We start from the raw sequence: 56,928 nt of genomic DNA on the forward strand, positions 1-56,928 counted from the left end.
CCTCGACCCAGTACGGCCTCGATGAACGCGCCCGCCGTGAACTGGCTGCCCTGATCGGTGTTCACGATGTCCGGCAGTCCGTAGCGGGCGAACGCTTCTTCCAGTGCCTCGACGGCATGCGTGGCTTCCAGCGTGATGGCAACCCGGTGCGCGAGAATCTTGCGGCTCGCCCAGTCCACCACCGCCGTCAGGTACACGAAGCCGCGCGCCATCGGAATGTACGTCGTGTCGAGGGCGAACACCTGATTGGCACGGTCGATCTTCATGCCCCGCAGCAAGTACGGCCAGATCTTGTGCTGTGCGTTGCGCCGACTCGTGTTCGGCTTGCAGTGCAGCGCCTCGACACCCATGCGCTTCATCAGCGTGCGCACACGCCGGCGGCCGACTTCATGGCCTTCCCGGCGTAATAGGCGCGCCAGCATCCGTGCCCCGGCAAATGGAAACTCCATGTGCAGCTCGTCGATTCGCCGCATCAGCAACTGATCCGCCTCGCTCACTGGCTGCGCCCGGTAATACGCGCTCGATCTCGCGATGCCAACCAGTCGCGTCTGTCGCGAAACCGGCAGCGCATGCGTACGGTTAATCATCGCTTTGCGCTCAGCAGTCCGGCTTTGCCGAGCGCTCCTGACAAAAAATCGTTCTCCAGCGTCAACTGTCCGATCTTCGCGTGCAGCGTTTTCACGTCCACCGGCGGCTCGTTCGACGGTGTACAGGCCGCGCCGAACACATCCGCCGCACGCTCCTGCAGTTGCCGCTTCCACTCCGTGATCTGGTTCGGGTGCACATCGAACTGCTGCGCCAGTTCGGCCAGCGTGCGCTCGCCCTTGACCGCCGCCAGGGCCACTTTCGCTTTGAACGCCGCTGAGTGCGTCCGTCGGGTTCTCTTCGTCATCTTTCCGGTTCCTTTGCCTGCATTATCGCTGGCTCAGGCCCCGGATGTTCCACTTATCCGGCTGTCCGAATTTGCGCGGCCACCTCTATGGTCTACATGAAATTAACAGGATAGGCGCGGTTCATTTCGTTGCAGCCCACGCAAAGAGATATCCCAGCGGGCATCTTCAACACACTCAGCACCTTCATTTCGAAATCCTCCCCACCACGGGTGCGAGTGACAAATTACCGCAAGAAAGACTCTGTTTTTCCACCTAAGTGACCCCAACCACGTATCGCATTAAGGTACTGGATAAACTGGAATCCTTCTTTGATCACGTATTTCAAAGATACTCACACCGCTTCCGCCCCGCTCAACCGACAGCACCCGATCAGGAAAACGACCCTCTGGCCACTTGATTCTTATTTCAACAATATTTCCAACAGCATCATACGAATAGGTCGTTTCCGTATACTCGAGACTTCCTTTTTCAACCTGGAATACACCATAAACCCTGCCATTTACACAATTCAACCGCACGACGCGAGTCACCTGAGAATCAGGATTTCCTCTAAATGTATTTCCAAAAACGTATCGAGTCGCAGCATTCTCCGAGTATTCGTAAAAATCATCAGAGCGCATCCAATCCAGGCTCCCTGGAGTTCCTCCCAGTTTCCCGTATGCAACCGCATGTATTACTCGTCCTTGATCATCGTACGAATAACAATACCGCCGGGGACCAGGTTCCGATTTGTGCTTCAACATGCGCCCCGGCTTTACCCCTAGTACCTCCATACGATAGGGCTCAAGAGAAAACGGCACGCCAACACCTGCTCCCCAATTCTCTGATCTAGTGTTCTCTTTTGCACGCATCAAGAACATTGGATAAGCACCGTCACTCTCATGCAACAGATTGATTAGCTCATCCCTTTCATTCTTAAAATTCATCGAACGACCCTCTCGCCTGCCCCGCCCTCGATTTCATGATTTAAGGGCAACCGAGACGTAACAATCGTCCTTGACATTCCACTTTGTCGCCAACGCAGACCCTCCCACTCCGAAGATCATCAATAAATTCTTCTTGCACACGAATTTCTTGCTCGACAGGGAATTCTATGTCAGCCCGAAGAATTCCGAACGTCTCCAGATAGTCAACTCTATTTATAACCTGCTCCGCACAGTTTGCGAGATCAGACGTCGAATGAGCGCGTGCCCATTTAGAAAGAAAAGACAGCGCAGCCAATAGATCCAATGCTCCTTGGGCAGCTGCATCATCCCTCACATTGATTTCATCCACATCCCATTCGAGAATATTCAAATCCGAGAAATCAGCCCCTGCTTCATCCCCTTCCCAAACGCCATCAAGTCCTTTGACGATTCGAGCATGAATGTCTGACGCCGATAAATCGGAGTAACGAGACAGAAAGTCGAATACTGAACTTTCTCCAACGAGTGCGAAGCAGCACCACGCTGAAAATTTCAGTTGACTTGCTAAATCGAGCGTAGCGAGTTCCCGAGCCAAGTTCTCTTTACGCTCAATGACTGTAGTCATTTGACATCCCTTGTCCGCGCTTGCCATCAACGAGTGAAATCCTACAACTGAACAACTGAACGCTATTGCGTGACAGTCTCATCTTGCCTCTCAAAAATCGGCAACGAGTGGCGTCACAATATAAAATCCCGTCAACGCTCGCCATTGAAAATCAATCCGAATCAGGATATATCTCTCGCAAACCTTCGTCTCGACTAACTTGCGACCACACCGCGCGCCTCCACACAACCCCACCATTTTTAAAGATGGATTTTATTTTATCCTCGAATTTTTCATTGAAATTCTCATCCGACTCGATAAAAACATCAACAACATGATTTTCGTCAGACAAAAAATCACCAAGTCGATCAACTCTATCAACGACCTCGATGGAAAAATCATCGCCATCCCAATCTGCGATATAACGCCCCTTTTTATCCTTCACCGAAAGGCGCGCACCAAATGCATTTTCGATTTTTTTAACCAACCCGAGAAAATCAACATCTTCCAGAAGAACTACGCTCAAGCATCGACCACGCTTGGAAATCATTTAAAACACCCTCCAATTTTCACCTGCCTATCCCCTTGCCTTGCGAGATCATCCAATTCATGGGTCTTGAAAATTCTAAATCCAAAAGGATCCTCCCTCAATCCAGGAAACGCCTTCCTCAAATCGCTATCAATGGATTTTTCTATCTCAGAAAATCCAGGTATCCTCGAAGCATCTCGACGTCTATTCGTGAAGACGGAATTGTTTGCCAAATAATCAGACTGAATAAATCCATCGACGTCGAAATCATTTATATTTATTGGCCTAGAAATCGACGGGTCATGAGCCTTACTAATCCCGCTCGCAGCACTCCCTCTATAGCCAACTGTCGCATTCGGATCAATGGCCTGTATTGCAGGCAAATGATTTTCAAAGATTGAATTTATTTGTTGCTGAATTGCATCCAGTGGGCTTAACCCCAGCGGATCAATCCAACTTATCGGATTCGGTGCGTACTGATACAGGTTCATCCCACCGGCTAGTCCGATGGGATCCTGGGCAATGAACCTCCCGATATCGGGATCGTAGTACCGAAACAGGTTGTAGTGCAGCCCTGTCTCCCGGTCCAGATACTCCCCCTGGAAACGCAGGTTCTGTGGTCTTGGTACATGGACAGACGTCGGCGTCGTTTCCTGCACCTCGCCCCATGACGGTATGGGGCGCTGCGGTGTACGCGCGATCCATTCCTCCTGCACCGCGTTACCCCAAACCTTGTAGCGGGCCTGCCAAACCAGATCTCCACCCGCGTCGGTTAACTCCTCCGGCAGCCCCGACACGTCGTTGTGGAAATAGTAGACCGCATCCCGCGCATCGGCATCGTTAGCCGCCGGCTTGCCCTGATCGATCCGTGCAAGCGGTACGTAGCTGTTGGACTCGTACAAGTACGTCAGCGCTTCCTCGCCCTGACGGTCGTGATACGTCTCCTGCACGAGCCGCATGCCATCCCACAGGAAATCGGTACGCGCGTAGCCGCCATTGAGTTTACGGATCCGGCGGCCAAACGCGTCGTATTCGAAATGCGTCGTCGCGATGCCAAGACGGTCCTTCGTCACGACGGTCTTCAGCTGGCTCCAATCGTCGTATTCGAGAACCTGCTCTTTGGCAGGCCCGTGACCACTCAGCTTGCGAACCAGCCGTCCATACGAGTCGTACTCGAAGCGCTTATCCTCGAACATCTTGAGCCGGTTGTGCTCGACGTAGCCGCCCGGGTGATCGCTCGACACCAGGTTGGCCGCCGCGTCCCAGCGAAACACTTCCGACGGCAGCCCCGGCCCCGTCGCCTGCTCAATGCGACCAGTCGGGTCATATTGATAGCTCGTCGTGCCATGACGCTGATCTCGCTTCTGGATCACGTCGCCCGCTGCATCGAATTGCCACTGCTTCGCAAGCAGATCGTCAGCCGCCCGGCCTCGCTGCGCAGCGTGCCGCGCACGACGGCCAACCGCGTCATATCCGAAATGGCTGGTCAGCTTACCCTGCGTTCGTAGTACCTCCCGATGCAGATCATCGCGTTCTATGTCGGCAACTGCAGTGCCGTCAACGCGGATCTGGTGCACGTGTCCCGAGCCGTAATGCAGCCAATCGATCGTGCGCTCGCCCGAGATTGTGGTGCTGACGCGGTTGCCAAGCTCATCGTACGTATGCGCGAGCCAGCCGGTCGGCGTGTATTCCTCAAGGACATTTCCGCGCGCGTCGTATTTCAGATTGACTCGATTCTTCAGCGACGGGCCACGCGCGGCCAGCGTGTACAACTCGGCAGATGCGATTCGGCTCGCCTTGTCGTACAAGTACTCACAACGCTCATGCGTAGCTTGCTTCGCCGTCAGTCGACCGATCGCGTCGCGCTCGTAGCGCGTCTCGATCTGCCCATCCCGTACGATCGTGCCTTGGCCGCACACGTCGTATTCGTATGTACGCTTGTGGCCATCGAGGCCGATCTGTGCAGAAACCAGATCGCGACGGTCATACTGGAAGCGATACGACTCGCGATTTTCGTTGGTCAAACTCGCGAGCCTGAACGCATCGTCGTAACCAAACCGCACCACACGATCAGCCGCGTCCGTGCGGGACAGCAACAATCCACGCGGATTGAGTTCGTAGCGCGTGCTGCGCTGGTTCGCATCAACGACCTCGACAAGACGTCCGGCCGCATCGTATCGAAACATCTGACGCGCGCCATCGGCCGTCCCGATCCCCGTAACACGCCCCATCGCATCCGCTTCATACACGGTGGACTGGCCCGCCGCATCGGTCACGCATGCGAGCATGCCACGTGCGTCATATGCAAACCGCGTGACCTTTCCAGAACAATCGGTGTACGAGGTCAACTGTGCACGGCCATTCCATTCCAGGAACTTGTAACCCCCACGCGCATCGCGAATCGTATGCACCAACCCACGCTCGTCCCTGTGATACTCCGTCGCAAAGCCCGCCGGATCGCGCGTCATCGTCAGGTTGCCGCGATCGTCGTAGCGGTAGATCCAGCGTGAGTTGGCCGGATCGGTTTCCGCGACAGGCAGATCGTAGTGCCCATTCCACTCTGTGCGCTCAACCTGGCCGAGTGCGTCTATGCGCTGGGTCTGGCGCCCGCGCTCGTCATATTCAAAGCGGGTCGTGTTCCCGGCCGGATCGGTCGTACTGACCAACTGCCGCTTCGCGTTCCACGCTAACCGCCAAACATGGCCTTCAGCATCCGTATGACTCGTCGGCTGCTGATCCTCGTTCCAGGTCCACTGCGTAACGCGACCGATCTGATCGGTGATCGTCACCGTACGCTGCGCAAGGTCCGCGTTGAACGTGTACGCCTCACCGTCGTCGGTCCAGTGGCGCACGACGCGCGCGTCGCGACCGACGCCCTCCCACGCATAGAAACACTGCAAACCGCCGCGCAAGACGTGCTGAACCATCAGTCCGCGCTCGTACGCGAAGCGTCGCCCGGTGTGACCACTGCGATCGGTAACAGCTATCAACTCGCCGGCATCGTTGTACGCGTAACGCACCAGCGTGTCGGGTTGCTCACCGTCCACACCACGAGTCAGCTCAATTTTGGCAATGCGTCGCGGCTGCGATTTATCGTAGGCGAGCGTCAGCATGCGCCCGGCGCTGTCATGCAGCCGGGCCGGCCGCACAACCTCACCGGCCGCTTCTTGCTCCACCTCGATCCAGTTACCGTTGCGATCCTCAAGACGCCACAGCTTGAGCGTCTCGCTGTCCGCATCGCTACGAGCACGGCCGAAATCGCGATACAAACCATCGACCGTCTCAACCACGTAGTGGCCGCCGGCGGTGCAGATCAGGTAAATGCCTTCGGGAACGCTGAAATGGCTCTCACCCGGCGGCACCGCCGGGAACACGATGTCGCGCCCCTGCTCGTCCCAATACGTGATCGACGTGACCTCGCCATGCTCACGCGCAAGCCGCAGCTCGACGCTGATCGGCACGCTCCACCCCGCCCCGAACAGGCTGTCGGCACGATCATCGTGACTGCTGTAAAAACGTCGCCACACGATCGGCAGCGGCCCGGGCAATGCGAAGTCGGTATCGTCCGTGCCATCGAGAATCTTGCCGCCGGTAATGACGTTGACCGGGTGGCCCGCAGACGGCCTCGCCAAACTGCCGAGCCACGTACCGAAGGCACCCGCCGCAAAATTGATCGCGAGGCAAGGCAGCTTGCCTTTCAGAAACTGCCCCCAGCTCATCTTCCCGCGGCCGCAAACCGCGAGCGCAATACCAAGCGCCGCCCCCAGCCATCCGAGCCGGGAAGCCGACTTCACGTCCCGCACCCGCTGCGTGCCGCCGCCGATGAAAACGTTATCGGACCCTTCGGCAATCGTCCCGTCGCAAGTCGTCTTGTCTCCGACACGCGCGGCCGGATGATCGTTGATATAAACGCTCCCCGACCCATCGGCGATCATCTGCGGCCCAGGATGATCCGTGCACGCGACGGTATCGAGATCGCCCGGCTTCGCCGCCCGCGCCGCCGGCTTGTTGTTGACGTAAACGTTCCCCGACCCGCTCGCGATCTTGCCTTTGATCTCGGGCGGCACGATCGAATTGGCCAGTGCCTTCGCGCCGTCGTCGATGGCCTCGTTCATCCCGCTCGCTTCCATCAGCGCGCCCGAGCCGACCGCCACCCCCACGCCGATCGCAATCACGAGCGGCGTCGCCAACCCTGCCGTGCCGATCTCGAGCGCAGCGAGGCCGGCGAACACCAGCCCCTCCATCGCCTCCGCCACCAATGCACCGACGATGGCACCGCCGACCACCGACCCGACCGTGCCGACAAGCTCACCCAGAAACGACGTGTGCTGGATCGAATCTTCGAAGCGCGCGGCCGCGAAGTTTTCCGCGCTCACGACGCGTCACCCGGTCCGAGCAGGGTCGGTCGAGCCGCGCGCGGCTGGAAGCTGGCGAGCATACGATCGGCGATCGCCTGCTGCTCTTCGGTCAGCGGTGCCGCGCTGGTCAGCGTCATCACCAGCACGCGGCCGGCGTCGTCCGACTGGAACATGGTCTGCACCTGATGCCAGAGCCGGCCATCCCGCTCGTGCGTGGAATCGATCTGGATGCCCGAACGGCCCGCCACCGTCACCGGCCGGCGCGCCTTCTCGGTGAGCATCCTGGCATCGCGCGACGCCACTTCCCATTCGCGCGCGACGAACGCATCGATATCTTCCCCGTCGCGCAGCCGCCCACGGGCGATCACGAGGTTGAGGCCGCCGGGGCCGGCGTTCATCACGAGGATGTTGACGGTGCGGTCGAGCGCCGCGTCCGGCAGTTCGAAGGTGCCTTCGTGGATTGCGTAGTGCATGGCTGGTTTTGTTCGTGTTATTTGTTGAGATCGATGCGCTGGCCGTTGACCATCACGCCGTCGTCGGTCATCAGGATCACGGAGCCCTTGTGTTCGAGGCGGATGCCTTCGGGCGCGAGCGAGATCGAGCTGTCCTGCACCTTCAGCAGGATGCCGCGCTCGGCCACGTAGACCTGCGTGCCGCCGCCGCCATCCTTGGCAGGCGTCGTCACTTCGACCGTGGTCGCGGTGGTACTGCGCTTCTCGGCGATCGTCTCGGTCAGGTTGCCCTGCGGAATCTGCTTTTCTTCGCTACCTGTGGCCACCAGGACGGTACGCATCGGCCCCAGCACCTTGTGCGTCTCGGTGTTCTCGACCACGGTGTTCATGTCCTTCTGGGCGTGCATGAAGAATTCCTGCATGCCGTTCGTGTCGGTCATGCGAATCTCGTTCGAGCCCTGCCCCTTGTGCGTCTGGCTCTTGATCCCCATCGTCTGACCGGCCGCACCGTGGTACGGGTTGCCTTGCTCGCCGTTGAACACGCGGCCGACGATCACGGGGTTATCCGGATCGCCCTGATTGAACGCTACGAGCACTTCCTGCTTGATCCGCGGAATCGCTGCCGCGCCCCAGCCGTCGCCCGCCCACGGTTGCGATACGCGCACCCACATCGAGTCGGATCCGTCCTTCTTGCCGCGCCGGTCCCACGGGAAGTTCACCTTCACGGCGCTCCCGTTGGTGTAGATTTCCTCGCCCTTCGGACCGACGACAATCGCCGACTGCGTGCCATGAATCACCGGTTTCGGCGTGCCGCGCGGCGCACGGTACGGAATCTTCTTCGGCAGCAGCGCGAAGCTGTTGCGGTACGGCAGTTTTGCGCTGTGCTGCGTGTAATCGTTTACCGCCTCGTGACGCACGTGCAGGATCACGTATTCCTGGTTGTTCTCGAGGACCGGGTGATTCGCCACGTTGACGGCGCCGGCAGTGGTCATGCGCCACGCGTAGCCGCCGCCGGTATAGCGATGGGCCTGCGCCTCCTCGGCCTCCATCGCAAAACGGGCGTAGCGGTTGCCGTCGTCGCCGTGGTCGTACAGCGACTGGTGCTCGAACCGCTCGGTCGAGTCGAGCCGCGCGTGCTTGAGGTTCTGCGGGCCGGCTTCCACCAGCATCAGCGGCGACGACGGATTCTGATGATTGAAGTCGCGGAACGTGACCTTGCCGACGCCAAAGCGCCGGCCTTCGTGCAACTGGTCGATGCCGCTGTCCTCACTCGCCTCGGTGGCGGCGAACGGCACAGTTGCCAGGCCGTCGATCGGGCGAAACAGCAGATTCGTGTCGCCGATCACCAGCATGTGCTTGTCCTTCTCGTAGCGGTGCGTCCAGACCAGCCCTTCCTGCTCCATCAACCGCGCGCAGAAGTTGTAGTAGGACTCCTGGTACATCACCACGTATTCGAGCGGTTTCTGGCTCGTCCGGATGTCGAACACGAAATCCGAAAATCCATGCTCCTGGAAAATCTCGGTGAGGATGTCCTGCGCGGTCTTGTTCTGGAAGATCCGGCAGTCGGTCGAGCGCGTCAGGAACCAGAACCACGGCACCGCCGTCAGGTGGTACTGCGTGACATTCCCGGGATTGCCGGCGCGGTCGAACGACGCGACGTAGCCGTCGAAGTAACGGTCGTTCTCGCCGGTACCCGATGCAACGACGCGTTCGAGCGTCGACAGGCGCGCCTGCTGATCGAACCGGATCTTGACCTGCTGGCCGATCAGGTCGTCGGGGCGCAGGTCGTGGCGATGCGACAGCAGGTCGAGGTGGATTTCCGGCAACCGGTTCACGTACTCGTCGACGACGGCGGCGCTGACCAGCAGCACATCCGGGCCGAGCGGCGTATCGAGCGTGACGTAACGATTGAACTGGGTCAGGCGCGCGGGGTTGGCGGCGCCGTTGATCGCTTCGGCAACCGCGCCGGGCGTCTTGTCCATCAGCGAGAAGCCGGTCTGTGCGAGCTGCATCGCACGCTGGACGGTGTCGACGTGCCCGGCCAGGCCCGCGAGCGGCCCGAGGCTCCCGGCAACACTCGAGGCGATCGGCCCTGCCAGGCCGCCGAGCGCGCTCAAGGAGCCGAGCGCGCTGCCGCCCAAACCATTGGGAATACCCCCGTTCGGAGCGAAACTCATTCTTGTTCCTTGCGTGTGATCTCAGGTTCCGTGGGCCGGCTGGCCGGCCCGAGGCCCCGATAATGTAGGACAAATTCCGACAACGCGGAAGGCACCCGCAAACGTTTTCGTTCGAGCCCCGAAAATCGAAAACCTAGACCAGCGGCTGGACGCCGGCGCACGGTTGCCCACGGCGAAGCAGCGTGCCGGTATGCGCCGAGAACAACACAATCTGCACGAAACTGGTGACAGGAACGTGGGGGGCGAAGAACCGATCCATCACGTGTGCGAATCCGCCAAGACAAAGCACTTACAGCGTGATTTGCGGGGGCCGCTAACCCGCCGCTAGCTCTGTACCACTTCGTTGTTGCACTGACGAGGAGGCCGCGGCAAAACGGAGACTTGACGACGAACTGCGGTCACTGATCCAACCGTTTCTGCCACCGCCGAAACCCACAGGACGCGATACCCGGGACGCAAGCCTCCCGAGGATCGTGCGGTGCTGACCGGCATCCTGTTCGTGTAGCTGTCCGGCATCCTCTGGGAAATGCTTCCGCAAGAAATGGGCTGTGGCTCGGGCTTGAACTGCTGGCGCAGACTGCATGACTGGCGGATTTGTTGACCGGCTCGACAATCGGGCCTGGGATAAGCCCTAGCTATTAAGCTGTAGAATCGCTTTTGAGAGAGCCTGCGCCGTCTCGGCAACAGGTGCACAAAAGTAATAAAAAGGATCGGGATGAGTGTGCAAGACATCGTGAAGGCGATTCAAGGCGGGTTGATCCAGCAGGATCGCCTACTGAAACTCGATACCCCGCTCGGGGACAACGAATTGTTGCCGCAGCGCGCCGTGGGTCATTCCCGGATTGGTCGGCATTTCGACTTCACACTCGATGTCGTGTCGACACGCAGCGACCTCAAGCTAAAAAAGCTGATCGGTCAGCCCATTACCCTGTGGATCCAACAGACCAACCGCTCCTACCTTCCCCGGAACGGATATGTCTATGCTGTGCGGCAGCTCGGATCGGAGGGTGGGCTGACCAGTTATCAAATCAGTTTCGCTTCGTGGATGCATTTCCTGAAATTTCGCCGGGATCAGCGTATCTGGCAGGACAAGCCTGTCGATGAAATTCTCCGAGATGTATTCAATACTCATTCGCACGCAAAAGGTCGATTCAATTTTGCGCTATCGAAGCCACTGCCGCCTAGATCGTATTGCACCCAGTATGACGACGACTGGAACTTCGTCCATCGGTTAATGGAGGAGGAAGGCCTGTTCGCCATCTGGAAGCAGGCAGAGGACGGGAAGTCCCATACCCTGACCATTATCGACCGACTGGATACGTGTGAACCGCTTGCAGCGCAATCAGTGCAGTTTTCCCGCGACGGGACGAACAGTGAGGTCGACGCGCTGCTTCACTGGTCCGGCTTGCGAACCCTCCATAGCGCCGCGCTGACCACGCGCACGTTCGACTACAAGAATCCGTCACCGCTTGCCAATCCGAAGGGCACCAGCATCCCGACGGTATCGCACGAATTGCCGGCACAGTTGGAGATGTACGAATACACCGGTCCATATACATATCTGGAACAAGAGCGCGGCGACCATCTCTCCAAAGTCCATATGGAAGAGTGGGAGTCTCGTGCAAAGCGGTTTTACGGTACGGGGGGGCTACGCGCTGCTGATGCGGGACGGTCGTTTACGCTCATCGGACACCCAGAGCACGATCGCGACTCCGCCGATCGCAACCAGTTCGCCATTGTCGAAGTGGTTTGGCTGATCGAGAACAATCTCCCCGCTTCAGACCATCACACAAACCTTCCGGGTAGTTTGCGAAGCCAATTGGCCGAAGCGTCGGCGAATCAGGACGGAGGTCACCCATCCCGCGTGCCCCATCACGATGGCTCCGAGGGCTTCTTTCTGATCGAAATAGAGGCGCAACGCAAATCCGTGCCCTACCGTAGTCCGTTCGAGCATCACAAGCCGATCATGCAAATGCAAACGGCGACGGTGGTCGGCCCAAAAGAGCAAAGTATTTATACCGACGAGTTGGGCCGGATCAAGGTGCAATTTCACTGGGATCGTATCGGGCAACGCGACACGCGTAGCTCGTGCTGGGTGCGCGTGAGTCAGCCATGGGCCAGTCAGGGATTCGGAATGATCCACGTCCCACGAATTGGCGATGAGGTCGTCGTGTCGTTCTTGCACGGATGTCCGGATCGCCCCCTCGTCACAGGCCGAGTGCCGAACGGCATCAACTTTGTGCAATGGAAGTTGCCCGATAATCAAGCGCTTTCAGGACTACGTTCGCGCGATCTGGCCAGCACGATGGCAAACCAGATCGTGGCCGACGACACGCCGGGCAAGCTTCAGGTACAGGTTGCAAGCGATCATCAACAATCTCGGCTTGTAGTCGGCTACAACACCCGCATCGACGGCAATGCGGGACGTGGGGAGGCACGCGGAATCGGCTGGGAGTTGGCAACCGATTCGTGGGGCGTGCTGCGCGCGAACCAGGGAATGTTGGTGACAACCGAGACACGCTCGGGTGCGACCGCTGCAGTAAAAGACATGGGCGAGACTGTGCAGCGTTTGGTGCAGGCGCGGGATTTGCATGACACGCTTGCCAATGCGGCCATCCAGGCGCAAGCGCAGGACGGACAAGATCAACCCGAGGTCGTCAAGGCACTCAGGAAGCAGAGTGATGAAATCAGAGGCTCAGGCGGAGGGCAAGGGGCAGAAGCGTTTCCAGAACTGGCCAAGCCCCATCTGGTTTTCGCATCTCCGACCGGGATCGAAGCGACGACGGCTGGCACCACCCATCTCGCGAGCGGAGAACATATGGCGCTCACGAGTGGCGCACACCTCAGCATGAGCAGTGGCAGCAGCCTGTTAGCTACTGCCCGAAACGCAATCCGACTGTTTGCGTACAAGCTCGGCATCCGGATGGTGTCCTACGCCGGAGATATCGACATCAAGGCTCTGCAGAAAAACCTCAATCTGCTTGCAAAGCTCGAAATTACACAGACGGCGAACCGAATCACGATCAAGGCGGCCGATGAAGTGATACTGCACGGTGGCGATAGTTATATCAGCCTGAAGACCGGCAAGATTACGGTGGGCGGCGGTGTTTATGAGGTCAACGCACAGGTAAGCAATATGCCGTCCAAGCCGATGGGGGTTGCGCCGGACGGTACACCTACCGTCGAGGCGAACGACCAGACCTTCCGAATGCTGACACCGTCTGGACGATCGTTGCCAGGCGTCGCCTACCGAATGACGTCCGACTCAGGGGAGCATGTTTTCCAGACCAATCATCTTGGTCGTTCGGCGACCTTGAATACCAAACAGGAAGAGAATGTGAAATTTGGTATTCATTGGGACGAACTCTTCACGGACGAGGATAAGTAAAGGTAGAAAAAATGGCCAATCTTGCAGAAGACACTACCAACCCGAAAAGCAATACGTGTATCGATGCGAATTGCGATTGTAAAATTATCTGGTCGCTCGCCCATCAATATGCGATGGCCCAACTGGATACCCGCACTCCCATCCTAAAAGACGGAACACCCGACTATCGATTCAGTTCACACACCGTCTCCGAAACCAAGATCGAACCGGGCGATGCGTCGTTTGTCGGGAAGCACTATGGGGCAAGAGCCCGTCGAGTAGCGTCAAGCTACGCGCGCATGTTCCTCGAGGAGTTTCATCTCGGAGAAAAAGACAAGCTTGGTCGGTTTTATTGGACGGGATTGGGCGCGTTCGCGGCCAAACAGGTTTCAGCCAATTTGGAAAGCTGGCAGGTAGACAAGACGCCCTTCATGGGCACCGTCCATGAAGGATTGGGCAAAGGCAATCTGTGGATTTATAACGACCTGCTCCCCTGGTGCTACGGCTATGCGGCAGACCCGGCGGCGTTCCAGGAGTGTGCCAAACAGCGCGATAGTCGGCAATTCCATCCCACCGTACAGAAAAACCTGATGCGGCAGCAATGGGCAGGTGACGTGGTGCCAAAGTGCCCGGTAATAAATGAAGCCAGCGCTTCGATGGACGACGCCGGGTCTGGTAAATTCGTCGGCTCCGGGTCCGAGAGTCCAGGTTATTTTCAATGGACTCCACGGGTGTCCATTGGATTCAGCCTGGTTAAGCAATGGGAAGCAACAGCCGACAACACATTTAAGAATAATTTTGCCTTCAATCATCTTTGGGTAATGGCACAGCATGAGCAAGGCGAGGTGTTGCAAGGGTTAATCTATAATGACAAAGCCTTCATCAGCAAGCTGAAATTTCAGCGAACCATGGATCAAGCGACCAGCTCGGACAAATGGTGGGCCGCGCCAGCGCGTGCATTTCACGCTCTGATTCCGCCTTTGCAACTGAGCTTTACCGCACAGAATGAGACGTCTGACATGCAATATCGCTCCAATGCCCCCAAAGACTTAATCCTAGAAGATTATAAACAACGAATGGCATGGATCAAGGACACCGGGAAATTGTTCCATTTTCTCATGCAAAAACAACGAAAATACATGCCAAGCGAATTAAAATCAATTGCCGCAATGGGTGGCTTAACATGACCAACCTTTAAATCGAGAAAATATATCCATGCCGCTCACACGGAAATCGATTAAAATATTGCAGTGGATTTTATCGGCATTTATACTATTCGCTGCGATTCTGGTATGGACGACCACTCAAGAAAAAAAGGATGGCGCAATGACACCGCAAGTTGTCATGATAAAGTTCGGAGCTGATGGGAGGCAAGACGCCAAAAATCAGGGATTTTCCACGATGAATCACCCGTCCGGCGTATATCGCTACCAAATTCACTGGGATGACCCAGCGAAACTCGGAATAGTAAAGTACATTCAGGGGCCATATTCGTTTGATGTCGATAATGTCATGATTGCGACTGGGTTGGGTGACAAAGACAGCCCCGAGGATGGAGTTGACAATTGGGATATTAATTTCAATATTTCTTCATCAAAAACAACCTCGCATGAAGAGGGACGCGATAAAGTCATGTCCCTGCTTGGCAGGTTACGGTCCGCCGGATGGAAAAGATATGTATATGCGGCATCTCCCCGGCTTGCTGGAAGAGAGGCCCTGAAGTATGTCTCATCAGAATCCGGAGCTCTTTATTCGTTGGATTCCACATACACGCCGACGATAGATGAGTGGAAGAACTTGATTACCGTTGAGCCGAGATGGATTTTTTACGCCGACGGGGTATTTCTGACTTTATCGCTATCCTATCAATCATCGGGTTCGCCCGACATGGGGTACTATTTGACTGACATCCAGGTCAGCACTGCATCTGATCACTACACCCCATATTTTACGGATAGTGTTGAGCGTCGGAAAAAATGGGAAAAACTCATTTCTGACGAGTTGAAACCGGCAAGGGAAGAGCGATCGAAGAAAGAGGCCGAACTGAAGGCTCTGGGATACACGATCGACGCGACGTATCAACCCCCGCCGTTCGAAGCCCCCGACTTCTCGGCCAAAGCAGATAACGCCCATTGATCTGGAGGGGGCAATCGATGCAACGAGCAAGCTTGCACGGGCGTGCACAGATCGTAGTTGGCGACGCAACGAGCCACGGTGGCAAAGTGATTTCAGGTAGTCCGTCCTCCACCTGGAGCTCCGCCAAGGTTCCCATTGCCCGCAAGGGCGATCAGGTGACTTGTCCGCTTTGCGCGCCACATCTCTTTGAAATTGCCGAGGGGCTGGACGGGTACGAGGATTTCGGACAACCGATGGCCTTGGAGGGGCATAAAACGACCTGTGGCGCCGTTCTCATTGCGCAACCTGCTCCGAACGATTAGCCGCGTTCATTTTCGGCTTGCTCGCTCGTGAGCCACTGTTTTTTACTGCGGGTGGCTCACGATTCGGGCTGTTTTCTCGGGGAAGTGGTCCGACTACCTCCGCGAAATAAATAGAACCGCCCCCTCACCTCGGCGAAACCACAATCGCCGCCCGCCGATTCTGCGCCCGCCCGGCCGGCGTCCGGTTATCCCCCACCGGATCGCGTTTCCCTTTCCCGACGATCGCAATGCGCTTCGCATCGAGCCCGACATCGACCAGCTCGATCGCCACGACCTCGGCCCGCCGCCTCGACAACTCGAAGTCGTATTCATCCGCGCCCTCCTCGTCCGAGTACCCATAAACCCGCACGCCGTTGATTCCCGCCGACCTGAGCGTGCGCCCGATCCTTTCGACGATCCGCCGCACATCCGGCCTGAGGTTATAGCGGTCGAAATCGAACAGGATCGGCCCGGCCGAGCCGAACTCGAAACCCTGTTCGGTCTCCTGAAAACCTGCCGACTTCAGCGTCGTGACCTGCGTCTGCGTCAGCCCACGATGAAGCGGCGGCGTCTTGCAGCCCCCCAGCAGCAAACACAGCAGCAGCGCGCTCGCGACGCACATCCGCCCCATGCTCACAGGAAATGAGTTGTCCATTTCACGTCCCCTTCGAGTGCGCCCGCGTTGGGCGCGCCTTTTGTAATCCGCTGCTGCGGCCTCGCCCGCAGCGCGAAGCGATCAATCAAACCGGCCCTGCGACTCCTTCGGCCAACTGCCACGACCCCGGCCGCGCACGCTTGGCCCGGTACATCGCTGCATCCGCGGCGCGCAACAGGCCGCTCGCGTCCGACGCGTGGTCGGGATACAGCGCAATGCCCGCACTCATCATGGTGGCCACCATGCGGCCGTCGGACAGCTCGATCGACGGCGCCATGCCGGACAATATCTCGTCGGCGACGCGACAGACGCTGCCCGCATCGCGCACCGCCCCCAGCATCACCGCAAATTCGTCGCCGCCCAGGCGGGCGACCAGATCGGCCTCGCGCACCTGCGAGCGCAGCCGCGCCGCGATGCCGATCAGCACCGCGTCGCCAGCGTCGTGGCCGAGGCAATCGTTGATCTCCTTGAAGCGGTCGCAGTCGAGATACAGGATGCCGACCCGCTGCCCCGTCATCGCGGCGTCGCAGAGCGCAAGCGTGAGGCGCGACTCGAACTGCACGCGGTTGGGCAGGCCCGTCAGCGCATCGTGCGTCGCCTTGTGTTCGAGCGACGCGTTTTCGTCGCGCAGCGTGTTCTGCCAGTCTTCGAATTCGTCGAGCAACGCATTGAAGTCGTCGCCGAGCTCGTTCAACTCGGCGATCGCGGCGGGCTCGACCCGCTGCGCGAACGCACGCTCGCGCCGCACGGCGTGCGCAACGCCGGCCAGCGCGCGCAGCGGCGAAACGATGTTGCGCAGCAGACGCTTCGAGCTGACATATGCGCCGAACACGCTGACCGCCAGGCAACCGAGAATGCCGCCGACGCCGCCGAGCAGGAAGCCGAAGAACTGGTGCCCGCGGCCGCGCACGACGACGTGGCCGACGATGATGCCGTCGTGCATCACCGGAACCGTCACGGGCCCGGGCAGCGCAAGGTCGGCGACGGCGCGCTCGAGCCGGGCGACCCCGTTTCCGGCGGGCAACTGCCACGTCGCGAACGGCTGGCCCTTGCTGTCCGTGACCACCACCTGCGCGACGTCCTCATCGCCGGCGATCATCCCGATCGCCTCGCTCGCCGCGACGCGGTCGCCGAACACGAGCGCCGCCTCGACCGTATAACCGAGCGAGCGGGCCAGCAGGTTCAGGTTGTTGCCGGCATACGCACGCAACGCGATCACGGCGACGACGATCAACGACACGGCGGCCATCGCGACGGCAACGAACGCGAGGCGCAGGTGCGCGCGGCGCAATACGCTTTGCAGCGTCGGGCGCGACGCGCGCGAAGGGGAAAAGTGAGGCGCGAGCCGTGTCATGGCGCCCCCGGCCGTCGCGCGAGATTGAGCACGTTCGGGTGCACGCGCACACCGCTGCGCGCCACGGCGTCGAGATTGATGTCGAATGAGATGCGCTCGCCGTCGATGTTCAGGCAGAACATGCTGCCTGCGGTACAGGACGGATCGTGTTCCGCGATCGTCAGGACCGGATGGCCGGCCACCGCGGTTCTCACCCGCGTTCGCTCGTCGTCGCTCAGGGTGCCGAGATAAACGACATCGCAGGCCATGCCGAGCGACGGATCGTCGAAGCGGACGCGCTGCACATCGAGCAGCGTCGAGCCGGCCTGCAGCGTGTCGGTCAGTCCGCGCGCGTAGTCGGGCCGGCCCGTCACGCACAGATGCAGGCGCACGGGTGTCGTCGGCCAGCGCGTGAAGCTGATGATGCCGAGCACGACCTGACGCACGGCGGAGTCGTGTGACGAAATGGCGGGATCGGCAGGGCTTGCGGTGGCGACGATGCGCACGGTGTCGGGCGGATCGTCCGCGTCGAGAGGAGCCCCGGCGAGCATGGCGGGCACCGCGCCCAGCACGCAAACGATTGCGATCAGCGCGTCGCGCAGCGAAGCGGCCCGGCCGGGCGGGACGGGTGTCGTCCGCGCGGCGATTGCCGCCGCGCCCGTTGGCGTCGTTGCAGTCGCAAGACCGGCAGCCGCCGCGCACACTCTCGCATCCATGATGGAAACATCCGCTGGCGTTGCCCCCCGGCGTTGCCCTCTGCCTTCAACCATGCGCGCGCATGACACCGTATCACGCGCATGATTCCTTCATCTTAGGTACAAAGCCGCGCGATCAACCAGTGGGAAACACCCGCGAGAAATGTCGGAAAGTATGCGGAATCGGCGCTGTGGGCGACGATGCTGGCGAACGTGATACGCGACGCCGATCGCGTGTCGACGTCGGCAAATTGATCAGCGGATTGGGCGCACGGCCGGCTCAAACTTCATACGCTCCCCGGCGGTACGCCAGATCGTTTTGCGGCACATCCGGGGTGCCAAGCGTTGCCGCCTGTCGGCGGATAACCGATGAAGAAATTCAGCTCGTCGCACGCTATCGAATAGGGATGAAGCAGCATGGTATCGTCGCCCTCCCGCCCGAAGACGGCCGGACGCATGTGCGTGCTGCGGAAGAACTGCGCGACAGCCGGCAAACGATCGGCGACGCCGGCCCACCTCCGCATCAGCCGATCGGCAAGCGCATGGCTAGGCGTTCAGCAATTCGCGCCACGTCATCGGCACGTCGACGCCGGTCCGCATCTCGTCTGCCGCGATCCAGACACTGCCGTTCACGCGGAAACGCTTCAACTCCGCCGCGCAGGCCTGTTTCGACCGCTCGATCATCACGCGACCGTGGAATGCCGGCCCCGGTGCAATCTCCAGTTTCGCTTCGCCGGGCCGATCCTCAGGCGCCACGCAACGCCCGCTCGTATCCCGTCGCGTAGCACCCTGCCCTTGGCCCCCCACGCCGCCGCGAGTATGCTTGCAGTTCGAACGATCTCCAACCTGGGCGCGCACACCGCACCGTTGATGAGCGCACCGCCAACCGTCTTTCACCACCACCGATGGATTTCGACGTAATCGTTCTCGGCGCAGGCATCGTCGGCGTCTCCGCCGCGCTGCACCTGCAGGATCGCGGCCGCAAGGTCGCCCTTGTCGATCGCGGCGCGCCCGGCGAAGGCACGAGCTTCGGCAACGCGGGGCTGATCGAGCGCTCGTCGGTCGAACCGTATCCGTTCCCGCGCAGCCCGTTCACGCTGATGCGCTATGCGCTGAACCGCTCGACCGATCTCTACTGGCACAGCGCGTCGCTGCCCGCGTTCGCGCCGTGGCTCGCGCGGTTCTGGTGGGAATCGGCGCCGCTGCGTCACGCAGCAGCGTCGCGCGACATGCTGCCGCTGATCGAGCGCTGCCTCGCCGAGCACGACGCGCTGATCGCGCGGGCCGGTGCCGGGGAACTCGTGCGCGCGAGCGGCTGGCTCGAAGCGTTTCGCACGCCGGCCGCGTTCGAACGCGGCGTGGCCGAAGCCGGCCTCACCGCGCGCCGCCACGGGCTCGGCATCACGCCGCTCGATGCCACCGCGCTGCTCGCGCACGAACCGAGCCTCGCGCCCGGCTTCTGCGGCGCGCTGCACTGGCTCGATCCGAAAAGCGTCGTCGATCCGTCCGCGCTCGTCAAAGCGTATGCGCAGCTCTTCGTGCAAGGCGGCGGCACGCTGCTGACGGGCGACGCCGCGAGCCTCGACGCGCTGTCGCCCGGCTGGCAGGTCGGCACGCAGGACGGCATGGCCGCCGCGCCGGCCGTCGTCGTCGCGCTCGGCCCGTGGTCCGACACGGTGTTCGGCAAGTTCGGCTACAAGATCCCGCTGCGCGAGAAGCGCGGTTATCACATGCACTACGCGCCGTCCGCGCGCGGCGTGCCGTCGGCGCCGATCGTCGATCGCGAATACGGCTACGTGATCGCGCCGATGCGGCGCGGGCTGCGGCTGACGACCGGTGTCGAGATCGCGCGGCGCGGCGTGCCGCCGACCGGCGTGCAGCTCGAACGCGCGGAGCGCATTGCACGCCCCGTGTTCGGCTTCGGCGAGCGGCTCGACCCGCAGCCGTGGCTCGGCTTCCGGCCGTGCACGCCCGACATGCGCCCGGTGATCGGCCCCGCGCCCGCACATCGCGGGCTGTGGTTCTCGTTCGGGCACAACCATCACGGGCTGACGCTCGGCCCCGTCACCGGCCGCCTGCTGGCCGAGATGATGACGGGCGAGACGCCCTTTACCGATCCGGCGCCCTATCGCGCCGACCGCTTCTGATTCCGAACGCGTAGAAAATCAACGCACGCGCTCAGTCGAGCGCGCGACCGAAGATACGGATCACTTCGTCGAGATGGTCGGCCATCGCGCGGCGCGCGGCCTCCGGGTCGCGCGCGCGGATCGCGTCGAGGATCGCGCGGTGCTCCAGTTCCGACCGGTGCGGCATGTCGTTCGGCATGTACAGCGACTGCAGCCGCTGGAACATCAGGTCGTACTTGTGCGCAAGCAACTGCTTGATCATCAGCGCGTACGCGGGGTTGTCGCTCGCTTCCGCGATGCGGATATGGAACAGCCGGTCGCCCGGATGCGTGAGCGAGCCGCTGCGGTTGTCGTCCTGGTTGCGCAGGAACGCTTCGTGGATCCCTTCGATCTGCTCGTCCGAACCGTGCTTCGCGGCAAGCGACGCGGCTTCCGGCTCGATCAGCCGGCGCGCCTGCAACAGCGCGAACGGCGGGATTTCGGTGTCGAGGTCGAGCGCGATGCCGAGTTCGGGATCGATCTCGACGACCGTGAACGGCGCGGCCTTCGCATCGGGTTCGGGCTCGGGCGCGGCGACCGTTTCGGGATGGCGCACCTTCACGCCGTCGCCGACGCGCACGCTGACGAGCCCGCTTACTTCGAGCGCGATCAGCGCCTCGCGCACCGACGTGCGCGACACGCCGAACTGTTCGGCCAGTTCGCGCTCGGGCGGCAGATAGCTGCCCGGCGGAAAATCCCCGGACTCGATCATCGCACTGAGCTTGTCGGCGATCTGCTGGTAAAGGCGGCGGTTCTGAATCGGCTGGATGGACATACGTTGATGCAGGTGATCGGTTTCGTTGCGGACGGTCCGGCGAATCGCGCGGACCGTTCGCGCCTATTTTATATCCCGCGCTTCATCTCGCCCGGCACCGCATAACAATGCGCGGCCGTGCCGCCCCACAGCGCGTTGCGCTCGGCGGCCGACAGCCGCGATTCGGCCCAGCGCTCGACGATCGACGCCACTTCGTCATACGACGCGGCAAGCAGGCACACGGGCCAGTCCGACCCGAACATCAGACGCTGCGGGCCGAACGCGTCGAGCGCCGCATCGAGGCACTGCTCGATATGCCGGATGTCCTGCGCGCGCAGGCCGCGCCGCCAGTCGGCTTCGGTCACGAGCCCCGACAACTTGCACGCGACGTGCGGCAGCGCGCCCAGTTCGCGCAGCGCAGTGCGCCAGCGCGGCAGCGCGGTTTCGTCGCGCTCGAACTCGGCCAGCGCGGGCTTGCCGACGTGGTCGAGCACGAGCCAGTGCGCATCGTGCCGTGCGCAGAATGCGCGCACGTCGGGTAACTGGCGCTCGAACACGAGCACGTCGTACACATAGCCGTTCGCCTGCAGCCACGCGACGCCGCGATTGAAGCCGGTATCCGCGACGAAGGCGCCGACGTCGGCTTCGTCCTGCACCTGGTGACGAAAGCCGCGCAGCTTCGGGCTGCGCCATTCGGCGATACGGTCGGCAAGCTGCGGTGCACCGAGATCCTCCCAGCCGACCACCGCCGCGATGCGCGCGTCGTCGCGGGCGAGATCGAGCAGGAACGCCGTCTCGTCGCGCCCGGCGCGCGCCTGCACCGCGATCGACGCGCCGATCGCCTGCGCATGCATCAGCGGCCACAGCGCGTCGGGCAGATAGTCGCGCGCGAGCACGCCCATCCCGGTGCCGATCCACGGATAGTCGGCCGCGCGATAACGCCAGAAGTGCTGATGGGAATCGATACGCACTGCGCCCATGGTGTCCTCGTGTTCCGCTCCGGCAAGACAACTCACGCCGCCGCACACGCTACCCGCCGCGTGCGGCGACGCCATGACACGCCGATCAGTCGTACAACGCCGCCGCGACCTTCGGATCGTCGATATTGGTCTTGTCGTACCAATAGAAACCGGTATCGATGACCTTCGGCAGCTTCTCGCCCTTGATCGCCTTCACGGCCGCCTCGACCGTCTTGTAGCCGATCCCGACCGGGTTCTGCGTGATCGCGCCGGCCATCAGCCCGCTGCGGATCGCGTCCTTCTGCTGCTTGCCGGAATCGTAGCCGACGATCACGACCTTGCGCTTCATCTCGCGCACGCCGTTGACCACGCCGATCGCCGAGCCTTCGTTGGTACCGAACAGCCCCTTGAGCTTCGGATACGCCTGCAGGATCGACTTCGTCACCTCGGTCGACTTCAGCTGGTCGCCTTCGCCGTACTGCACGGTCACGACCTTCACCTTCGGGTGCGCCGCCTTCATGCGTTCGAGAAAACCGTCGCGGCGGTCGATGCCGGTGCGGCTCGTCTGGTCGTGCGCGACCACGGCCACCTCGCCTTCGTCGCCGATCAGCGCGGCGAGCTTGTCGGCGGCGAGCGATGCGGCGGCCTTGTTGTTGGTCGAGGCCGTCGTCACCGGGATGTCGCTGTCGACGCCCGAGTCGAACGCGATCACCGGGATCTTCTCGGCCTGCGCCTTCTTCAGCAGCGGCAGCGCAGCCTTGCTGTCGAGCGCCGCGAAGCCGAGCGCGGCCGGCTTCTTGGCGATCGCGGCGGACAGCATGTCGATCTGCTTGTCGACCATCGCCTCGGTTTCGGGGCCTTCGAACGTCACCTTCACCTTGTAGTCCTTCGCGGCCTGCATCGCGCCCGATTTCACGGCCTGCCAGAACTGATGCTGGAAGCCCTTCGAGATCAACGGGATGTAGGTTTCCTGCGCCTGCGCGCCGGCCGTGACGCCGACGGCGAACGTCAGCCCGACGATCGCGTTCAACACCTTGCTCCTGATCACTTCGCGTCTCCTTGGTTGGTATCTGCTGGGATGCCGGCCATGCCGGCGGTGAAGCGGATGCATGCGCGCGTCAACGGCGCCGCCGGCGCAGGATGTCGACGTAGACGGCGAGGATGATGATCACGCCCGTCACGACCGTCTGCCATTCCTGCGCGACCGACATGATGCGCAGGCCGTTGGTCAGCACGCTCATGATGAACGCGCCGATGATGGTGCCGACGATGCTGCCCGCGCCGCCCGACAGCGACGTGCCGCCGATCACGACGGCCGCGATCGCGTCGAGCTCGTAGCCCTGCCCGAGCGCGGGCTGCGCGGAATTCAGCCGCGACGCGATCAGCAGCCCGGCGATCCCGCACACCGCGCCGCTGAACGTGTAGACCGCGATCTTCCACGCGTCGACGTTCACGCCGGACAACCGCAGCGCTTCCTCGTTGCTGCCGAGCGCGAACGTATAGCGGCCGAAGATCGTCCGGTTCAGCACGATCGATGCGCCGACCGCGACGAGAAACAGGATCAGCACCGCGTTCGGGATCGGCAGCGCGGGGATCAGGTTGCCGATCAGCGAATCCTGCGCGATCGACGTGAAGCCCGGCGTGTCGTTGAAGTAGATCGGCCGCGTGCCCGAGATCACGAGCGACAGGCCCTTGAGCAGCATCATCATGCCGAGCGTCGCGATGAACGGCGGCACCTTCATCTTCGCGATCACGAAGCCCGACACGCAGCCCGACAGCGCGCCGAACAGCAGCGCGGCCAGGATTCCGAGCGGCAGCGGCATCCCCCACTTCGTCAGCACGACGCCGGCCATCACCGCGCAGAACGTCATCAGCGTGCCGACCGACAGGTCGATGCCCGACGTGATGATCACGTAGGTACAGGCGACGGCCAGCACGCCGTTCACGGCGGTGGCCTGCAGGATCGTGACGAGGTTGTCGACTTCGAGGAAGTTCGGCGACGCGATGCTGAAGAACACGATCAGCAGCACGAGGCTCGCGAACGCGAGCAGCTTCTGCCGCGCGGCCGGGTTGAAGAAGCGGGCGCGGAAGCCGGATGCGCCGGCCGGCGAATCGCCGGAAGCGAGGGGCGGAACGGGATGCGTATCGTTGGACATGATCGGGTAAGCGTCTGAATCAGGACAATACGGTCGACTCGCGTTGCGTCGCGAGCTGCATGATCTTTTCCTGCGTGGCGTCGGCCGCGCGCAATTCGCCGGTAACGCGGCCTTCGCACATCACGAGAATCCGGTGGCTCATGCGCAGCACCTCGGGCAGTTCCGACGAGATCATCACGATCGCCTTGCCGTCGGCGGCGAGCGCGTCGAGCAGCTTGTAGATCTCGCTTTTCGCGCCGACGTCGATGCCGCGCGTCGGCTCGTCGAAGAACAGGATGTCGCAGTCGCGCAGCAGCCACTTCGCAATGACGATCTTCTGCTGGTTGCCGCCCGACAGCAGCCGTGCGGGCTGCGCGACCGACGGCGTGCGGATCGCGAGCTGCCGCACGTACGCCTGCGCGGTGTCGCGCATCTCGCGCGCATCGAGAAACAAGCCGCGGCGCACGAAGCGGCGCATGCTCGACAGCGCGATGTTGTTCTGCACGTCCATCCCGACCGCGAGCCCGAAGTGCTTGCGATCCTCGGACAGGTAGCCGATTCCGTGCGCGACCGCGTCGGCCGGCGTGTGGATCGTCACGGTCTTGCCGTGCACGCGGATCTCGCCCGCGTCGACCGGGTCCGCACCGAACACCGCGCGCGCGACCTCGGTGCGGCCCGCGCCCATCAGCCCCGCGAAACCGAGGATCTCGCCGCGCCGCAGCGTGAAGCCGACATCGCGGATCGCGCGGCCGCGCGACAGCCCGCGCACTTCGAGCGCGACGTCGTTCGCGGACGTATCGGGCGGCGTGCGGTGCTCCGTATCGAGCTGGCGGCCGACCATCATCGCGATGATCGCGTCCATCGACGTTTCCGCCATCGGCACGGTCGCGACGTACTTGCCGTCGCGCATCACGGTCACGCGATCGGCGATCTGGCGCAGCTCGTCCATCTTGTGCGAGATGTAGACGATACCGACGCCGTGCGCGCGCAAATCTCGGATGATGCGGAACAGCTCGGCGATCTCCGCGTTGTTGAGCGCGGCGGTCGGCTCGTCCATGATCAGCACGCGCGAGTCGAACGACAGCGCCTTCGCGATCTCGACCATCTGCTGCTTCGCGACCGTCAGCCTGCCGACCGGCGTACGCGGGTCGAGATCGAGCCGCATCCGCTGGAAGATCGCGGCCGCGTCGCGGTTCAATTTGTCTTCGTCGACGAACACGCCGAAGCGACCGCGCGGCTCGCGGCCGATGAAGATGTTCTGCGCGACGCTCAGGTGGTTCATCAGGTTCAGTTCCTGATGGATGATGCCGATCCCGAGCGCCTGCGCGGCGCGCGGATCGGCGATCTCCACCGCGCGGCCATCCATCCGGATCTCGCCTTCGTCGCGCTGGTACACGCCGGCGAGGATCTTCATCAGCGTCGATTTGCCGGCGCCGTTCTCGCCCATCAGCGCATGCACTTCGCCGGCACGCAGGTCGAAACGGCAGTCGTCGAGCGCCTGCACGCCCGGAAAGCGCTTGCCGATGCCGCTCAACGCAATCAGCGGCGGCGCGGCGTTCAGGTTCGGGTCGGGTTGCATGGGGTCGGGGTTCCGGTGCATTCAGCCGATCGCGCGGTCGAGATGCGTATAACCGCCATCGACGAACAGCCACTGGCCCGTCGTGTGCGATGCGCGATCCGACAGCAGGAACACGGTCGTGTCGGCGATCTCGTCGGCCGTCGTGAAGCGCTTGCCGAGCGGCACCTTGCCGGCGATTTCGGCGAGCTTCGCATCGGGATCGTCGAAACCGGCGAGCCAGTTCCTGTAAAGCGGCGTCATCACCTCGGCCGGGATCACCGCGTTCACGCGCACGCCGTCGTCGCGCAACGCGACGGCCCATTCGCGCGTCAACGCGAGCTGCGCGCCCTTCGACGCGCAATAGCCGCTCGTGTTGCCCTGCCCGGTGACGGCCGTCTTCGACGAGATGTTGACGATCGCGCCGCGCGCCGCCTTCAGGTGCGGCACGCAGTAGTGCGCCATCACGTAGTAGTGGATCAGATTGCGCTCGAGCGATGCGACGAACGCGTCGCGCCCGGCGTCGAGGCCGATGCTGTCGTTGATGCCCGCGTTGTTGACGAGGCCGTCGATGCGGCCGAAGCGCGCGACGGTCCGCGCGACCGCATCGCGGCATTGCGTATCGTCCTGCAGCTCGACCGACACGCATTCGGCGCGCGGCTGCTTCTGTACAAGCTCGCGCCAGAACGCGTCGTCGGGCGTGTGGCGCGCGAACACCACCGGAATCGCACCTTCGCCGGCGAGCCGCATCGAGATCGCGGCGCCGATGCCCGATGCACCGCCGGTCACGATCACGACCTTGTCTTGCAGGTTCAAATCCACTTCGCGTCTCCGTCGTTCATGTTGTCGCCGCGCACGACGCGCGTCGTGCGGCGTGCGTCGCCGTACTTCAGCCGCGGAACAGGTACTGCTCCAGCGATTCGGGCTTCATCTCGATCGAGAAACCGGGCGCCGTCGGCGGCATGTATGCCGCGCCGCGCACCACGCACGGCTCGACGAAATGCTCGTGCAGGTGATCGACGTATTCGGTCACGCGCCCTTCCTTCGTGCCGGAAATGCACACGTAGTCGATCATCGACAGGTGCTGCACGTATTCGCACAGCCCGACGCCGCCCGCATGCGGGCACACGGGCAGCCCGTACTTCGCGGCCATCAGCATCACCGCGAGAATCTCGTTCACGCCGCCGAGCCGGCATGCGTCGATCTGCACGACGTCGATCGCGCCGCGCGCGATGAACTGCTTGAACAGCACGCGGTTCTGGCACATCTCGCCGGTCGCGACCTGCACGGGTGCGATCGCCTTGCGGATCTTGCGATGTCCTTCGACGTCGTCGGGGCTCGTCGGCTCCTCGATGAACCACGGCCGCGCGAACGCGAGCTCGCGCACCCAGTCGATCGCCTCGTCGACTTCCCACACCTGGTTCGCGTCGATCATCAGCTTGCGATCCGGGCCGATCACCTCGCGCGCGATCGTCACGCGGCGGATGTCGTCCTCGAGGTTCGCGCCGACCTTCAGCTTCACGTAGTCGAACCCCGCTTCCACCGCTTCGTGGCACAGCCGGCGCAGCTTGTCGTCGCTGTAGCCGAGCCAGCCGGCCGACGTCGTGTAGCACGGGTAGCCGTCGCGCTCCAGCGTCGCGATCCGCGCGGCCTTGCCGGGCGCCTGCCGGCGCAGCAGGTCGAGCGCTTCGTCCGGCGTCAGGCAGTCGGTCAGGTAGCGGAAGTCGATCGCGCGCACCAGCTCCTCGGGGCTCATGTCGGCGACGAGCCGCCACAGCGGCTTGCCGACCGCCTTCGCCCACAGATCCCACACCGCGTTGACGACGGCGCCCGTCGCCAGGTGGATCGCGCCCTTGTCGGGGCCGATCCAGCGCAACTGGCTGTCCGACGTGACGTGCCGCCAGAAGCGGCCCATGTCCTCGCGAATCCAGTCGAGGTCGAGGCCGACGACGAGGTGGCGCATCGCGTCGATCGCCGCGCAGCAGATTTCGTTGCCGCGCCCGATGGTGAACGTGAGCCCGTGACCTTCGAGCCCGTCGCGATCGGTTTCGAGCACGACGTAGGCCGCCGAATAATCGGGGTCCGGATTCATCGCATCGGAGCCGTCGAGCTGGCGCGAGGTCGGAAAGCGCACGTCGAGGACGCGCATCGATCGAATGATAGGCATGACGAACCGTCCGTTAAAGGAAATCAGGCCTGCACGGTGCGCTGGCGCTGCTCGCCGAGCCCGTCGATGCCGAGCGTGATCACCTGCCCGGCGCGCAGATAGACGGGCGGCTTCTGCCCGAGGCCGACGCCCGGCGGCGTGCCGGTCGAGATCACGTCGCCCGGCTGCAGGCTCATGAAGCGGCTCAGGTAGCTGATCAGGTGCGGCACGCGGAACACCATCGTCGCGGTCGAGCCGTTCTGGTAGCGGTGGCCGTCGACGTCGAGCCACAGCCGCAGCGCGTGCGGATCGGGCACTTCGTCGGCCGTCACGAGCCACGGGCCGAGCGGGCCGAACGTGTCGTTGCCCTTGCCCTTGTCCCACGTGCCGCCGCGTTCGAGCTGGTATTCGCGCTCAGACACGTCGTTCACGACGCAGTAGCCGGCGACATGCGACAGCGCGTCGGCTTCGTCGATATAACGACCGCCCCGGCCGATCACCACGCCGAGCTCAACTTCCCAGTCGGTCTTCTCCGAGCCGCGCGGAATCTCGACGTCGTCGTTCGGCCCCGAGATCGCACTCGTCCACTTGCCGAACACAACGGGCTCCTTCGGCACCTCCATCCCCGATTCGGCCGCGTGATCGGAATAGTTGAGCCCGATGCAGATGAACTTGCCGACGCGGCCGACGCACGCGCCGAGCCGCGGCGTGCCTTCGACGAGCGGCAGCGATGACGGCGGAATGTCGCGCAGCCGCGCGAGCGAGGCCGGCGACAGCGCGTCGCCCGCGATGTCGTCGATCACGCCGGACAGGTCGCGGATATGGCCCTGCGCATCGAGCAGGCCCGGTTTTTCATGGTTTTTGTCGCCAAATCTCAGCAGTTTCATGGGGTTGTCTGAATGGAAACGGAACGTGAATGGGAAGGCGCGGTTAGTTCGACACGGTCGGTTAGACACGGTCAGTTCGACCAGCCGCCGTCGATCAGGTGAATGGCGCCGGTGGTAAATGCGGACTCGTCGGATGCCAGATAGGTTGCCAGCGCGGCGATCTCGTCCGCCGTACCGACGCGCCCCATCGGCTGACGCGCGACAAAGGCGGCGCGCACCGCGTCGATGGTCGTGTTCTGCGTCCGCGCCTGCTCGGCGATACGGGCCTCGAGCGAAGGCGACTCGACCGTGCCGGGGCAGATCGCGTTGCAACGAATGCCTTGACCGACAAAATCGGCGGCCACCGCCTTGGTCAGCCCGATCACGGCCGCCTTGGTGGTGCCGTACACGAAGCGATTCGGCACGCCCTTCACGCTCGACGCGGCCGACGACATGTTGACGATCGATGCGCCGTCCGCCGCGAGCATCGCGGGCAGCAGCGCGCGGATCAGCCGGTACATCGACGTGACGTTCAGGTTCAACGAGAACGCCCACGCGTCGTCGTCGCAGTCGAGGATCGAGCCGTGATGCACGTAGCCCGCGCAGTTGAACAGCACGCCGAACGCGCGTTCGCTCGCGGCGAGCGCCGCGACGTCGTTCGCATCGGTGACGTCGAGCCGCCGCGTGGTCAGCCGGCCGCCCGCGCGTTCGGCGTCGGCCGCGAGCCGCGCAAGCGCGGCTTCATTGATGTCGGTCGCCAGCACGTCGGCGCCCTCGCTTGCGAACCGCAGCGCGGTCGCGCGGCCGATGCCCTGCCCGGCCGCCGTCACCAGCGCACGCTTGCCCTGCAATCTCATGAGCACGTCTCCCGAAAAGCCGGCCACCAGTCGGCCGATTGGCACAAAGGACTAAAGGTCCAACCAATGATAGGAAGTGATCGCCCGTTTGTCACGAATTTGGGATTCAGTATTTACCCGAGCAGGTAAATCCGGCGGGTGGACAGGAATCCGGCGCTCGACCGGCCATGGCAGTGCGCTTGCGGATTCGCTCAAACCCAATGCCGGCAGGCCTCTCAGCCGGTTTTTCGCGCACGCGCGGCGCGGCTGCCGCGCCAAACTGACAAAAAAGTCATGTACACGTCAGGGTCTTAACGGGATGCGCGCGCCATCATGGCGTTGCCGGACCGCGCTTCCGGTACATCGCCACCCCGCCCGCGTTCGATCCCTGCGGGCACTCCGTCCCCCGGCGATGTACTCCGTGACTGGGCGAGCAGACACGGCGCGCGGGCCGATTTCCCGCCCCGGACTTTCCGTCCGGGGCGTTTTTGTCCGTGGATCCCAAGAAAATGAGCGGGGATTGTTTCTAATTCGGCAAAAGGTAATTTGAGCCAGACAGGATGTTTTTTCCGGTCACAGACGCTTACATTTAGCGCACCACTCATGGAAACCGCTACGGATTCGCCATCGGGTAGTGACATCCACTGCCACGGCCGAAACCGCACGAGCTTTAGGAAACGGCAAATGAAGGCCTCCAATTCCCTGCCTGCGCTCGATCCCGCCGACGTCCACGTCGAAATCCTCGAACAGTCCGATACGCTGCTCGTCGTCCGCTGGGTCGAACCCGGCCGCTGTCACTACGGCGAACAGCGCTGGCGCCGCCGCTTCGCGCAACGCACCGGCACCTGCGCACTGTCGCGCCAGGTCATCCATCGCGGCGACGAAGTGTTCCGCCCGGCCGAACGCCCGGCGCCCGCGAACGCGGCCGCGATGATCTCCGCCGCCGAAGTGCTCGCCCTCGCCGGGAGCAGGTAAATCCCGCCGACCGCGTGCCGCGGCCCGCTGCGCCACGCCGCGCGCCGGCCCTAGAAGCACCGGTCTATTCCCCCGCTTGTCTGCCACGCTCGCGCGCACTATCGTTACACCACTCAATGTAACGATTACGTGCCGCGGCCGACCGGTCGCGCCGATGGAGGCAGACATGCATGCATGGAGCGCGCGCCACGTCCCGGCGCAGGGCGGCAAGGTCGCGGTCGTGACCGGCGCCAACAGCGGCCTCGGCTGGCAGATCGCGGAAACGCTGGCCGCGAAAGGCGCGACGGTCGTGATGGGCTGCCGCGACGCCGCGCGCGCCGCACAGGCCGCCGATGCGATCCGCCGGCTCCATCCCGATGCGCGCGTCGAAGCCGATGCACTCGACCTCGCCGATCTCGCGTCGATCGAACGCTTCGCGGCTAACGTGGCCGAACGCCACGGCCGCGTCGACATCCTCTGCAACAACGCCGGCGTGATGTTCCTGCCGCTGCGGCACACGCGCGACGGTTTCGAGATGCAGTTCGGCACCAACCACCTCGGCCATTTCGCGCTGACCGGCCATCTGCTGCCCGCGCTGCGCGCCGCGCGGCGTGCACGCGTCGTGACGATGTCGAGCGGCTTCAATCGCGGCGGCCGGATTCGCGTCGACGACCTGCGCGCCGAGCACCGCTACAACCGCTATCTCGCCTATTGCGACAGCAAGCTCGCGAACCTCGTGTTCGCGATCGAACTGCAGCGCCGCTTCGAGCGCACCGCGTTCGCCGGGATCAGCGTCGCCGCGCATCCCGGCTATGCGGCGACCAACCTGCAGTTCGCGGGCCCGGCGATGGACAGCTCGCCCGCCCGCGCCGCGCTGATGCGTGCCGCGAACCGTTATCTCGCGCAGCCGGCCGACCAGGGCGCGCTGCCCGCGATCCACGCGGCGACGTCGCCCGATCTCGCGGGCGGTGCGTATATCGGGCCGTCCGGCTGGTTCGAATCGCGCGGGCTGCCGGCGCCCGCGAGCGTGCCGCGCGCGGCGCGCGACGTGGCTTCGGCGGCGCTGCTGTGGGAAGCATCGGAAGCCGTGACCGGCGTGCGGTTCCTCAGCTCGGGCGCGCCGGCCGGGCGCTCGCCTGGCCGGCCGTTCGACACGGCGGCCGAGGCGCGCTGAACCGCGCGCCGCCATCCGCAATATTCTTCATACTTATTGCAACAACCGAAAAGAAAGCAAGTTGAAAGACTGATTCGGCGCACCATTGTTACCGCCCAGAAAACAATTTATCGTCAAAATCAGCGTTTACCCTCGACCATCCGGTGACTAAGATTTGGTCAATCGCTCAAGACATGGTGTCGACAGCGAACTCAATAAAACACCGGAGGTCATCATGAAATCGCTCGTTTCCGCAGTCGTTGCCGCTGTCGCCCTGTCCGCTTCGTTCGGCGCATTCGCCCAAAGCACCGTGACCCGCGCGCAAGTGAAGAACGAACTGGTCCAGCTCGAACAAGCCGGCTACAAGCCGGGCGTGTCGAGCCCGTACTACCCGAACGACATCCAGAGCGCCGAAGCGCGCGTTCATGGCGCCGACGCCAGCGGCTACGGCGCGCAGCCGGCCCCGCTCGTCCACTCGGGCGCCCCGGCTGCCGCAGCGTCGTCGAACGCGCGCGATTCGATCTTCTTCGGCCAGTAAGCCGATGCGCCCCCGGCGGGCGCCGCGCGTCGCGCGATGAAGCCGTATCCGGACGAGCCCCTTCGCGGGGCTCGTCTTGTTTTTATGAAACGCATACCTCCGCCGCCCGGCAGCGGGTGGCTTCGCCCGGGCGCTTTGCGGCCGGGCGCTTTTTCGTCTGCGAGGCATGCGTGTATGCAAGATGAAGCCGCGTGCGCCGCCGGTCAGCGCGGCGCGGCCGCGGCAGGCGCCGAACGCGACAGCACACGCCACCGCGACAGCAGTTCGTCGCGATCGACGTAGCAGCCCTGCAGATGCCGGCGGCCGGTCGACGGATCGAACTCGGTGCGCGCATGCAGCACACGCCGGTTGTCGAACGCCCACATGTCGCCCGCCCGCAGCCGTCGCTGCACGCGAAAGCGCGGCTCGCGCGCGAGCGCGAGAAACCGCCGATACGCGCGATAGACGGCCGCGACCGATCCGGCCGGCGCATCGAGCGGCCCACGCAGGAAGTTCGCGACACGCACCTCGGTCACGTTGCCGCGCGCATCGAGCCCGATCACCGGCGCCGAACAACGGTAGTCGCTGTTCGCACTCTTGTTCCAGAACTCGAACGGCGTCGACGCGAGTTGCTCGAAATCGGCCGGATGCTCGCGCCGCAGCGCGTCCGCGAGCGCGAAGCCGTCGAGGAATACGCTGTCGCCGCCCGTCGCGTCGTTCGCGAGGCAATGCAGGAACTGCACGCCCGGCTGCAACTCGCGCGTCGGCAGATCGGTATGCGGCGGCAGGTTGAGCGACGTATACGCATTGCTGTCCGGGCGCGGCTTCGATTCGACATCGAACAGCACGCCGAAATTGCTCTCGCGGATCAGGCCGACGCGGCGCGCGATCTCGTCGACGCGGCCGCGCTCGGCCGGCACGCCTTCGACCAGCGTCAACCCCGTGCGCTGCAACGCGGCGAGCCACGCGAGCAATGCGCCGTCGTCCTCCATCACGTCGCGCCACGCGAACACGCCGATCGCCGTCGCATCGTCGCCGGCCCACACGTGCCGCCCGTGCGCGGCCTGGCGCTCCGCGCGCGACGCGTCGTCATATGCATGCGCGCGCAACCAGCCCGGCGACCACGCGCTGCGATGCCCGTCGTTCCACTCGACATGCAGCGCGCCGTCGGTTTCGACGTGCACGGTAAGCGCCGACAGGTCCTCGCGCGCATCGGCAATCTCGAACACCTGTTCGCGTGTGACCGCATGCACGCACGCGGCACATGCGCAGTTGTCGCGCAGCCAGTCGAAATGGAACGGCGATCGTCGCGTGTCGCTCCACTCGACGTCCACCGCTCCGTCACCGATTGCTACCGCGGCAATGGCCGCGTCGGCGGAAAACGTCCGCCAGTCCTCGATACGGTGTTGCGCTGCCTGCATCGTTGCCTCCCGGAAACGCCCGCTACGCGTGTGGTGCGAGCAGAAACCCGCCGACCGTCCGGTGCATCCGCGCCGCCTGCGGGCTCGTCCCGAGCGCGCGCCAGCAGCCGTGCACCAGCCCTTCTCCCATCCAGTAGTGCGCAGCCCCGCCTGCCGCGCGAATCCGTTCGACATATACGCGCGCATCGTCGCGCAGCGGATCGTGTTCCGCGCCGATCGCGAGCACGGGCGGCAGGCCGTCGAAACGCGAAGCCGCGAGCGGCACCGACGCGCGCAGCAGCGGGTCGCCTTCCGTCAGTGCGTCGGACAGGCCGCCTTCCCAGTACAGCGCGCGATAGCGACGAACGTCGTCGAGCGTCAGCATCGGCGCGTGCGCTTCCGTCTCGCGCGCGGGCGATTGCGGTTCGAACCCGAGCATCGGATAAACGAGCGCGATACCGTCGACGCCGCCTTCGCCCGCATCGCGCAGCGCGGTCGCGACGGCCGCCGCGAGCATGCCGCCCGCGCTGTCACCCGCGAGCGTCAGCGGATGCACGCACGGACCGAACGGCCAACGCGCATCGGATGCGGCGCGCGTGACCGCGAGGCAATCGTCAAGCGCGGCCGGTGCGCGGTGTTCGGGCGCCAGCCGGTAGTCGACCGCGATCACGTCGAGCCCCGTGTCGGCCGCCAGTTGTGCAGTGATCAGCGCATGACTGTCGAGCGATCCGACGACGAAGCCGCCGCCATGAAAAAACAGCGCCGTGCCGCGCGGCTTGCCGTGCGCCGCCGTGTAGCGCCGCAGTGCGATCGTGCGTCCGTCCGGTGCGTGCCACACGGCATCCTGCTGCACGATGCCGGCCGGCAGAGCCGCCGGCGTCCATTCGGCCGCGAAGCGGTCGTAGAGGCGGCGCTGCTCGTCGGGCGAGCGCGCCGCCGCATCGGCCGGATACCACGCGTCGACGGCTGCGACGAACGCTGCGATTTCCGGTTCGAGCATCGAGTGCGCTCCGCGAATGAAGATTGACGGCGCTAGCGGCGCGGCGGCAACCCGATCACGCGGCCCGCATACGCAGGCGCCGCGCAATCGCGCTGCAACGCATGAAGCTCGACCACGCGCGCGGCGACGTCTTCGTCGAACGGCGCCGACTTCGCGCCGTCGCGCGTATCGACGTGCAGCAGCATCTGCTCGCTCGCCGATACCGCGTCGTCATGCCCGTCCGCGAACAGTTCGAGATACAGGTGCAGTCGCTTCGCGTCGTGCGCGAGCACGCGCGCATCGACGCGCACCTGCGTGCCGTCCTTGATCTCGTGCAGGTAGTTCACGTGCGCTTCGAGCGTGTAGACCGAGCGGCCCCGCTCGCGACGCGCGGCGTCGTCGAGGCCGATGCGATCCAGCAACGCATCGGTCGCGAAGCTGAAGATCAGCAGGTAGAACGCATCGCGCAGGTGGCCGTTGTAGTCGACCCATTCGGGCCGCACCACGTCGCGGTATATCGTCAGCGGGGTATCGCCCGTCATCGCTTGTCCTTTAGTCCTCGAATCGCATCCCGTGCCGCGCCTTCACCGCGGCGATCGACTTCAGCACCTCGGTGATGCACTCGTCGCGATAGCGTTCGAGCTCCTTGATGCTGCGCGTGCCCTGCTGTTCGGTCGTGCCTTCGACGACGCTGTCGATCAGCGCGTCGGTGAGCGTCGGCGCGACCAGCTTCGTCCACGGCAGTTCGAGCGCAGGGCCGAACTGCTGCATGAAGTGTCGCATGCCCGCGTCGCCGCCCGCCAGCGTGTAGGTCAGGAACGTGCCCATGAACGACCAGCGGATGCCCGCGCCGAAACGGATCGCGTCGTCGATCTCGCCGGTCGTCGCGACCCCTTCGTTGACGAGATGCAGCGCCTCGCGCCACAACGCTTCGAGCAGCCGGTCCGCGATGAAGCCCGGCACTTCCTTGCGCACGTGCAGCGGCCGCATGCCGAGCTTGCGATAGATCTCCATCGCCGCCTCGACCGCTTCCGGCGACGTGCGCTCGCCGCCGAGCACCTCGACGAGCGGCAGCAGGTAGACCGGATTGAACGGATGGCCGACCACGCAGCGCTCCGGATGCGTCGCACGCGCGTAGAAATCCGTCGGCAGCAGCCCCGACGTCGACGACGCGATGATCGCGTCGGGTTTCGCCGCGCGGCTGATCTGCTCGTGCAGTTCGAGCTTCAGCGCCTCGCGCTCGGGCGCGCTTTCCTGGATGAAATCCGCATCGGCGACGCACGCTTCGATCGTCGACACGAACCGCAGCCGCGCGGGATCGGCGCCCGGCGCGAGGCCGACGCGTTCGAGCGCGGGCCACGCGTTCGCGACGTTCGCGCGCAGCCGTTCTTCCGCGCCCGGCGCGGGGTCCCACACGACCACGTCCAAACCGTGCGCGAGCGCGCGGGAAATCCACCCGCTGCCGATCACGCCGGTGCCGATGGCGGCGAACGTCTTGATGTCGGTCTTCACAGCCATGTCAACGCATCCTTCAATTCAAGGGAAATCGGTGGGCGGCCGCGCCTGTGCGCGCCGCCGTGTCGTATCGGTCAAAAAAAACTCAAGCGAATTCGGCGATCGCGCGGCGTTCGAGCGGTCGCTCGCCGCGTGCGGGCAAGCCGAGCTTGCGGCGGCCTTCGGCCGGCGTCAGCACACGGCCGCCGAGCCGTTCGACGATCTCTCTCGCGCGCTCGACGAGCGTGCCGTTGGTCGCGGGTACGCCGCGGTCGAGCCAGATGTTGTCTTCGAGGCCGACGCGCACGTGGCCGCCGAGCAGCATCGCCTGCGCGACCATCGGCATCTGCATGCGGCCGATCCCGAAGCCGGCCCAGTGCGCGCCCGGCGGCAGGTTGTCGACCATCGCCTTCATCGTGCCCGTATCGGCCGGCGCGCCCCACGGAATGCCGAGGCAAAGCTGGAACAGCGGCGGATCGTCGAGCAGCCCTTCCTTCAGCAACTGCTTCGCGAACCACAGATGGCCCGTATCGAAGATCTCCAGCTCCGGCTTCACGCCGAGCTCCTGGATGCGCTTCGCGCCCGCGCGCAACTGCGCGGGCGTCGACACGTAGATGTAGTCGCCGTCGCCGAAATTCAGCGTGCCGCAGTCGAGCGTGCAGATCTCGGGCAGCAGTTCCTCGACGTGCGCGAGGCGCGTGAGGCCGCCGACCAGATCGGTGCCCTTGCCGAAACGCATCGGGTCTTCGCCCGGGCCGATCTCGAGATCGCCGCCCATGCCGGCCGTCAGGTTGATGATCACGTCGACGTCGGCCGAGCGGATGCGGTCGACCACTTCGCGGTACAGGTTCGGGTCGCGGCTGCCGCGCCCCGTCTGCGGATCGCGCACGTGGCAGTGCGCGACGGTGGCGCCGGCTTTCGCGGCCTCGATCGCGGCGGCCGCGATCTCCTTCGGCGTGACCGGAATCGCCGGATGCTTGCCGACCGTATCGCCCGCGCCGGTGACGGCGCAGGTCACGATGACTTCATGGTTCATGCTGTTTGCCTCGCTTGACTCTGTTTATTTCGCATTGCTGATGTTTTGTCGGTGCACGCGTCGTGCAACGTGCAGGCCATTACAGGCCGAGATACGCCTTGACCGCCGGCAAGCCGTCCTTGCCGTCGAACGTCTTGACACCGGCGAGCCACGGATCGAGCACCTGCGGGTTCTTCTTCAGGTAGGCCTTCGCGGCGTCGGCCGGTTTCGTCTTGTTCATCACCGACTGCATCAGCTGGTTCTCGAGCTGCGTCGAGAAGCGCAGGTTCGTGACGAGCTTGCCCGCGTTCGGACAGCGCGAGATGAAGTCGGGCGCCGTCAGCGTGTACACGCGCGCTTCGCCGTAGTTCGGGCCGAACGACGCGTCGCCGCCGGACAGGTAGTTCATGCTGAGCTGGATGTTCATCGGATGCGGTTCCCAGCCGAGGAACACGACCCACTTCTTCTCGCGGATCGCACGCTCGACCGTCACCAGCATCCCGGCCTCGCTCGATTCGACGAGCTTGAAGCCGCCGAGCCCGTACTGGTTCGTGTCGATCATCTTCTGGATCGTCGCGTTCGCGCTGCTGCCCGGCTCGATCCCGTAGATCTTGCCGTCGAGTTCCGCGCGGTGCTTCGCGATGTCCTCGAAGGTCTTCAGGCCGGCCTGGTATTCGTAGCTCGGCACCGCGAGCGTGGCCTTCGCGCCGGACAGGTTCGGCGTTTCGACGACGTTGATCGACTTGCTGTCGAGGAACGGCTGGAGCTGTTTCTGCTGCACGGGCCACCAGTAGCCGAGCGACACGTCGAGCTGCTTGCTCTTCAGGCCGGCGAACGAGATCGGCACCGACGCGATCGTCGTGGTCGGCTTGTAGCCGAGCGCCTCGAACACGGTCGACGCGAGCGCCGTGGTCGACGTGATGTCGGTCCAGCCGATATCCGCGAAACGCACGGTGCGGCAGGCCGCGGCATCCGTTTCGGCACGCGCCGCGTTCGTGAACGCGGCGGTCGCCAGCACGGCCGCGACAAGCGCGGCGATCTTCGTCGACTTCATGGTTCGGTTCCTCCCGGTGGGACGCGTGGCAGCCGGCGCACGGGGTGTGCGCCGGCCTGCATCGTGGGAGTAAAAGTAACGAGCCATATTGGCCGCGAGAAGACCGGCGGCGACCTGTTCTTGACTATTTGCGACTATGAGTGGAAACCACTAGGTTTTTGTAGAGGCTTGATGGGCGTGGTTTTCGCGCGTGTTTTGGAAGAAATCGGCTTGTCCACATGCGGCGCGTGGCTTTCGAGCCTGTCGGAACGAGGCGGGATGCCGATGCCGCTTCGGGCCCGGGGCGTTGGAGCCGCACGGACGAATTGGCCAGGTCAGCCTGACGGCTTCCGCAACGCGATGAGCCGCACGTCGGAACGTCGGAAAGCCGTCCGTCCGTTCATCGAAACAGGCGGCTACACCATCATCCCGCGAGCCATCGTTGCGCGAACCATCGTGCTTGCCCTTCCTCCAGCAGCCGAAAGCGCATTTCACATTGCGGAACCCACGTCGAATTCCCGCAACCTCCCTTTTTCGCCGCTTGAAAACTTGTTTTGCATCGCAAAAATCGCCGCGTATCTCATTGAAAAACAAGAGAAATTTATGTCTTATGTCTTATATAAGACATCTCCAAAAGCGCATCGGGCGGCGTTACCATTCAGTCATGCAGTTCGCTTCGACATACGGAGCGCCACGCTCAACCATTTACTCAAACGCGCTTTGCTCTTAGGAGATTGACATGGCCCAGTATCAAGACGACATCAAGGCAGTTGCCGGTTTGAAAGAAAACCACGGCAGCGCGTGGAATGCGATCAGCCCCGAGTATGCCGCCCGCATGCGCGCGCAGAACAAGTTCAAGACGGGTCTGGACATCGCGAAGTACACCGCCAGGATCATGCGCGCCGACATGGCCGCCTACGATGCCGACCCGGCGAAGTACACGCAGTCGCTCGGCTGCTGGCACGGTTTCATCGGCCAGCAGAAGATGATCTCCATCAAGAAGCACTTCAACAGCACCGAACGCCGCTACCTCTACCTGTCCGGCTGGATGGTGGCCGCGCTGCGCTCCGAGTTCGGCCCGCTGCCGGACCAGTCGATGCACGAGAAGACCTCCGTCAGCGCGCTGATCCGCGAGCTGTACACGTTCCTGCGTCAGGCCGACGCCCGTGAACTGGGCGGCCTGTTCCGCGAACTCGACGCGGCCGAAGGCCCGGCCAAGGCTGCCATCCAGGCAAAAATCGACAACCACGTGACGCACGTCGTGCCGATCATCGCCGACATCGACGCGGGTTTCGGCAACGCGGAAGCCACGTACCTGCTGGCCAAGCAGTTCATCGAAGCGGGCGCCTGCTGCATCCAGATCGAAAACCAGGTGTCCGACGAGAAGCAGTGCGGCCACCAGGACGGCAAGGTCACCGTGCCGCACGAGGACTTCCTCGCGAAGATCCGCGCGATCCGCTACGCGTTCCTGGAACTGGGCGTGGACGACGGCATCATCGTGGCCCGTACCGACTCGCTGGGCGCCGGCCTGACCAAGCAGATCGCCGTGACCAGCACGCCGGGCGACCTGGGCGACCAATACAACGCGTTCCTCGATTGCGAAGAACTGTCGGCCGACCAACTGGGCAACGGTGACGTCGTCATCAAGCGCGACGGCAAGCTGCTGCGTCCGAAGCGCCTGCCGAGCAACCTGTTCCAGTTCCGCGCCGGCACGGGCGAAGCACGCTGCGTGCTGGATTGCGTCACCGCACTGCAAAACGGCGCCGACCTGCTGTGGATCGAAACCGAAAAACCGCATATCGCGCAGATCGGCGGCATGGTCAGCGAGATTCGCAAGGTCATCCCGAACGCGAAGCTGGTGTACAACAACAGCCCGTCGTTCAACTGGACGCTGAATTTCCGTCAGCAGGCGTATGACGCGATGAAGGCCGAGGGCAAGGACGTGTCGGCATACGACCGCGCGCAGCTGATGAGCGTGGAATACGATCAGACCGAACTGGCAGCGCTCGCCGACGAGAAGATCCGCACGTTCCAGGCAGATGCATCGCGCGAAGCCGGTATCTTCCACCACCTGATCACGCTGCCGACGTACCACACCGCCGCGCTGTCGACCGACAACCTGGCCAAGGAATACTTCGGCGACCAGGGCATGCTGGGTTACGTGGCTGGCGTGCAGCGCAAGGAAATCCGCCAGGGCATCGCCTGCGTGAAGCACCAGAACATGTCCGGCTCGGACATCGGCGACGACCACAAGGAATATTTCAGCGGCGAAGCAGCGCTGAAGGCGGCGGGTAAGGACAACACGATGAACCAGTTCTGATAATGGTCATATCCGAAGCTAAACGCCAGCCCCGAAGGTCTTGTACCCTAAACGCACATACTTTTTGAGCGTTGTGTCTGAGACCCTTACGGCTGCTGGGATTCTGTCCCACCAGTGTTCGATGTATTGATACATAGAAATACATCGAAGCCCCGACGCGCCGATGCAGGTCATCGGCGCGTTTTTGTTGGTGAACTACAATTTCGGGGCACGCTTGGCGCGGGTATGCGTGTCGTTTTTGGCATGCCGCGAAGGCGGTCGGTACGCAACCCCGAAATGGAGCCGATGCAATGCTCGATCAACTTCCTCGCGAGGCCCCCCCCGCAATCCGAGCGGCCGCCAATGTTTCGGGCGATCTCTCGCTGGCGCTGCCTTGGCATCGCAATGAACCTCTGCCGGTGTTCGATTGCAAGACGGCCGAGCAACTCGTGCGGGAGAGGCGTTCGGACGATTTGATGCGCTACATAGCGTCCCTTGAGGCTGGGGCGGCCGGATAGATCACTCGGTCGAGATCATGCGGGCCTTGTGATGCGCAACACAGGCCGACCATCCACATTTTTCAGCGGGAAGTATGACTTGTGCGTCGCCGGATCGATCGCGACGAGCTGACGGCGCGTCTGGACGTTCACGAAGATGTGACGGGAGACAGGGTCGTATTGCGTGTTGCCGGCTTCGCCGTCGAGCGGGATCGTCGCAACGCGCTGGTTGCGCTGAACGTCCAGGACCGTTTCCGTTTTCCCGTATTCATCGGATACGTACAGCTTGCGCACGTCCGGAGCGTAGGCCATCCCGTCCGGGTAACGGCCTCCAGGCATGCGCGACGATTTTCAGCGTTGCGGCGTCGATTGCTACGATTTCGTCCGTCCCGGTTGCAGATGCGTACACGCGCGACAGTTCCGGAACGGCGAGCACGCCGTGCACTGCCGAGACATCCGGGATTCGCGCGGTTACGCGTGAAGCCCGCATATCGAATACCACGACCTCCCCATCGCCGAGATGCGCGATAAACAGCAAGTTGCGACTCGTATCCAGGCTTGCGTAGTCGAATCGCGTCGGTCGACCGGGCAATGGAATATCCGCAACCCGCTTCAGCGGCAGGCTGACGAGCGAGAGATCGCCTGCCTTCGCATGAGCACGATAGGCAGCGAAGCCCGCCACGGAGAGCGTCACCAAAAGCCCGACCGGCAGAAGCAGGCCCAGGCGTAAATTTCGGAGGAATTTCATAACTCGATCCTGCGACAACCATCACCGCCGCGTTCGGCTCAAACCGAGCGCGGCAGCACCGCTAAACTCACAAAGTCATTGCGCAACGGCAGCCTGCGCGATCTTCCTTAAACGTGACATCGATATGGCTCCAGTGACTGTAGACAGGTGAAAAGCGCGCATTCTTGCCGTGCGGCGATGCGTCGCTTCGTGTCGGCTCCCCGCGACGAAATCTCGCGATTCCGCCCGGTTACGGCTTGGCCCCTTCATCGGGTTTGATGTGGCGGAACGCGGCAAGCAACGAGAGGTCGTAGGCGATCTTCAATGCGCCGCATGCGACGAGCGGCACGCCGAGCCACCCGAGTCCGAACAGGCTTCCCGCCAGCGTCGGCGCGACAGCGGCCGCGAGACTGCGCGGCACCGACGTGAAGCTGGCCGCGGCAGGTCGTTCCGCCGGCGTGACGACGGCCATGACGTACGCGGTGCGCGTCGGCACGTCCATTTGCGACAACGCGCTGCGCATCAGCAGGAGCGCCAGCGTTGCCGGCAGCGTGGGCGCAAACGCCGCGCCGATCAGGCAAAGGCTCGACGGGATGTGCGTGAAGACCATCGTGTTCAACAAGCCAATCTTGCGCGACAGCGGCGCAGCGACAAGCTGGGAACCGGCGGAGAGCAAGCCGGACCAGAAGAAGAATTGCCCGGCTGCCCCGATCGACAGGCCAAAGCGTTGCATCAGCCAAAGCGACAGCAGCGAATTGACGACGAGTCCGCCGGCGAACGCGTCAATGCTGAACAGCAGCGCCAGCCGCGTGACGATCCGCCGGGAGGGACCGAGCGGCGGAGCGGCAGTTGCCCGGCGCGACTCCGCGATCGGTAGCCGGCGATACAAAACAGCGACCGAGATCCCCGTCACCGCATACAGGAGAAACATCGCGCGCAATGCCTCGAGCAGCGAGATGCCTGCGTGTGAAGCAAACCAGAGCGGCAGTCCCGCCGCGAGCGAACCCAGCGCAGCCGATACCGCGCCGATCAGGCTGTAGCGTGCGAACAAGGCGGTCCGCGCATCGCCGTTCGCCGCTTCGGCGAGTCTCGCCTGTTCGAGCGGCAGGAACAGGCTGACATCGCCCGAGCTCGGATTGAGCGTGCCGGCGAAGGCCACGACGAGTAGCGGCCAGAGCGTCGACAAGCCGGCAAAACCGATGCCGGTCGCAGCCATCAGAACGGCGGCAAGTGTCAGCATCCTGCGTGGCGGAAAACGGCTGGCGAGCACGCCGACCGCGATCGTCGCCGCGGCCGAGCCTGCCAGCGTCGCGGTGCTGATCAACCCAACCTCGACTTGCGCGAAGCCGAGCATCAGCAGGTAGGCCGGCAGCAGGACCGCAATGAAGCCGTCGCAGAAGCCGCGCAGGCCGCGGCTGACGAGAAGAATCCATGCCGTGTGCTCCACGCCAGCCGGCATCAGCCAGCGTGAAACGCGAACCGCGTACGACGCTGCCGGGCGCCCGCTAGGCACGTGCATCACGTCGGCACCACGTATAAAGCGCGTCGTACATCACCATCCCGTGCCGCAAGTGTTCGTGATCGTCGGCGAAGTTCCCCGACAGGCCGATCGATATCGCATACAGGCCGGTCGCCTCCGGCGCCAGGTCGAGCCGGTTCGTATCCGCCCCGCGCACGATCTCGGCGAGCTTGAGCAGCGCGGGGTCGCGAAGTGCGTATTTGTCGAGGAACGCATCGAAGCTGCAGTGCTCGCCGTGGTGCCCAAGCTCGACGCCAGGCACGTCGTACGGGATTGCGCCCGTTTCGCCCGCGATTCGCAGCACGTCCGCCCCGGGCACGAAGAGAAATTCAGGTGCGTCGTCGATGAACCGGGCGATGAGCCACGGACATGCGATGCGATCGATTTTCGGACGTTCCCGCGTAATCCATTTCATGATGCATCTCCTGTATGGCGGTACGGAAACTTCATCGCGACACGGCCGACGGGTCAGTCGTCGTCCTCTTCGTCGTCGCTGGCTGGGCGGCTATGATGAGCTTGCCGTCTTCGGTCGGAATCAGACGTTGCTGCTGGCCACCCTGCTCGATCGTCCCATCGCCATAGCGACCGGCACAATCCCGCAAGACCTTCGCATCACCCACTCCTTGTGGATCGCTCGCGGCGATTACCAGACCCTGTGAATGACGATCAGTCGTTCGGACAGGCCCTGCAACCGGGCCGGATCGCACGCCAGCGCTTTCATCTGGTACGTCACGTTCGTCTCCCGGTAGCGCGGTTCAGCGATGGAGGAACGGATAGGCCGCCAGCCCGATGAGTGCCGCGGCGGTGACGATCACCGGCTCCTGGAGCTTCTTGAAGCGCCACAACAGCAGAACGGTCGCGATGGCGAGGACGGCGGTCGGCACGTCGACGATCGATCGCTTCGCGATGACGAGCACGGAGCCCGTGATTGCACCGACGGCCGCCGCCGTGATGCCGTCGACGAACGCCTTGACGTCGGCCCGGTGACCGTATTTCTTGACGTAGGGCGCCGGGACGATGGTGAACAGATAGCAAGGCAGGAAGGTGCCGAGCGCGGCGACGATTGCGCCCGGGAAACCTGCCACCAGGTAGCCAATAAAGCCGACGGTGATCACGACCGGCCCCGGCGTGATCATGGCGACCGCGACGGCGTCGACAAACTGCTTGTCGTTGAGCCAGTGATGCTCGGTCACGACACCGCCGTACAGAAACGGCACGATCGCGAGCCCCGACCCGAACACGAATGCGCCGGCTTTCGCGAAGAACACGCCGATCTGCGCGAGTTGCGGCAGATCGACGCCGCTCAGCAGGCCGCTGGCCGCCGGCAGGTTGGCGCCGGCGAGCGCGCTCAGCCCGCCCTTGTGCAGCCACTTGGGCGGGGCGCGCCACAGCCAGCCGATCAGGCCGGCGACGATGAAGAGCCACGCGATTTCCGATTCCGTGATGAAGGTCACGGCAGCCAGCGTGATGAAGATCGCCCACAGCAGCTTGTCGTTGCCGACGGTCTTTATCGTGAGCTTGTACGCGCTCATCGCGATGATGCCGACCACGGCGGCCCCGACGCCGTAGAAGACCGCCTGCATCCACGACAGCCCGCCGAAGTGCGCATAGGCGAACCCGAGCGCGAGCACCATCAGGAACGACGGCAGCACGAACGCAAAACCGACGAGCGTCGCGCCGCGGATGCGGTAGTGGACGAAGCCGAGATAGATCGCGAGCTGGGCGGCCATCGGTCCCGGTGCGAGCTGGGCCAGCGTGAGTCCTTCCTTGTAGTCGGCCTCCGTGATCCAGCCGCGCTTCTCGACGAGATCGCGGCGCATGTAGCCAGCGAGCGCGACCGGGCCACCGAACCCCAACGCGCCGAGTCGCAACATGTATCCGACCAGTTGGCCTAGCGAATAGGTCGGCTCGGTGGTCGCGATTGCGGTAGTCATGACTTGGCCCCGGTCCCGTTCTTGTCGTTCGACGCGAAATGCACGTACAGCGAGTCGAGTACCGCACCCATCTGCTCGAGCAATTGATCGTCGTTGTCCGTGCGCTGGCGCGTGCCGGCCATCACGGCCTCGAAGCCGACCGCTTCGGGAGCTGAGGGGCCGCCGACATCGAGCGCATGCACGACCTCGCCGAGCCGCATCAGCGCCGGGTCCTGGTCGAGCCCGAAACTCGCGAGCAGCACCTCGAACGTCACGCGTTCGCCGACGTGGGTGAACGTCGCACCGTCGAAATCGAAGCCAAGCGCATCGGCCGGACAATCGGTCGGCGACGCGAGCCAGATGAAGCGCGCGCGTGCGTCGATGAAACGGCGGATCAGCCACGCGCTCGCGACGCGGTCGACCCACATGCGCTGCCGTGTCGCCCAGGTGCGACCTTGATACTCATCGATCGCCAGCCGCCGGATTTCGCGTTCCGCGGCATGCGGTTCGCCTGGCGACAGCACGGTGTCGACCAGTGCAACGAAATCGTGCAGCGCGACTTCGGCGCGGGTGGCCGAGTCGCCCGGGAAGTAGTCGATCGCACGGAGCGTGTCGAAGTCCTTGTGCAGGCGCCGCAGCAGGCGGGTCAGTTCCGTGGCGGATTGCCCGGCCAGCGTCTTGCGCGCGTCGGCAAGGGCGCGGGTAAAGATCGTGTAGTCGTCGTCGCGACTGAACAGCGCACGGAATTCCTGCTCCTGCGACGCGTCGAGGCTCGGCGCGCGCAGCAGGTGGGCCGTGCCGCCGCTTTCGGCGATCCCGTCCGCCAGTTCGCGCAGCGTACTTTCATGCTCGGCCGTGTACGGAAGCAGGTAGATGCCGTCGCGCAGCACCGCGCTGCCCTTTGCCTTGAGCGCGCGCCAGTAGCGCATGCGGGCCGTCGCGTTTTCAGTCGGAAGGGTCAGAACGAGAAGTGACCAGGTCGTGAGAGTATCCATGTAGCGAATACTACTCATTCGTTATTTACTCTACAAGTTAACTTTGAGGGCAACTGCTTGGCCGTTGCGGCCGCCTTTCCCTTGCGGCGGCTGCAAGCGACCACAACGATTCAGCGTGCAGCGTCCACCGGGCATAGAAACCGGAGCGCGACAACTGCGGATGGACTGTCAGTCGCCAAGCAGTTTGCGGACAGCGCGAGCGAAGCCCACCTCGAATATCGTGCGACCACGTTCGTTCAATATCTCGCCGTGACTGCCTTCCCGAAGACCACGCTCTTCGAGGTAGCTTGTCGAAACCGCCTTCTTCGAAGCCTCGCGCTCGGTCGGTCTGAACTGCGCGTTTGGAGAGGGCACGGTTACCGGTCACCGTCGATCCCGAGACTGGCCATCCGCTCCGGCACGATCGCCACACCTCGCCCGGCCGCGACGAGATTCAGCATCGACGTTTTCGGCGACACGATCCGCGCCGCCGCCGGTACGAATCCCCGCTTCAGACAAAGATCGATCACGGCGCCCGCCACGCGTCCCGGCCACTCAGAAGTTGTGCTTCACCCCGACCGTCACCGACAGTTGCCGGCTGCCGGTCGCGTTCGGCAGGTTCGGAATCTGCGCGTAGTTCGCCGCGCCGCCCGTCGCCGGGTCGATGCCGATCCCGTGACCTGCCGCCTTCTGGAAAACGCCGACCGTATAGAGCGACGTCCGCTTCGACAGGTTATAGGCCATGCCCAGGTTGACCTGATGAAACTTCGGCGAGCCGTTTGCGTCGGTCTTCATCGAGTTGTAGATATAGGCGGCGCCCAGCATGAATGCCGGCGTCACCGAAAACGTCGTGCTGACCTCGACGATGTCGAAGCGCGCATCGGCGCCGCGCGGATGCGCGGCATCGGCGAAATACCGGCTGTCGTCGAGCGTCGTATGCGTATAGACGACGCCGACCGTCGCCGGCCCGATCGCATACGAGCCGCCCACGCCGATCGCCTTCAACGCACGCGCATCCTGCAGCTTGCAATACATCGCCGCCGGATTCGAGCACGCGAAATCGCCGATATAACCCCGCGTGCCGCCAAGCGCCGCGTCGAGCGGATGATTCAGGTCGAGCGCGCCGACGCCGAACGAAAATGGCCCGTTGTTGTAGCTCGCGGCCAGCGCCCATCCGCGCTGCCGGGAAAAATCGCCGGCGACACCGCCGAACGAAAACGTGCCGCTGAACGAGAATCCCGCCATCACGGGGCTCGCGTACTGCACCGCGCTGTTCAGGTTGAGTGCGGCGTTGAGGTTGTCGACGTCGCCGATGTGGGCGCCGAACAGCGTGGCCCACGGAACGCTCGATGCGTAAGGTGCGAGCGTGGTCGTGTACGAGTCGAACTGCCGGCCGACGGTCAACGTCCCGTAGCGATCGTTCGACAAGCCGACCCACGCATTCTGGTTGAACGGCGTATCGGTCTGCAGCAAGCTGCCGCTGTTCATCCAGAAGCTGTTCTCGAGCTTGAACGTGACGGCCGTGCCGCCGCCGATATCCTCGCTGCCCGTCAGGCCGATGCGCGACGGCGCGCTCGCGCCGCCGGTCATCTGCCACGCATGTCCGCCGCGCACCGCGCCGTCGGCCCCGGTCGTCTGCACGTTGTTCGTGTACGTGATGCCGGTATCCACATCGCCGTACAGCGTGACGCTGCTCAATGCATGCGCGCCCTGCGTGACGGCGAGCGCCGCCACCGCCGCCGCGATCCTGCGCGGCGTCGTCAGATCCTTCATCGATCATCCCCCCTGATGCGTCGTATCCGTGTCGCGACCGTGTGCCGGAACCCGAACGCGCCGGCCGGTCGGCGCGAGCGTTGCCGGCGCCCCGGCAACGCTCGCATCCGCGTTTACGCGTAGTTCATCATCACGGACTTGCTTTCCGTGTACTGGTCGATCACCGCACGACCGAGTTCACGGCCGAAACCCGACTGCTTCATCCCGCCGAACGGCATCGCGTTGTCGAGCAGCGAATGGCAGTTGACCCACACCGTGCCGGCTGCAATGCGCGGGATGAGCTTGTGAATCGCGGAAAGGTCGTTCGACCAGATGCTCGCGCCGAGACCATACGGCGTGTCGTTCGCGAGCTGCACGGCCGTGTCGACATCGTCGAACGGCATCGCGACCAGCACCGGCCCGAAGATCTCCTCGCGCACGACGCGCATCGCCTGCGTCGTATCGACCAGCACGGTCGGCTCGACGAAGAAGCCGGGGCCGTCGATCGCGCGGCCGCCCGCGGCGGCGCGTGCGCCTTCTTCGAACCCCGAATCGATATAGCCGCACACGCGCTCGCGCTGCTTCGCCGATACGAGCGGGCCGATCTGCGTCGACGGGTCCATCCCCGGGCCGATCTTCAGGCTCGCGGCGATCTTCGCGACGCGTTCGATCACGCCGTCGAACACCTTCGCATGGATGTATGCGCGCGAACCGGCCGTACACACCTGCCCCTGGTTGAAGAAGATCGCGTTCGCAACGCCCAGCGCGGCCTTGTCGAGATCGACGTCGGGCAGCACGATCACCGGCGACTTGCCGCCGAGTTCGAGCGACATCCGTGTCATGTTGTCGAGCGCCGCGTGACCGATCGTCTTGCCCGTTTGCGTCGAGCCGGTGAACGCGATCTTGTCGATGCGCGGATCGCGCGACAACGCGGCCCCTGCCGTGTGGCCGTAACCGGTGACGATATTGACGACGCCGTCCGGGAACCCGGCCTGCTGAATCAGCTCGCACAGGCGCAGTGCGCTCAGCGGCGTATCTTCCGCGGGCTTCAGCACGATGGTGCAACCGGTCGCAAGCGCGGGCGCAATCTTCCATGCCGCCATCAACAGCGGGAAATTCCACGGAATGATCGCGCCGACCACGCCGACGGGCTCCTTGCGCGTATAGGTGAAGACTTCGCTGCCCGGCATGTACGGCATGCCCGCATCGATCACGCTGCCTTCGATCTTCGTCGCCCAGCCGGCCATGTAGCGGAAGCACTGCGCGGCCATTGCGACGTCGAGCCCCTGCGCCACCATCACCGGCTTGCCGTTGTCGAGCGATTCGATTTCGGCAAGCTCGCGCGCATTGGCTTCGATCAGGTCGGCGAGCTCGAGCAGCAGGCGCTCGCGGTCGGTGGTCTTCGCGGTGCGCCACGGCCCCGCATCGAATGCGCGCCGCGCGGCGGCAACGGCTTGCTGCACGTCACGTTCGTCCGCTTCGGGCACGCGCGCGATCACGGTGCCGTCGGCCGGGTTCACGACGTCGAGCTGGCGGCCCGACGCGGCGTCGGTCCACTCGGCACCGATCAACATCTTCTTCTGCTTCGCGAGAAACGCGCGGGTTGCATCGAGCAACGGAAATGTTTCGTTCGTCTCCATGTTCACTCCTCCTCGATTTCTTGATTGAGTCGATCAGTAGCGATCCGTGACGCCGTCGATCCCGCGTGCCTGCAACGCGCGGACGAGGCCGACGCGCACGGTCGCGACGTCGGAAAAGGCAGGCCTTCGGTGCGCGGCGACTTCGGCTGCCGTATAGGGCTTGAAGTCGCGCGGCAGCGCATCGCGGTTCATCGTCGTGAGCACCCAGTTGAGTACGTCGGCCAGATCCTGATCCGACAGCGCCGAGTTCGACGCGCCGGGCACGCGCATCACGTATTCGCGCCCGGCCGGCAGATGCGTGAAATAGCCGAGCGAGTTCGCGAGCGGCGGCACCTTGCCGGGAATGCCGCCGCCCGTCGCCGTATGGCAGCCCATGCAGTTGAGCACCCAGTGCTGCCGCGCGAGCGCCGCGTCGGCCGCACCGTCGGCATGCGCGGGTGCAGCGGTCACGCATGCGACAGTGCCGGCAAGCAGCAACAGCGACGGCAGCCGACGCGACAGGCCGCCGACCCGCGATGCCGCCTTCGACGTGCGCCGCGCGCGCCGCATCGGCTCGCCAACGCGCGATGCCCAGGCAACGTTCACAGGCCCAACTCCTTGACCACCACGGCGCGTTGCGCATGAACGGCCGTGCCGTCCACCTCCTTCGCGCGCGCCGCGCGGATCTCGGCCGCGGTGAACGGCTTCGCGTTGCCTTGCCGTGCATCGAGGTCGATCACGACGTAGTTGAGCACGTGCGCGATATCGTCGTCGCTCGCGCTCGCAAACGACGGCATCTTGAAGTTGTAGCTCTTGTCGTGCACCTTGATCTCGCCGAACATCCCGTGCAGCAGCGTCGCGACCAGTTGCGCACGCCCGGCTTCGGCCGCCGCGTACTTGCCCGGATACTCGGTCAGCGGCGGCGCGAGGCCGTCCTGCCCCTTGCCGCCCGCCTGGTGGCATACCGCGCACTGCGCGTCGAACAGGCTCTTGCCGGCCGGGTAATGCACGGCCTGCTGCGCGCCGGCGATGCCCGGCAACGCGATTGCCGCAACGGTCGCCACGCACGCGACGACGATTTTTCCCGCTTGCTTCACTTTCATTGCTTTGCCGCTCCGAGCAGAACCGAAACCGAACAGTGGTAATTCGAATTACCGTTCGCCATGCACCAGTTGATGTCGTTGTTCAACGACAGCTTGTACAGCGGCTTCTCGCGCTCGTTGCGATTGCAGAAGCACTTTCCGCACGACGTCTTGCCGCAGCAGTCGTTGTACGACACGATGTAGTCCGAACCGTCGTGCGGGTTGCGGCAGGTGCCGATCCACGTGATCGGCGAAGGCGTCGTGCCCGGCGGGCAACTGCTCGACGTCCCGCCGCAGCAGCTGCAAAGCCAGCCGTCGATCGCGCAGTACTTCCAGTAGTCGCAGCTCATCGGATCGTCGCTGGCCCCCGCTGCGGCCGCGCCGCCGGACGCAGCGGATGCGCCCGACGCCGCATCGGCCGCATACGCGGTGCGATCGACGGGCAGCAGCGGCAGCATCGCCGATCCCACCAGCACCTTGCCGAGCTTTGCCATCGCGCTGCGCCGCGAACTGTGCTGCGCGACGCCGCGCGCCGATCGCTCGAACCATGAATCAAACAGGCCCATGTCGTTGTTCTCCAATGACGTTGTAAGAGGTTCGGCCGATCATGCGTGCTGCGCGTGGGCGTCGTGGCTGTGATCGCCGTGCACGAACTGCTGCAGCGAAGCGACGCCGCGCTCCTTCGCCTCGAACAGGCTCTCGAGATGCTCGCGCGTGTTGACGAGCCCCTTCGCGCGCACCGCGCCGGTCTCGTCGAGCAGCACCGCGTACGGCAGCTTGCCGATCTGGTACGCGAGGCCGAGTTCCTGCGACAGCACGTACGGGAAGCGCGCGAGGTCGTGCTTTTGCGCGAAGCGTGCGTGTTCGCCGAAATCGCCGTCGCTCGCGAGCACGATGTTCACCGGTGTCGATTCGCTCGCCTGCAGCGACGGCAGCAGCGGCAGCAGCTTCTTGCAGACCGGGCACGTCGGCGACAGGAAGAACAGCAGCGTCGCCTTGCCCGATGCGTCGATGCCGCCGACCTTCACCTGCGAGCCGCGAATATCGGTCAGCTCGAACGTCGGCGCGATCGCGCCGACCGCCGGCCCCTTGTCGATCATCAGCGCGCCGGCCGGCATGATGCGTTCGTACAGGATGCCGATCTGGCGCACCAGCGCGAGGCAGATCGCGCCGAGCGCGAGGACGGCAACCCACAGCAGTGCGGTGGAAACGGTGAGAGCGGTTTGCATCATGAATTCCTCAGGTGGGAAAGGCGCGGTACGTTGGCGAGCAGCACGTCGACGGTGAGCAGCGCGCAGACGATCAGCAATACGGAGAAGAACAGCGTCAGGTAGTCGAACCACACGACCGTGCGCGTGCCCGGCGCGACGAGCGCGGTTGCGGCCAGCGCGGCGAGCAGCAGCACGCGGCCGACATGCAGCCAGCCGATGCCGCGCGGCGCATCCGCGCGCGCAGCGGTGAAGCCGGAACAGCCGCAGTCGATGTCGGTGTGGCCGCGCATCAGGTTGATCGCAAGCCCGGCGGCGAAGATCACGAGCAACGCGATCAGGCCGATCGCGCCGGCCACGCGCGTATCGGGAAACAGCAGCGCCGCGGCGCAGACGGCTTCCGCAAGCGGAATCGCGAACGCGACAGGCGCGGTCAGCGCGTCGGGCAGCAAACGGTAGCCGGCAAGCACGTGGCGGAACGCGGCGGGCCGGCGCATCTTCGCGAAGGCGCCGAGCAGCACGACGACGGCCGCGCCGGCCTGCGCGCTGGTGGCGAGTACGGGATCGAGAATCATCGCGGCCTCACGGATTGACGAGCAGCGTCGACGTATTGCCGATCTGCTTCTCTACGTTGCGCAGCTTGCCGGTATGCGCGTCCATCACGACGAGGTCGGACGTCGCCGTCAGCCCGTAGAACAGCGGCTTGTCGTCCTCGCTGACCTGGATCGACACGAGCGGATCGATCTTCTGCTGCGCGAGATCCCAGCGCGCGACACGCTGCTTCGACTTCAGGTCGTATACCCACACCTGCGTGCCGGGATCCTTGTGCGAGCCATCGCCGCCCTTGTGCATCAGCACGTAGTAGCGGTTCTGCTTCGCCTGCACGGCCGTCTGCTGCATGCCGCCCGGGCGCCAGCCTTCGGCGCGCTCGGCGTCCGTCAGCAGCGGCCACGACTTGCCGAACGCCGGCTTGTCGCCGCTGAAATCGGCGCTGCGCACGTTGCCGCCGTATGTCGTGAACAGATAAGCGCCCTTGTATGGCGACGCGTTCACGAATGCCGGATCCTTGTCGACGTCGATGAATGCATCCGACATCGTGCGCTTCGTTTCCTTGCCGCTCGCATCGAGCGTGACGGTCAGCGCCTTGCCGCTTTCGCACAGCGCGGTGAAACGGTCGTTCGCCGACGGATACGCGAGCACGCACGCGGCCGTGTCGATCTCCGACAGCACCTTCTTCGAGACGGCGTCGATCACCGTCACCGACGCGGCCGGCGTGATGTTCGCGACGTACAGCCGCTTGCCGTCGGTGCTGAACGCGGTGTTGTACGGCGACGGCACATGCTGCCCGTGCTTCGGCGGAATCACGATCTCGCCCGCGTGATCGAGTGTCGTGTTGTCGGTCATCTCGACGACGTCGGTACGCGTGCCGTGCGAGCCGCGCGAGAAGTAGGTGGTCGCGACGAAGCTCGTCTTGTGGTCGGGCGAAATCGCGAAGCCGGGGCCGAAGCCGCCGTCGATCTGGCCGAGCAGCTTCTTCGCGTCGGCGTCGTACACGTAGATGCGCCCGTCGGTCATCGACGGCATCGAGATGTCGACGATATAAACCTCGTGCGGATGCCACGGCGGCATCTTCTGCACGACCAGCTCCTCGGGTTTTTCCGTCGCGCATGCACTGCCGACCCATGCCGCCGCGAACGCCAGCGTCGCCGCGAGCGCCGCGGTTCGTCGCGTTGTCCTCATGTCGCCTCCAGTTGGGAATTCACTTGATGTGGGGCGACTGTAGTTCGACAAAAAATCCGGTCAGCACCAGGACCGGCAACGCGTGCGTGCCGATTCGGGATATTGGAAATGCGCCTGAAAGCCGCGTGCGGACGCGGCTTCCGACCCTCTGACGAATACGCGCGGAATAGCGCTCGACCTTATTGCGCCGACCGCTCGGTCGGTTTAATCTTCCGCGGTCCTGATCGACACCCCTGGAGGCGCTGTGTTCGTGTTTCACGAGATGTTCGACGACGCGGACCGGCATGCCGACGCGCTGCGCGGCTGGAACCAGCGCTACGACCAGATCGGTTCGGGCGCGTATCGCAGCGTGGTCAAGCACGCCGTGCTCGACGGCATCGAGTTGTTCCAGGAAGCCGCGAACGTGCGCATCATCCAGCGTGGACAGTTGCCGCCCGGTCACACGGTGTTCGGCATGCCGCTCACCGGCTCGGGCGCATTCGCGTTCGGCGGCGCGCGCATCGAACGCGGCACGATGGTGATGGCGCGCGGCGGTGCGCCGTTCGAACTGCATTCGCCGGACGACATGTCACTGATCGGTGTCGTCGTCGACGCCGAGCTGCTGCTACAGGTCGAGGATGCGGCCGATGTCCGGCTCGACGCAGCGACGCTGCGGCGCGGCGTCGTCGACTTGCCGACGGCCGTGCTGATGCGCGCGAGCGTGCAGATCGCGACGCAGCTCGAACGCGTGCTGTCGTCGCCCGACACGTTCGGCGACATGCGCGCGCAACGCGAACTGCGCGGCGAGATCGGCAACATGCTCGTCGATCTCCTTACATACCGGATGCCCGAGCCGTCGAACCGGCTCACGCATGCGTGCCGCGCCGACATCGTGCGCCGCGTGCACGACTACGTGATCGGCCACCCGGAAGCGCCCGTCGACGTGTTGAGCCTGTGCGCGCAGCTGCGCGTGAGCCGGCGCACGATGCAGAACAGCTTTCAGTCGGTCGTGCAGACCAGCCCGCTGCACTACGTACGCTCGCTGCGCCTGTCGCAGGTGCGGCGGATGCTGCTCGACACGCGGCAGGCCGACCTGCCGATCAGCGACGTGGCCGCGCGCTGGGGCTTCATCCATCTCGGCCATTTCGCGAACGCGTACAAGGCGCAATTCGGCGAACTGCCGTCGGCCACGGCGCGCCGCTCGGTGCGCACCGCAAAAACGCGCTGAAGACGAGCAAAACCCGCGATAATCTTCCGCTGACCGTTCGGCGCCTGCGAGCCGGCCGCGGCATGTGCCCGTCCGTCCGCAATCCCGTGCGATGTGCGACGACCACCGGATTCCATCCCCTGCCCCGATGCCCGAGGATTTCCACTTCCTGTTGCTGCCCGGCTTCTCCGCGCTCGGCTTCATGTCCGCGGTCGAGCCGCTGCGCGTCGCGAACCGCTTCCGCACCGAGCTCTACCGCTGGCACGTGATCAGCGCCGACGGTGCACCGGTCGCCGCGAGCAACGGCATTCCCGTCGCCGCCGAAGCCGCGTGCGCGGACGTCGCGCAGGTCGATACGGTGTTCGTCGTCGCGGGCTTCGATCCGCTCGTGTGCTACACGCGCGCAATCGGCGACTGGCTGCGCCGCCAGCACCGGCACGGCGCGACGCTCGGCGGCATCGACACGGGCAGCTTCGTGCTCGCGGAAGCCGGGCTGTTCGACGCGTCGCAGCCGCTGACGCTGCACTGGGAAGCGCTGGCCGCGTTCCGCGAACGCTATCCGGGCCTGAACGCGACGCAGGAGCTGTTCGAGATCGACGACCGGCGCATCACCTGCGCGGGCGGCACCGCGTCGATCGACATGATGCTCGACCTGATCGGGCGCCGGCACGGCGCCGATCTCGCGGCGGCGATCTCCGAGCAGTTCGTCGTCAGCCGCATCCGGCAGCGCTCGGACAGCCAGCGGCTCGAGATCGCCGCGCGCTACGGCGTGCACAACCGCAAGCTGATCCAGGTGATCGGCACGATGCAGCGGCACATGGAAAATCCGCTCGGCTCCGACGCGCTCGCGCAGGACGTATCGATCACGCGACGCCAGCTCGAACGGCTGTTCAGCGCGACGCTGAACGACACACCGACGCATTTCTACCTGAACCTGCGCCTCGATCGTGCTCGCGAACTGCTGCAGCAGACCGACATGAGCATCACGTCGGTGTGCGTCGCGTGCGGGTTCGAATCGCCGTCGCATTTCTCGCGCACGTATCGCGCGAGGTTCGGCTTGAGCCCGCGCAGCGACCGTCGTGCAACACGCTGATCGTCGCGGGTTTTAATCACAATCCTGCGCGGAATTGCGCGTTCCGGCGGCGTTTCCCGCCGCTCGCTGAACAATGCCGGCGATCGATCGACGGACCGAAGCGATCGTCGAAAATAAATTGCAATGTCGATGAAAATATTCTGTAACATACCTCGCAATTAGCAATTAGATAGGCAGCCTAACGAGATGAGAGACCGGATCCGACGCACGTCGATCCGCGCAGGCTGCCGACCGATATCGATATCGATCCGAGGGGTATGACATGACGATGCTCGCTTCGCCGTCGCCGCACCTGCCTTCCGTTCGCTTCCCCGCTCCTTCCTCCGCCTGTTTCTTTTCGACCTGACATTTAGGTTTCCTTAGTCAGTCGACGCTCCCAACACCGCTTCGCCGCACCGGTTCCATCGAACCGGCGCGCGGGCCGTGTCGTGCCTGCGCGCCACGAGCGCGCGGGCGTGTCCAACCGTTGAGATGAGGATCACGTATGCAGACATCACGCAAAGCATTGCCGCTCGCCCTGGGCCTTGCGCTCGGTTTCGGCATCGTCGGCGCCGCCGCGGCCGATACGAAGGTCTCGAATCCGCAGGCAGCGAGCCTGCGCGAAAGCCTGACGCGCGGCGTCGCGCCGCCCGCCGCGAAAGCCGATACGGCCGCCGGGCAGTTCCGCGCGGACGGCGTCGCCGTCACGCTGTACAACCCCGCGTATCGTGTGAAGAAGGCTGCCGCGACGCCCGCCGCAACCGCGCGCGACTTCGTCGCAACGCAGGCGACGCAGCTCGGGCTCGACGCGACCGCGCTCGCGAGTCTCGTCGTCACGTCGGAACGCAACGATGCCGACTTCACCGTCGTGCGCCTGCAGCAGCAGGCAACCGGGCTGCCCGTATATGGCAGCGACATCGCGGTGACGGTCGCGAAGGACGGCCGCATCCTGTACGTTGCGAGCAACACGATCAACGGCGTGGTCGCGACGTCG

Annotated in this window: 53 protein-coding genes and 3 pseudogenes (1 of these 56 only partly in view); 16 read left to right on the forward strand and 40 right to left on the reverse strand. The window is 63.9% G+C overall.

What is annotated here, in order from left to right; genetic code table 11:
* The 7 genes and pseudogenes from GD429_RS16855 to GD429_RS16890 form a co-directional block, all read right to left on the reverse strand.
* Window positions 1–892: pseudogene (locus GD429_RS16855) on the reverse strand (IS3 family transposase); the annotation flags it as partial.
* 279 nt (window positions 893–1,171) lie between these two features.
* Window positions 1,172–1,819, reverse strand: coding sequence for a hypothetical protein (locus GD429_RS16865; RefSeq protein ID WP_152858084.1), 648 nt, complete (start codon window positions 1,817–1,819; stop codon window positions 1,172–1,174).
* 40 nt (window positions 1,820–1,859) lie between these two features.
* Window positions 1,860–2,423: a hypothetical protein gene (locus GD429_RS16870; protein ID WP_152858086.1), complete on the reverse strand. Its 564-nt coding sequence runs from the start codon at window positions 2,421–2,423 to the stop codon at window positions 1,860–1,862.
* Window positions 2,424–2,574: 151 nt separating this feature from the next.
* Window positions 2,575–2,952: a hypothetical protein gene (locus GD429_RS16875; protein ID WP_152858088.1), complete on the reverse strand. Its 378-nt coding sequence runs from the start codon at window positions 2,950–2,952 to the stop codon at window positions 2,575–2,577.
* Window positions 2,949–7,307 carry an RHS repeat-associated core domain-containing protein gene (locus tag GD429_RS16880; protein ID WP_321574664.1) on the reverse strand — a complete coding sequence of 1,453 codons (4,359 nt, stop codon included), beginning with the start codon at window positions 7,305–7,307 and terminating at the stop codon, window positions 2,949–2,951. Before GD429_RS16880 ends, GD429_RS16875 begins: the two co-directional genes overlap by 4 nt.
* On the reverse strand, window positions 7,304–7,762 hold the full coding sequence (locus GD429_RS16885; protein WP_152858090.1) for a DcrB-related protein: 459 nt from the start codon (window positions 7,760–7,762) through the stop codon (window positions 7,304–7,306). Before GD429_RS16885 ends, GD429_RS16880 begins: the two co-directional genes overlap by 4 nt.
* Before the next feature lie 17 nt (window positions 7,763–7,779).
* On the reverse strand, window positions 7,780–9,918 hold the full coding sequence (locus GD429_RS16890) for a type VI secretion system Vgr family protein (RefSeq protein ID WP_152858092.1): 2,139 nt from the start codon (window positions 9,916–9,918) through the stop codon (window positions 7,780–7,782).
* Between the two features lie 416 nt (window positions 9,919–10,334).
* Between GD429_RS16890 and GD429_RS41105 the strand changes: the two are divergent.
* The 5 genes and pseudogenes from GD429_RS41105 to GD429_RS16915 form a co-directional block, all read left to right on the forward strand.
* Window positions 10,335–10,510, forward strand: a pseudogene (locus GD429_RS41105) (transposase); the annotation flags it as partial.
* A gap of 123 nt (window positions 10,511–10,633) precedes the next feature.
* Entirely contained in the window at window positions 10,634–13,306 is a 2,673-nt protein-coding gene (locus GD429_RS16900) for a type VI secretion system Vgr family protein (RefSeq protein WP_152858095.1), read from the forward strand.
* Window positions 13,307–13,317: 11 nt separating this feature from the next.
* On the forward strand, window positions 13,318–14,472 hold the full coding sequence (locus GD429_RS16905) for a DUF2515 family protein (protein WP_152858097.1): 1,155 nt from the start codon (window positions 13,318–13,320) through the stop codon (window positions 14,470–14,472).
* A 28-nt stretch (window positions 14,473–14,500) separates the two neighbouring features.
* A complete protein-coding gene (locus tag GD429_RS16910; protein WP_152858100.1) occupies window positions 14,501–15,421 on the forward strand; it encodes a hypothetical protein in 921 nt (306 codons plus the stop codon).
* Between the two features lie 17 nt (window positions 15,422–15,438).
* Window positions 15,439–15,723, forward strand: coding sequence for a PAAR domain-containing protein (locus tag GD429_RS16915; RefSeq protein WP_152858102.1), 285 nt, complete (start codon window positions 15,439–15,441; stop codon window positions 15,721–15,723).
* A gap of 124 nt (window positions 15,724–15,847) precedes the next feature.
* Here GD429_RS16915 and GD429_RS16920 read toward each other — a convergent pair whose 3' ends face one another.
* The 4 genes from GD429_RS16920 to GD429_RS16935 form a co-directional block, all read right to left on the reverse strand.
* The gene (locus GD429_RS16920; RefSeq protein WP_152858104.1) at window positions 15,848–16,357 is read right to left on the reverse strand and encodes an OmpA family protein; all 510 of its coding nucleotides are present in this window, start codon (window positions 16,355–16,357) and stop codon (window positions 15,848–15,850) included.
* 85 nt (window positions 16,358–16,442) lie between these two features.
* Entirely contained in the window at window positions 16,443–17,711 is a 1,269-nt protein-coding gene (locus tag GD429_RS16925) for a diguanylate cyclase domain-containing protein (RefSeq protein WP_152858106.1), read from the reverse strand.
* Window positions 17,708–18,406: a YfiR family protein gene (locus tag GD429_RS16930; protein ID WP_152858308.1), complete on the reverse strand. Its 699-nt coding sequence runs from the start codon at window positions 18,404–18,406 to the stop codon at window positions 17,708–17,710. Before GD429_RS16930 ends, GD429_RS16925 begins: the two co-directional genes overlap by 4 nt.
* A 525-nt stretch (window positions 18,407–18,931) precedes the next feature.
* Window positions 18,932–19,141, reverse strand: coding sequence for a hypothetical protein (locus GD429_RS16935; RefSeq protein WP_152858108.1), 210 nt, complete (start codon window positions 19,139–19,141; stop codon window positions 18,932–18,934).
* A 149-nt stretch (window positions 19,142–19,290) separates the two neighbouring features.
* On the opposite strand from GD429_RS16935, the gene GD429_RS16940 reads away from it, so the two are divergent.
* Complete coding sequence (locus tag GD429_RS16940; RefSeq protein WP_152858110.1) at window positions 19,291–20,532, forward strand: NAD(P)/FAD-dependent oxidoreductase; 1,242 nt, start codon at window positions 19,291–19,293, stop codon at window positions 20,530–20,532.
* 31 nt (window positions 20,533–20,563) lie between these two features.
* On the opposite strand, the gene GD429_RS16945 is transcribed toward GD429_RS16940, so the two are convergent.
* The 9 genes from GD429_RS16945 to GD429_RS16985 form a co-directional block, all read right to left on the reverse strand.
* Window positions 20,564–21,325, reverse strand: coding sequence for a FadR/GntR family transcriptional regulator (locus GD429_RS16945; protein WP_152858112.1), 762 nt, complete (start codon window positions 21,323–21,325; stop codon window positions 20,564–20,566).
* 68 nt (window positions 21,326–21,393) lie between these two features.
* The gene (locus GD429_RS16950) at window positions 21,394–22,284 is read right to left on the reverse strand and encodes an amidohydrolase family protein (RefSeq protein WP_152858114.1); all 891 of its coding nucleotides are present in this window, start codon (window positions 22,282–22,284) and stop codon (window positions 21,394–21,396) included.
* 85 nt (window positions 22,285–22,369) lie between these two features.
* Window positions 22,370–23,311 carry an ABC transporter substrate-binding protein gene (locus GD429_RS16955; RefSeq protein ID WP_047902564.1) on the reverse strand — a complete coding sequence of 314 codons (942 nt, stop codon included), beginning with the start codon at window positions 23,309–23,311 and terminating at the stop codon, window positions 22,370–22,372.
* A 70-nt stretch (window positions 23,312–23,381) separates the two neighbouring features.
* Window positions 23,382–24,419 carry an ABC transporter permease gene (locus GD429_RS16960; RefSeq protein WP_152858116.1) on the reverse strand — a complete coding sequence of 346 codons (1,038 nt, stop codon included), beginning with the start codon at window positions 24,417–24,419 and terminating at the stop codon, window positions 23,382–23,384.
* 19 nt (window positions 24,420–24,438) lie between these two features.
* Window positions 24,439–25,977, reverse strand: a complete 1,539-nt coding sequence (locus GD429_RS16965; protein ID WP_152858118.1) for a sugar ABC transporter ATP-binding protein — start codon at window positions 25,975–25,977, stop codon at window positions 24,439–24,441.
* A 21-nt stretch (window positions 25,978–25,998) separates the two neighbouring features.
* A complete protein-coding gene (locus tag GD429_RS16970; RefSeq protein WP_321574665.1) occupies window positions 25,999–26,775 on the reverse strand; it encodes an SDR family oxidoreductase in 777 nt (258 codons plus the stop codon).
* Window positions 26,776–26,842: 67 nt separating this feature from the next.
* On the reverse strand, window positions 26,843–28,120 hold the full coding sequence (locus GD429_RS16975; RefSeq protein WP_152858120.1) for an L-fuconate dehydratase: 1,278 nt from the start codon (window positions 28,118–28,120) through the stop codon (window positions 26,843–26,845).
* Between the two features lie 23 nt (window positions 28,121–28,143).
* Window positions 28,144–28,986 (reverse strand): ureidoglycolate lyase, encoded by an 843-nt coding sequence (locus GD429_RS16980; protein WP_152858122.1) that lies wholly within the window; start codon window positions 28,984–28,986, stop codon window positions 28,144–28,146.
* Between the two features lie 71 nt (window positions 28,987–29,057).
* Window positions 29,058–29,822: an SDR family oxidoreductase gene (locus GD429_RS16985; RefSeq protein WP_152858124.1), complete on the reverse strand. Its 765-nt coding sequence runs from the start codon at window positions 29,820–29,822 to the stop codon at window positions 29,058–29,060.
* Window positions 29,823–30,485: 663 nt separating this feature from the next.
* Here GD429_RS16985 and GD429_RS16990 point away from each other — a divergent pair.
* The 3 genes from GD429_RS16990 to GD429_RS17000 all read left to right on the forward strand — a co-directional run bounded on the left by GD429_RS16990 (window position 30,486) and on the right by GD429_RS17000 (window position 32,446).
* A complete protein-coding gene (locus GD429_RS16990) occupies window positions 30,486–30,776 on the forward strand; it encodes a DUF3331 domain-containing protein (RefSeq protein WP_152858126.1) in 291 nt (96 codons plus the stop codon).
* Window positions 30,777–30,942: 166 nt separating this feature from the next.
* Window positions 30,943–31,929, forward strand: coding sequence for an oxidoreductase (locus GD429_RS16995; protein WP_152858128.1), 987 nt, complete (start codon window positions 30,943–30,945; stop codon window positions 31,927–31,929).
* A 214-nt stretch (window positions 31,930–32,143) separates the two neighbouring features.
* Window positions 32,144–32,446: a DUF4148 domain-containing protein gene (locus GD429_RS17000; RefSeq protein WP_096473632.1), complete on the forward strand. Its 303-nt coding sequence runs from the start codon at window positions 32,144–32,146 to the stop codon at window positions 32,444–32,446.
* A 203-nt stretch (window positions 32,447–32,649) separates the two neighbouring features.
* Here GD429_RS17000 and GD429_RS17005 read toward each other — a convergent pair whose 3' ends face one another.
* From GD429_RS17005 to GD429_RS17030, 6 genes are all read right to left on the reverse strand, one after another.
* Entirely contained in the window at window positions 32,650–33,846 is a 1,197-nt protein-coding gene (locus GD429_RS17005; protein ID WP_152858130.1) for a TauD/TfdA family dioxygenase, read from the reverse strand.
* Window positions 33,847–33,868: 22 nt separating this feature from the next.
* The gene (locus GD429_RS17010; protein WP_152858132.1) at window positions 33,869–34,825 is read right to left on the reverse strand and encodes an alpha/beta hydrolase; all 957 of its coding nucleotides are present in this window, start codon (window positions 34,823–34,825) and stop codon (window positions 33,869–33,871) included.
* Window positions 34,826–34,857: 32 nt separating this feature from the next.
* A complete protein-coding gene (locus tag GD429_RS17015; protein WP_152858134.1) occupies window positions 34,858–35,346 on the reverse strand; it encodes a thioesterase family protein in 489 nt (162 codons plus the stop codon).
* Window positions 35,347–35,356: 10 nt separating this feature from the next.
* Window positions 35,357–36,322 (reverse strand): L-carnitine dehydrogenase, encoded by a 966-nt coding sequence (locus tag GD429_RS17020; RefSeq protein WP_072441925.1) that lies wholly within the window; start codon window positions 36,320–36,322, stop codon window positions 35,357–35,359.
* Between the two features lie 82 nt (window positions 36,323–36,404).
* On the reverse strand, window positions 36,405–37,334 hold the full coding sequence (locus tag GD429_RS17025; protein ID WP_111018764.1) for a 3-keto-5-aminohexanoate cleavage protein: 930 nt from the start codon (window positions 37,332–37,334) through the stop codon (window positions 36,405–36,407).
* 79 nt (window positions 37,335–37,413) lie between these two features.
* Window positions 37,414–38,367: a choline ABC transporter substrate-binding protein gene (locus tag GD429_RS17030; protein WP_152858136.1), complete on the reverse strand. Its 954-nt coding sequence runs from the start codon at window positions 38,365–38,367 to the stop codon at window positions 37,414–37,416.
* Between the two features lie 63 nt (window positions 38,368–38,430).
* On the opposite strand from GD429_RS17030, the gene GD429_RS40480 reads away from it, so the two are divergent.
* From GD429_RS40480 to GD429_RS17040, 3 genes are all read left to right on the forward strand, one after another.
* Window positions 38,431–39,084, forward strand: coding sequence for a hypothetical protein (locus GD429_RS40480; RefSeq protein WP_193727125.1), 654 nt, complete (start codon window positions 38,431–38,433; stop codon window positions 39,082–39,084).
* A 1-nt stretch (window position 39,085) separates the two neighbouring features.
* The gene (locus tag GD429_RS17035; RefSeq protein WP_152858138.1) at window positions 39,086–40,666 is read left to right on the forward strand and encodes an isocitrate lyase; all 1,581 of its coding nucleotides are present in this window, start codon (window positions 39,086–39,088) and stop codon (window positions 40,664–40,666) included.
* 290 nt (window positions 40,667–40,956) lie between these two features.
* On the forward strand, window positions 40,957–41,163 hold the full coding sequence (locus GD429_RS17040) for a hypothetical protein (protein ID WP_193727121.1): 207 nt from the start codon (window positions 40,957–40,959) through the stop codon (window positions 41,161–41,163).
* Between the two features lie 87 nt (window positions 41,164–41,250).
* Here GD429_RS17040 and GD429_RS17045 read toward each other — a convergent pair.
* From GD429_RS17045 to GD429_RS17055, 3 genes and pseudogenes are all read right to left on the reverse strand, one after another.
* A pseudogene (locus GD429_RS17045) lies at window positions 41,251–41,890 on the reverse strand (YncE family protein); the annotation flags it as partial.
* A 229-nt stretch (window positions 41,891–42,119) separates the two neighbouring features.
* A complete protein-coding gene (locus tag GD429_RS17050) occupies window positions 42,120–43,388 on the reverse strand; it encodes an MFS transporter (RefSeq protein WP_152858316.1) in 1,269 nt (422 codons plus the stop codon).
* Window positions 43,375–43,803, reverse strand: coding sequence for a chromate resistance protein ChrB domain-containing protein (locus GD429_RS17055; RefSeq protein WP_152858140.1), 429 nt, complete (start codon window positions 43,801–43,803; stop codon window positions 43,375–43,377). Before GD429_RS17055 ends, GD429_RS17050 begins: the two co-directional genes overlap by 14 nt.
* Between GD429_RS17055 and GD429_RS17060 the strand changes: the two genes are divergently transcribed.
* Entirely contained in the window at window positions 43,802–44,047 is a 246-nt protein-coding gene (locus tag GD429_RS17060) for a hypothetical protein (protein ID WP_152858142.1), read from the forward strand. The two genes, GD429_RS17055 and GD429_RS17060, sit on opposite strands and share 2 nt — an antisense overlap.
* 96 nt (window positions 44,048–44,143) lie before the next feature.
* Here the strand turns inward: GD429_RS17060 and GD429_RS17065 are convergent, their stop codons facing one another.
* The 11 genes from GD429_RS17065 to GD429_RS17120 form a co-directional block, all read right to left on the reverse strand.
* Window positions 44,144–45,322, reverse strand: a complete 1,179-nt coding sequence (locus tag GD429_RS17065; protein ID WP_152858144.1) for a chromate transporter — start codon at window positions 45,320–45,322, stop codon at window positions 44,144–44,146.
* Window positions 45,319–46,296 carry a chromate resistance protein ChrB domain-containing protein gene (locus GD429_RS17070; RefSeq protein ID WP_193727122.1) on the reverse strand — a complete coding sequence of 326 codons (978 nt, stop codon included), beginning with the start codon at window positions 46,294–46,296 and terminating at the stop codon, window positions 45,319–45,321. The genes GD429_RS17065 and GD429_RS17070 overlap by 4 nt, the downstream gene beginning before the upstream one ends.
* 168 nt (window positions 46,297–46,464) lie before the next feature.
* Window positions 46,465–46,650, reverse strand: coding sequence for a gamma-mobile-trio protein GmtX (gmtX, locus tag GD429_RS41625; protein WP_321574666.1), 186 nt, complete (start codon window positions 46,648–46,650; stop codon window positions 46,465–46,467).
* Between the two features lie 180 nt (window positions 46,651–46,830).
* Entirely contained in the window at window positions 46,831–48,048 is a 1,218-nt protein-coding gene (locus GD429_RS17085) for a porin (protein WP_152858148.1), read from the reverse strand.
* 113 nt (window positions 48,049–48,161) lie between these two features.
* Complete coding sequence (locus tag GD429_RS17090; RefSeq protein WP_152858150.1) at window positions 48,162–49,667, reverse strand: aldehyde dehydrogenase family protein; 1,506 nt, start codon at window positions 49,665–49,667, stop codon at window positions 48,162–48,164.
* Window positions 49,668–49,700: 33 nt separating this feature from the next.
* Entirely contained in the window at window positions 49,701–50,216 is a 516-nt protein-coding gene (locus tag GD429_RS17095; protein ID WP_152858319.1) for a c-type cytochrome, read from the reverse strand.
* A 32-nt stretch (window positions 50,217–50,248) separates the two neighbouring features.
* Window positions 50,249–50,749, reverse strand: coding sequence for a c-type cytochrome (locus GD429_RS17100; protein WP_152858152.1), 501 nt, complete (start codon window positions 50,747–50,749; stop codon window positions 50,249–50,251).
* Window positions 50,746–51,294 (reverse strand): methylamine dehydrogenase light chain, encoded by a 549-nt coding sequence (locus GD429_RS17105; protein WP_048243340.1) that lies wholly within the window; start codon window positions 51,292–51,294, stop codon window positions 50,746–50,748. The genes GD429_RS17100 and GD429_RS17105 overlap by 4 nt, the downstream gene beginning before the upstream one ends.
* 39 nt (window positions 51,295–51,333) lie before the next feature.
* Entirely contained in the window at window positions 51,334–51,960 is a 627-nt protein-coding gene (gene mauD, locus GD429_RS17110; RefSeq protein ID WP_152858154.1) for a methylamine dehydrogenase accessory protein MauD, read from the reverse strand.
* Window positions 51,957–52,511 (reverse strand): MauE/DoxX family redox-associated membrane protein, encoded by a 555-nt coding sequence (locus GD429_RS17115; RefSeq protein ID WP_152858156.1) that lies wholly within the window; start codon window positions 52,509–52,511, stop codon window positions 51,957–51,959. The genes mauD and GD429_RS17115 overlap by 4 nt, the downstream gene beginning before the upstream one ends.
* 7 nt (window positions 52,512–52,518) lie before the next feature.
* On the reverse strand, window positions 52,519–53,676 hold the full coding sequence (locus tag GD429_RS17120; protein ID WP_152858158.1) for an amine dehydrogenase large subunit: 1,158 nt from the start codon (window positions 53,674–53,676) through the stop codon (window positions 52,519–52,521).
* A 262-nt stretch (window positions 53,677–53,938) separates the two neighbouring features.
* On the opposite strand from GD429_RS17120, the gene GD429_RS17125 reads away from it, so the two are divergent.
* The 3 genes from GD429_RS17125 to GD429_RS17135 form a co-directional block, all read left to right on the forward strand.
* Window positions 53,939–54,883, forward strand: a complete 945-nt coding sequence (locus GD429_RS17125) for a helix-turn-helix domain-containing protein (RefSeq protein ID WP_152858322.1) — start codon at window positions 53,939–53,941, stop codon at window positions 54,881–54,883.
* 127 nt (window positions 54,884–55,010) lie between these two features.
* Window positions 55,011–55,955, forward strand: a complete 945-nt coding sequence (locus GD429_RS17130; protein ID WP_111018779.1) for a GlxA family transcriptional regulator — start codon at window positions 55,011–55,013, stop codon at window positions 55,953–55,955.
* Between the two features lie 484 nt (window positions 55,956–56,439).
* Window positions 56,440–56,928: the 5' portion of a M36 family metallopeptidase gene (locus tag GD429_RS17135; protein ID WP_152858160.1), read on the forward strand. The gene runs 1,224 nt beyond the window's last position; 489 of the gene's 1,713 nt are visible here — the first part of the coding sequence; its start codon is at window positions 56,440–56,442; its stop codon lies off the right edge, out of view.

This window comes from Burkholderia sp. BE17 (assembly GCF_009362305.1).
Taxonomy (GTDB): Bacteria; Pseudomonadota; Gammaproteobacteria; order Burkholderiales; family Burkholderiaceae; genus Burkholderia; species Burkholderia pyrrocinia_C.

What these genes read in the sequence shown, in the direction of transcription:
- GD429_RS17055 (WP_152858140.1), bottom strand. Translation starts at nt 43,803, where the DNA reads ATGAAATGGATTACGCGGGAACGTCCGAAAATCGATCGCATCGCATGT.
- GD429_RS17120 (WP_152858158.1), bottom strand. Translation starts at nt 53,676, where the DNA reads ATGAGGACAACGCGACGAACCGCGGCGCTCGCGGCGACGCTGGCGTTC.
- GD429_RS17130 (WP_111018779.1), top strand. Translation starts at nt 55,011, where the DNA reads ATGCCCGAGGATTTCCACTTCCTGTTGCTGCCCGGCTTCTCCGCGCTC.
- GD429_RS16995 (WP_152858128.1), top strand. Translation starts at nt 30,943, where the DNA reads ATGCATGCATGGAGCGCGCGCCACGTCCCGGCGCAGGGCGGCAAGGTC.
- GD429_RS16940 (WP_152858110.1), top strand. Translation starts at nt 19,291, where the DNA reads ATGGATTTCGACGTAATCGTTCTCGGCGCAGGCATCGTCGGCGTCTCC.
- GD429_RS17005 (WP_152858130.1), bottom strand. Translation starts at nt 33,846, where the DNA reads ATGCAGGCAGCGCAACACCGTATCGAGGACTGGCGGACGTTTTCCGCC.
- GD429_RS17030 (WP_152858136.1), bottom strand. Translation starts at nt 38,367, where the DNA reads ATGAAGTCGACGAAGATCGCCGCGCTTGTCGCGGCCGTGCTGGCGACC.
- GD429_RS17035 (WP_152858138.1), top strand. Translation starts at nt 39,086, where the DNA reads ATGGCCCAGTATCAAGACGACATCAAGGCAGTTGCCGGTTTGAAAGAA.
- GD429_RS16905 (WP_152858097.1), top strand. Translation starts at nt 13,318, where the DNA reads ATGGCCAATCTTGCAGAAGACACTACCAACCCGAAAAGCAATACGTGT.
- GD429_RS17050 (WP_152858316.1), bottom strand. Translation starts at nt 43,388, where the DNA reads ATGCACGTGCCTAGCGGGCGCCCGGCAGCGTCGTACGCGGTTCGCGTT.
- GD429_RS17020 (WP_072441925.1), bottom strand. Translation starts at nt 36,322, where the DNA reads ATGGCTGTGAAGACCGACATCAAGACGTTCGCCGCCATCGGCACCGGC.
- GD429_RS16920 (WP_152858104.1), bottom strand. Translation starts at nt 16,357, where the DNA reads ATGGACAACTCATTTCCTGTGAGCATGGGGCGGATGTGCGTCGCGAGC.
- GD429_RS16900 (WP_152858095.1), top strand. Translation starts at nt 10,634, where the DNA reads ATGAGTGTGCAAGACATCGTGAAGGCGATTCAAGGCGGGTTGATCCAG.
- GD429_RS16875 (WP_152858088.1), bottom strand. Translation starts at nt 2,952, where the DNA reads ATGATTTCCAAGCGTGGTCGATGCTTGAGCGTAGTTCTTCTGGAAGAT.
- GD429_RS17095 (WP_152858319.1), bottom strand. Translation starts at nt 50,216, where the DNA reads ATGCGGCGCGCGCGGCGCACGTCGAAGGCGGCATCGCGGGTCGGCGGC.
- GD429_RS16870 (WP_152858086.1), bottom strand. Translation starts at nt 2,423, where the DNA reads ATGACTACAGTCATTGAGCGTAAAGAGAACTTGGCTCGGGAACTCGCT.
- GD429_RS16990 (WP_152858126.1), top strand. Translation starts at nt 30,486, where the DNA reads ATGAAGGCCTCCAATTCCCTGCCTGCGCTCGATCCCGCCGACGTCCAC.
- GD429_RS16960 (WP_152858116.1), bottom strand. Translation starts at nt 24,419, where the DNA reads ATGTCCAACGATACGCATCCCGTTCCGCCCCTCGCTTCCGGCGATTCG.
- GD429_RS16890 (WP_152858092.1), bottom strand. Translation starts at nt 9,918, where the DNA reads ATGAGTTTCGCTCCGAACGGGGGTATTCCCAATGGTTTGGGCGGCAGC.
- GD429_RS16985 (WP_152858124.1), bottom strand. Translation starts at nt 29,822, where the DNA reads ATGAGATTGCAGGGCAAGCGTGCGCTGGTGACGGCGGCCGGGCAGGGC.
- GD429_RS17060 (WP_152858142.1), top strand. Translation starts at nt 43,802, where the DNA reads ATGATGCATCTCCTGTATGGCGGTACGGAAACTTCATCGCGACACGGC.
- GD429_RS17105 (WP_048243340.1), bottom strand. Translation starts at nt 51,294, where the DNA reads ATGGGCCTGTTTGATTCATGGTTCGAGCGATCGGCGCGCGGCGTCGCG.
- GD429_RS17010 (WP_152858132.1), bottom strand. Translation starts at nt 34,825, where the DNA reads ATGCTCGAACCGGAAATCGCAGCGTTCGTCGCAGCCGTCGACGCGTGG.
- GD429_RS16885 (WP_152858090.1), bottom strand. Translation starts at nt 7,762, where the DNA reads ATGCACTACGCAATCCACGAAGGCACCTTCGAACTGCCGGACGCGGCG.
- mauD (WP_152858154.1), bottom strand. Translation starts at nt 51,960, where the DNA reads ATGATGCAAACCGCTCTCACCGTTTCCACCGCACTGCTGTGGGTTGCC.
- GD429_RS16910 (WP_152858100.1), top strand. Translation starts at nt 14,501, where the DNA reads ATGCCGCTCACACGGAAATCGATTAAAATATTGCAGTGGATTTTATCG.
- GD429_RS17000 (WP_096473632.1), top strand. Translation starts at nt 32,144, where the DNA reads ATGAAATCGCTCGTTTCCGCAGTCGTTGCCGCTGTCGCCCTGTCCGCT.
- GD429_RS16925 (WP_152858106.1), bottom strand. Translation starts at nt 17,711, where the DNA reads ATGACACGGCTCGCGCCTCACTTTTCCCCTTCGCGCGCGTCGCGCCCG.
- GD429_RS17090 (WP_152858150.1), bottom strand. Translation starts at nt 49,667, where the DNA reads ATGGAGACGAACGAAACATTTCCGTTGCTCGATGCAACCCGCGCGTTT.
- GD429_RS17100 (WP_152858152.1), bottom strand. Translation starts at nt 50,749, where the DNA reads ATGAAAGTGAAGCAAGCGGGAAAAATCGTCGTCGCGTGCGTGGCGACC.
- GD429_RS16965 (WP_152858118.1), bottom strand. Translation starts at nt 25,977, where the DNA reads ATGCAACCCGACCCGAACCTGAACGCCGCGCCGCCGCTGATTGCGTTG.
- GD429_RS17040 (WP_193727121.1), top strand. Translation starts at nt 40,957, where the DNA reads ATGCTCGATCAACTTCCTCGCGAGGCCCCCCCCGCAATCCGAGCGGCC.
- GD429_RS16950 (WP_152858114.1), bottom strand. Translation starts at nt 22,284, where the DNA reads ATGGGCGCAGTGCGTATCGATTCCCATCAGCACTTCTGGCGTTATCGC.
- GD429_RS16945 (WP_152858112.1), bottom strand. Translation starts at nt 21,325, where the DNA reads ATGTCCATCCAGCCGATTCAGAACCGCCGCCTTTACCAGCAGATCGCC.
- GD429_RS16930 (WP_152858308.1), bottom strand. Translation starts at nt 18,406, where the DNA reads ATGGATGCGAGAGTGTGCGCGGCGGCTGCCGGTCTTGCGACTGCAACG.
- GD429_RS16915 (WP_152858102.1), top strand. Translation starts at nt 15,439, where the DNA reads ATGCAACGAGCAAGCTTGCACGGGCGTGCACAGATCGTAGTTGGCGAC.
- GD429_RS17085 (WP_152858148.1), bottom strand. Translation starts at nt 48,048, where the DNA reads ATGAAGGATCTGACGACGCCGCGCAGGATCGCGGCGGCGGTGGCGGCG.
- GD429_RS17125 (WP_152858322.1), top strand. Translation starts at nt 53,939, where the DNA reads ATGTTCGACGACGCGGACCGGCATGCCGACGCGCTGCGCGGCTGGAAC.
- GD429_RS16980 (WP_152858122.1), bottom strand. Translation starts at nt 28,986, where the DNA reads ATGAAACTGCTGAGATTTGGCGACAAAAACCATGAAAAACCGGGCCTG.
- GD429_RS16975 (WP_152858120.1), bottom strand. Translation starts at nt 28,120, where the DNA reads ATGCCTATCATTCGATCGATGCGCGTCCTCGACGTGCGCTTTCCGACC.
- GD429_RS17065 (WP_152858144.1), bottom strand. Translation starts at nt 45,322, where the DNA reads ATGACTACCGCAATCGCGACCACCGAGCCGACCTATTCGCTAGGCCAA.
- GD429_RS17070 (WP_193727122.1), bottom strand. Translation starts at nt 46,296, where the DNA reads ATGGATACTCTCACGACCTGGTCACTTCTCGTTCTGACCCTTCCGACT.
- GD429_RS17025 (WP_111018764.1), bottom strand. Translation starts at nt 37,334, where the DNA reads ATGAACCATGAAGTCATCGTGACCTGCGCCGTCACCGGCGCGGGCGAT.
- GD429_RS17015 (WP_152858134.1), bottom strand. Translation starts at nt 35,346, where the DNA reads ATGACGGGCGATACCCCGCTGACGATATACCGCGACGTGGTGCGGCCC.
- GD429_RS17115 (WP_152858156.1), bottom strand. Translation starts at nt 52,511, where the DNA reads ATGATTCTCGATCCCGTACTCGCCACCAGCGCGCAGGCCGGCGCGGCC.
- GD429_RS16865 (WP_152858084.1), bottom strand. Translation starts at nt 1,819, where the DNA reads ATGAATTTTAAGAATGAAAGGGATGAGCTAATCAATCTGTTGCATGAG.